The organism is Soonwooa purpurea, from assembly GCF_053891095.1.
The window spans coordinates 1-57,671 of the sequence record NZ_JBSSMA010000006.1; the positions used below are offsets into that span (position 1 = coordinate 1).

The 57,671-nt window shown below is 35.4% G+C and carries 56 protein-coding genes, 2 tRNA genes, 1 rRNA gene and 1 pseudogene (1 of these 60 running past the window's edge); 29 read left to right on the forward strand and 31 right to left on the reverse strand.

The window, feature by feature from the left end; genetic code table 11:
- The 3 genes from rrf to ACVFVN_RS06850 form a co-directional block, all read left to right on the forward strand.
- Positions 1–81 (forward strand): 5S ribosomal RNA (gene rrf / locus ACVFVN_RS06840); the annotation flags it as partial.
- Between the two features lie 406 nt (positions 82–487).
- Positions 488–958, forward strand: coding sequence for a BON domain-containing protein (locus ACVFVN_RS06845; RefSeq protein ID WP_456234733.1), 471 nt, complete (start codon positions 488–490; stop codon positions 956–958).
- A gap of 5 nt (positions 959–963) precedes the next feature.
- Positions 964–1,380: an SH3 domain-containing protein gene (locus ACVFVN_RS06850; RefSeq protein WP_165134283.1), complete on the forward strand. Its 417-nt coding sequence runs from the start codon at positions 964–966 to the stop codon at positions 1,378–1,380.
- Positions 1,381–1,424: 44 nt separating this feature from the next.
- On the opposite strand, the gene ACVFVN_RS06855 is transcribed toward ACVFVN_RS06850, so the two are convergent.
- The 3 genes and pseudogenes from ACVFVN_RS06855 to ACVFVN_RS06865 all read right to left on the reverse strand — a co-directional run bounded on the left by ACVFVN_RS06855 (position 1,425) and on the right by ACVFVN_RS06865 (position 3,231).
- Complete coding sequence (locus tag ACVFVN_RS06855; protein WP_456234734.1) at positions 1,425–1,628, reverse strand: hypothetical protein; 204 nt, start codon at positions 1,626–1,628, stop codon at positions 1,425–1,427.
- Entirely contained in the window at positions 1,619–2,404 is a 786-nt protein-coding gene (locus ACVFVN_RS06860; RefSeq protein ID WP_456234735.1) for a glycosyltransferase family protein, read from the reverse strand. The genes ACVFVN_RS06855 and ACVFVN_RS06860 overlap by 10 nt, the downstream gene beginning before the upstream one ends.
- Positions 2,401–3,231: pseudogene (locus ACVFVN_RS06865) on the reverse strand (UDP-2,3-diacylglucosamine diphosphatase). The gene ACVFVN_RS06860 and the pseudogene ACVFVN_RS06865 overlap by 4 nt, the downstream one beginning before the upstream one ends.
- 157 nt (positions 3,232–3,388) lie before the next feature.
- Between ACVFVN_RS06865 and ACVFVN_RS06870 the strand changes: the two are divergent.
- The 3 genes from ACVFVN_RS06870 (at position 3,389) to ACVFVN_RS06880 (ending at position 6,382) form a co-directional block, all read left to right on the forward strand.
- Entirely contained in the window at positions 3,389–4,927 is a 1,539-nt protein-coding gene (locus ACVFVN_RS06870; protein WP_456234736.1) for a dicarboxylate/amino acid:cation symporter, read from the forward strand.
- A 93-nt stretch (positions 4,928–5,020) separates the two neighbouring features.
- Positions 5,021–6,121 (forward strand): Mrp/NBP35 family ATP-binding protein, encoded by a 1,101-nt coding sequence (locus tag ACVFVN_RS06875; RefSeq protein WP_165134271.1) that lies wholly within the window; start codon positions 5,021–5,023, stop codon positions 6,119–6,121.
- Between the two features lie 3 nt (positions 6,122–6,124).
- On the forward strand, positions 6,125–6,382 hold the full coding sequence (locus tag ACVFVN_RS06880; protein WP_456234737.1) for a NifU family protein: 258 nt from the start codon (positions 6,125–6,127) through the stop codon (positions 6,380–6,382).
- A 62-nt stretch (positions 6,383–6,444) separates the two neighbouring features.
- Here ACVFVN_RS06880 and ACVFVN_RS06885 read toward each other — a convergent pair whose 3' ends face one another.
- From ACVFVN_RS06885 to aroC, 4 genes are all read right to left on the reverse strand, one after another.
- The gene (locus tag ACVFVN_RS06885; RefSeq protein WP_228455829.1) at positions 6,445–6,777 is read right to left on the reverse strand and encodes a YkvA family protein; all 333 of its coding nucleotides are present in this window, start codon (positions 6,775–6,777) and stop codon (positions 6,445–6,447) included.
- 90 nt (positions 6,778–6,867) lie between these two features.
- Positions 6,868–7,425 carry a TlpA disulfide reductase family protein gene (locus tag ACVFVN_RS06890; RefSeq protein ID WP_456234738.1) on the reverse strand — a complete coding sequence of 186 codons (558 nt, stop codon included), beginning with the start codon at positions 7,423–7,425 and terminating at the stop codon, positions 6,868–6,870.
- A gap of 209 nt (positions 7,426–7,634) precedes the next feature.
- On the reverse strand, positions 7,635–8,210 hold the full coding sequence (locus ACVFVN_RS06895; RefSeq protein ID WP_456234739.1) for a thioredoxin family protein: 576 nt from the start codon (positions 8,208–8,210) through the stop codon (positions 7,635–7,637).
- Positions 8,211–8,275: 65 nt separating this feature from the next.
- A complete protein-coding gene (gene aroC, locus ACVFVN_RS06900) occupies positions 8,276–9,337 on the reverse strand; it encodes a chorismate synthase (protein ID WP_456234740.1) in 1,062 nt (353 codons plus the stop codon).
- A 67-nt stretch (positions 9,338–9,404) separates the two neighbouring features.
- On the opposite strand from aroC, the gene ACVFVN_RS06905 reads away from it, so the two are divergent.
- Positions 9,405–10,124: an SDR family NAD(P)-dependent oxidoreductase gene (locus ACVFVN_RS06905; protein WP_456234741.1), complete on the forward strand. Its 720-nt coding sequence runs from the start codon at positions 9,405–9,407 to the stop codon at positions 10,122–10,124.
- A 36-nt stretch (positions 10,125–10,160) separates the two neighbouring features.
- Here the strand turns inward: ACVFVN_RS06905 and ACVFVN_RS06910 are convergent, their stop codons facing one another.
- Positions 10,161–11,849 (reverse strand): putative transporter, encoded by a 1,689-nt coding sequence (locus ACVFVN_RS06910; RefSeq protein WP_456234742.1) that lies wholly within the window; start codon positions 11,847–11,849, stop codon positions 10,161–10,163.
- Positions 11,850–12,053: 204 nt separating this feature from the next.
- A complete protein-coding gene (aspS, locus tag ACVFVN_RS06915; RefSeq protein WP_456234743.1) occupies positions 12,054–13,808 on the reverse strand; it encodes an aspartate--tRNA ligase in 1,755 nt (584 codons plus the stop codon).
- 348 nt (positions 13,809–14,156) lie between these two features.
- Between aspS and ACVFVN_RS06920 the strand changes: the two genes are divergently transcribed.
- A complete protein-coding gene (locus ACVFVN_RS06920; RefSeq protein WP_456234744.1) occupies positions 14,157–14,447 on the forward strand; it encodes a 30S ribosomal protein THX in 291 nt (96 codons plus the stop codon).
- A gap of 29 nt (positions 14,448–14,476) precedes the next feature.
- Here the strand turns inward: ACVFVN_RS06920 and ACVFVN_RS06925 are convergent, their stop codons facing one another.
- The 3 genes from ACVFVN_RS06925 to ACVFVN_RS06935 are packed head-to-tail and all read right to left on the reverse strand — an operon-like array spanning position 14,477 to position 16,175.
- Positions 14,477–15,130 (reverse strand): DUF937 domain-containing protein, encoded by a 654-nt coding sequence (locus tag ACVFVN_RS06925; protein WP_165134245.1) that lies wholly within the window; start codon positions 15,128–15,130, stop codon positions 14,477–14,479.
- A 51-nt stretch (positions 15,131–15,181) separates the two neighbouring features.
- Positions 15,182–15,652, reverse strand: coding sequence for a nucleoside deaminase (locus tag ACVFVN_RS06930; RefSeq protein WP_165134242.1), 471 nt, complete (start codon positions 15,650–15,652; stop codon positions 15,182–15,184).
- A 10-nt stretch (positions 15,653–15,662) separates the two neighbouring features.
- Entirely contained in the window at positions 15,663–16,175 is a 513-nt protein-coding gene (locus tag ACVFVN_RS06935; protein ID WP_456234745.1) for a DUF2480 family protein, read from the reverse strand.
- 106 nt (positions 16,176–16,281) lie between these two features.
- On the opposite strand from ACVFVN_RS06935, the gene lpxB reads away from it, so the two are divergent.
- The 5 genes from lpxB to ACVFVN_RS06960 all read left to right on the forward strand — a co-directional run bounded on the left by lpxB (position 16,282) and on the right by ACVFVN_RS06960 (position 22,836).
- Positions 16,282–17,388 (forward strand): lipid-A-disaccharide synthase, encoded by a 1,107-nt coding sequence (gene lpxB, locus ACVFVN_RS06940; protein WP_456234746.1) that lies wholly within the window; start codon positions 16,282–16,284, stop codon positions 17,386–17,388.
- A 61-nt stretch (positions 17,389–17,449) separates the two neighbouring features.
- Positions 17,450–19,237: a ComEC/Rec2 family competence protein gene (locus ACVFVN_RS06945; protein ID WP_456234747.1), complete on the forward strand. Its 1,788-nt coding sequence runs from the start codon at positions 17,450–17,452 to the stop codon at positions 19,235–19,237.
- Positions 19,238–19,352: 115 nt separating this feature from the next.
- A complete protein-coding gene (locus ACVFVN_RS06950) occupies positions 19,353–20,018 on the forward strand; it encodes a succinate dehydrogenase cytochrome b subunit (protein WP_456234748.1) in 666 nt (221 codons plus the stop codon).
- Between the two features lie 13 nt (positions 20,019–20,031).
- Positions 20,032–22,044 carry a fumarate reductase/succinate dehydrogenase flavoprotein subunit gene (locus tag ACVFVN_RS06955; RefSeq protein WP_165134227.1) on the forward strand — a complete coding sequence of 671 codons (2,013 nt, stop codon included), beginning with the start codon at positions 20,032–20,034 and terminating at the stop codon, positions 22,042–22,044.
- Positions 22,045–22,068: 24 nt separating this feature from the next.
- Positions 22,069–22,836: a succinate dehydrogenase/fumarate reductase iron-sulfur subunit gene (locus tag ACVFVN_RS06960; RefSeq protein ID WP_165134224.1), complete on the forward strand. Its 768-nt coding sequence runs from the start codon at positions 22,069–22,071 to the stop codon at positions 22,834–22,836.
- Between the two features lie 72 nt (positions 22,837–22,908).
- Here ACVFVN_RS06960 and ACVFVN_RS06965 read toward each other — a convergent pair whose 3' ends face one another.
- The 4 genes from ACVFVN_RS06965 to ACVFVN_RS06980 form a co-directional block, all read right to left on the reverse strand.
- Positions 22,909–23,130 (reverse strand): PspC family transcriptional regulator, encoded by a 222-nt coding sequence (locus ACVFVN_RS06965; RefSeq protein ID WP_165134221.1) that lies wholly within the window; start codon positions 23,128–23,130, stop codon positions 22,909–22,911.
- Entirely contained in the window at positions 23,123–24,394 is a 1,272-nt protein-coding gene (locus ACVFVN_RS06970) for a DUF2851 family protein (RefSeq protein ID WP_456234749.1), read from the reverse strand. Before ACVFVN_RS06970 ends, ACVFVN_RS06965 begins: the two co-directional genes overlap by 8 nt.
- 64 nt (positions 24,395–24,458) lie before the next feature.
- Positions 24,459–25,583, reverse strand: a complete 1,125-nt coding sequence (gene bshA / locus ACVFVN_RS06975) for an N-acetyl-alpha-D-glucosaminyl L-malate synthase BshA (protein WP_165134218.1) — start codon at positions 25,581–25,583, stop codon at positions 24,459–24,461.
- A gap of 100 nt (positions 25,584–25,683) precedes the next feature.
- Positions 25,684–27,366: a glycoside hydrolase family 3 protein gene (locus tag ACVFVN_RS06980; protein WP_456234750.1), complete on the reverse strand. Its 1,683-nt coding sequence runs from the start codon at positions 27,364–27,366 to the stop codon at positions 25,684–25,686.
- A 116-nt stretch (positions 27,367–27,482) separates the two neighbouring features.
- Here ACVFVN_RS06980 and ACVFVN_RS06985 point away from each other — a divergent pair, with 116 nt between their 5' ends.
- On the forward strand, positions 27,483–28,007 hold the full coding sequence (locus ACVFVN_RS06985; RefSeq protein ID WP_456234751.1) for a hypothetical protein: 525 nt from the start codon (positions 27,483–27,485) through the stop codon (positions 28,005–28,007).
- A gap of 57 nt (positions 28,008–28,064) precedes the next feature.
- On the opposite strand, the gene ribA is transcribed toward ACVFVN_RS06985, so the two are convergent.
- The 8 genes from ribA to ACVFVN_RS07025 form a co-directional block, all read right to left on the reverse strand.
- On the reverse strand, positions 28,065–28,661 hold the full coding sequence (gene ribA / locus ACVFVN_RS06990; protein ID WP_456234752.1) for a GTP cyclohydrolase II: 597 nt from the start codon (positions 28,659–28,661) through the stop codon (positions 28,065–28,067).
- A gap of 17 nt (positions 28,662–28,678) precedes the next feature.
- Positions 28,679–29,149 (reverse strand): hypothetical protein, encoded by a 471-nt coding sequence (locus tag ACVFVN_RS06995; protein ID WP_165134210.1) that lies wholly within the window; start codon positions 29,147–29,149, stop codon positions 28,679–28,681.
- Positions 29,146–29,760, reverse strand: coding sequence for a DUF4254 domain-containing protein (locus tag ACVFVN_RS07000; RefSeq protein ID WP_456234753.1), 615 nt, complete (start codon positions 29,758–29,760; stop codon positions 29,146–29,148). The genes ACVFVN_RS06995 and ACVFVN_RS07000 overlap by 4 nt, the downstream gene beginning before the upstream one ends.
- A 3-nt stretch (positions 29,761–29,763) precedes the next feature.
- Positions 29,764–29,964, reverse strand: coding sequence for a twin-arginine translocase TatA/TatE family subunit (tatA, locus tag ACVFVN_RS07005; RefSeq protein WP_165134206.1), 201 nt, complete (start codon positions 29,962–29,964; stop codon positions 29,764–29,766).
- Between the two features lie 38 nt (positions 29,965–30,002).
- A complete protein-coding gene (locus tag ACVFVN_RS07010; RefSeq protein ID WP_456234754.1) occupies positions 30,003–31,562 on the reverse strand; it encodes a murein hydrolase activator EnvC family protein in 1,560 nt (519 codons plus the stop codon).
- Positions 31,559–32,368, reverse strand: coding sequence for a DUF4292 domain-containing protein (locus ACVFVN_RS07015; protein ID WP_456234755.1), 810 nt, complete (start codon positions 32,366–32,368; stop codon positions 31,559–31,561). Before ACVFVN_RS07015 ends, ACVFVN_RS07010 begins: the two co-directional genes overlap by 4 nt.
- Positions 32,369–32,482: 114 nt before the next feature.
- Entirely contained in the window at positions 32,483–33,502 is a 1,020-nt protein-coding gene (locus ACVFVN_RS07020) for a sugar phosphate nucleotidyltransferase (protein WP_456234756.1), read from the reverse strand.
- Between the two features lie 148 nt (positions 33,503–33,650).
- Positions 33,651–35,075, reverse strand: coding sequence for an oligosaccharide flippase family protein (locus tag ACVFVN_RS07025; protein ID WP_456234757.1), 1,425 nt, complete (start codon positions 35,073–35,075; stop codon positions 33,651–33,653).
- A 159-nt stretch (positions 35,076–35,234) separates the two neighbouring features.
- Between ACVFVN_RS07025 and ACVFVN_RS07030 the strand changes: the two genes are divergently transcribed.
- From ACVFVN_RS07030 to ACVFVN_RS07065, 8 genes are all read left to right on the forward strand, one after another.
- Entirely contained in the window at positions 35,235–36,581 is a 1,347-nt protein-coding gene (locus ACVFVN_RS07030) for a dihydroorotase (RefSeq protein ID WP_456234758.1), read from the forward strand.
- Between the two features lie 414 nt (positions 36,582–36,995).
- Positions 36,996–37,415, forward strand: coding sequence for a hypothetical protein (locus ACVFVN_RS07035; protein ID WP_456234759.1), 420 nt, complete (start codon positions 36,996–36,998; stop codon positions 37,413–37,415).
- Between the two features lie 120 nt (positions 37,416–37,535).
- Entirely contained in the window at positions 37,536–40,139 is a 2,604-nt protein-coding gene (locus tag ACVFVN_RS07040) for a hypothetical protein (protein ID WP_456234760.1), read from the forward strand.
- 19 nt (positions 40,140–40,158) lie between these two features.
- Positions 40,159–40,716 carry a hypothetical protein gene (locus tag ACVFVN_RS07045; RefSeq protein ID WP_456234761.1) on the forward strand — a complete coding sequence of 186 codons (558 nt, stop codon included), beginning with the start codon at positions 40,159–40,161 and terminating at the stop codon, positions 40,714–40,716.
- Positions 40,717–40,851: 135 nt separating this feature from the next.
- Positions 40,852–41,472, forward strand: coding sequence for a lysoplasmalogenase (locus ACVFVN_RS07050; protein ID WP_456234762.1), 621 nt, complete (start codon positions 40,852–40,854; stop codon positions 41,470–41,472).
- Between the two features lie 70 nt (positions 41,473–41,542).
- Positions 41,543–42,424, forward strand: coding sequence for an SDR family oxidoreductase (locus ACVFVN_RS07055; protein WP_456234763.1), 882 nt, complete (start codon positions 41,543–41,545; stop codon positions 42,422–42,424).
- A gap of 117 nt (positions 42,425–42,541) precedes the next feature.
- A complete protein-coding gene (locus ACVFVN_RS07060) occupies positions 42,542–44,743 on the forward strand; it encodes a M1 family metallopeptidase (RefSeq protein ID WP_456234764.1) in 2,202 nt (733 codons plus the stop codon).
- A 96-nt stretch (positions 44,744–44,839) separates the two neighbouring features.
- Positions 44,840–45,553: an AAA family ATPase gene (locus tag ACVFVN_RS07065; protein ID WP_165134172.1), complete on the forward strand. Its 714-nt coding sequence runs from the start codon at positions 44,840–44,842 to the stop codon at positions 45,551–45,553.
- Between the two features lie 116 nt (positions 45,554–45,669).
- Here the strand turns inward: ACVFVN_RS07065 and ACVFVN_RS07070 are convergent, their stop codons facing one another.
- The gene (locus ACVFVN_RS07070; protein ID WP_456234765.1) at positions 45,670–47,040 is read right to left on the reverse strand and encodes a phosphatase PAP2 family protein; all 1,371 of its coding nucleotides are present in this window, start codon (positions 47,038–47,040) and stop codon (positions 45,670–45,672) included.
- 302 nt (positions 47,041–47,342) lie between these two features.
- Between ACVFVN_RS07070 and ACVFVN_RS07075 the strand changes: the two genes are divergently transcribed.
- Complete coding sequence (locus tag ACVFVN_RS07075; protein WP_456234766.1) at positions 47,343–48,047, forward strand: FKBP-type peptidyl-prolyl cis-trans isomerase; 705 nt, start codon at positions 47,343–47,345, stop codon at positions 48,045–48,047.
- 132 nt (positions 48,048–48,179) lie between these two features.
- On the opposite strand, the gene clpB is transcribed toward ACVFVN_RS07075, so the two are convergent.
- On the reverse strand, positions 48,180–50,771 hold the full coding sequence (gene clpB / locus ACVFVN_RS07080) for an ATP-dependent chaperone ClpB (protein WP_456234767.1): 2,592 nt from the start codon (positions 50,769–50,771) through the stop codon (positions 48,180–48,182).
- Between the two features lie 294 nt (positions 50,772–51,065).
- On the opposite strand from clpB, the gene ACVFVN_RS07085 reads away from it, so the two are divergent.
- The 6 genes from ACVFVN_RS07085 to ACVFVN_RS07110 all read left to right on the forward strand — a co-directional run bounded on the left by ACVFVN_RS07085 (position 51,066) and on the right by ACVFVN_RS07110 (position 55,477).
- A complete protein-coding gene (locus tag ACVFVN_RS07085; protein WP_165134159.1) occupies positions 51,066–51,866 on the forward strand; it encodes an enoyl-CoA hydratase/isomerase family protein in 801 nt (266 codons plus the stop codon).
- The gene (locus ACVFVN_RS07090) at positions 51,867–52,286 is read left to right on the forward strand and encodes a PaaI family thioesterase (RefSeq protein WP_456234768.1); all 420 of its coding nucleotides are present in this window, start codon (positions 51,867–51,869) and stop codon (positions 52,284–52,286) included.
- Between the two features lie 85 nt (positions 52,287–52,371).
- On the forward strand, positions 52,372–52,998 hold the full coding sequence (locus ACVFVN_RS07095; protein ID WP_456234769.1) for a hypothetical protein: 627 nt from the start codon (positions 52,372–52,374) through the stop codon (positions 52,996–52,998).
- Positions 52,999–53,022: 24 nt separating this feature from the next.
- Complete coding sequence (locus ACVFVN_RS07100; protein WP_456234770.1) at positions 53,023–53,313, forward strand: winged helix-turn-helix domain-containing protein; 291 nt, start codon at positions 53,023–53,025, stop codon at positions 53,311–53,313.
- Between the two features lie 330 nt (positions 53,314–53,643).
- On the forward strand, positions 53,644–55,002 hold the full coding sequence (locus ACVFVN_RS07105) for a DUF4153 domain-containing protein (RefSeq protein ID WP_456234771.1): 1,359 nt from the start codon (positions 53,644–53,646) through the stop codon (positions 55,000–55,002).
- Positions 54,983–55,477: a hypothetical protein gene (locus tag ACVFVN_RS07110; protein ID WP_456234772.1), complete on the forward strand. Its 495-nt coding sequence runs from the start codon at positions 54,983–54,985 to the stop codon at positions 55,475–55,477. The genes ACVFVN_RS07105 and ACVFVN_RS07110 overlap by 20 nt, the downstream gene beginning before the upstream one ends.
- A gap of 59 nt (positions 55,478–55,536) precedes the next feature.
- Here the strand turns inward: ACVFVN_RS07110 and aroQ are convergent, their stop codons facing one another.
- The 5 genes from aroQ to ACVFVN_RS07135 all read right to left on the reverse strand — a co-directional run.
- Positions 55,537–55,959, reverse strand: a complete 423-nt coding sequence (gene aroQ, locus ACVFVN_RS07115) for a type II 3-dehydroquinate dehydratase (RefSeq protein WP_456234773.1) — start codon at positions 55,957–55,959, stop codon at positions 55,537–55,539.
- Between the two features lie 81 nt (positions 55,960–56,040).
- A tRNA-Glu gene (locus ACVFVN_RS07120) sits at positions 56,041–56,112 on the reverse strand.
- 11 nt (positions 56,113–56,123) lie between these two features.
- On the reverse strand, positions 56,124–56,378 hold the full coding sequence (gene rpsT, locus ACVFVN_RS07125; RefSeq protein ID WP_165133973.1) for a 30S ribosomal protein S20: 255 nt from the start codon (positions 56,376–56,378) through the stop codon (positions 56,124–56,126).
- A gap of 84 nt (positions 56,379–56,462) precedes the next feature.
- A tRNA-Glu gene (locus ACVFVN_RS07130) sits at positions 56,463–56,534 on the reverse strand.
- A 60-nt stretch (positions 56,535–56,594) separates the two neighbouring features.
- Positions 56,595–57,671, reverse strand: partial view of an N-acetylmuramoyl-L-alanine amidase family protein gene (locus ACVFVN_RS07135; protein WP_456234841.1) — the 3' portion only. Its footprint extends 219 nt past the window's final position; 1,077 of the gene's 1,296 nt are visible here — the last part of the coding sequence; its start codon lies beyond the right edge, outside the window; it ends in the stop codon at positions 56,595–56,597.

A 57,671-nucleotide genomic window follows, 5' to 3' on the forward strand; every position in this document is an offset into this window, starting at 1 on the left:
CTGTTCCCATTCCGAACACAGAAGTTAAGCCCTCTAGCGCCGATGGTACTGCTAACGCGGGAGAGTAGGTCGCCGCCAGTTTTTATTTGAAAGCTCATCAACATTGTTGATGAGCTTTTTTTGTTTTAGAATATAATGTAAATGGAGAAAGGGAATAAAACAAAGTTGTTTTAAACACAAAATTTTGATGCTTTTAAAATTAAAATTTGGTTTTATTTTAATAGCATTTAATCCGTTGTGCATTATGAATTAAAAAAGTAAAAAGTTGTTTCTTGCTTATTTCTTTTATTTAAATTAAAATTTTGATATTTTATATTTAATCTAAAATTTTTGTTTTTATTGATTTCAAGAATGATAAATTTTGTTTTAGCTGATTTATTTTTAATAAAGAATTGTATTTATTGATTATTTAAGAAAATTTTAGGATTTAACTGGGTTTCAATTGTTTTCTTTTTTCTACATTTGATAAATAAAATAATTTATACAAATGAAAAAAACACTAAAGATGGCAGCTTTGGCTTTAATGGTTTCAATGACTGCAGTTTCTTGTAAAAAAAAGGTTTCTGATGCGGATTTGACAAGTAAGGCTACAACTATTGTAACAACTTATCCTGGAACTTCTGTTGAAGTAAAAGATGGGCAAGCTCACCTAAGTGGTGTATTTGCATCACAGGCAGATAAAGATGCCGCAATTGCTAGCTTAAAAACTGTTGAAGGAATTAAAGATGTTCATGATATGGCAACAGTTGCTCCGCCTGTAGAAGTTAATATGGTTGACGCTGTAGTTCTACAAAAAGTGGACGAGGCTATTAAAGATATCAAAGGTGTAAAAGCTGAAGATATTGGCGGTGTATTAACTTTGACTGGGACAGCTTCCGCTTCGGACGCTAGAAAAGTTAAAGAGTCGGTTGATGCTTTGAAAATTGGAAAATACGATAACAAAATAGTTGTAAAATAGTAGTTATGAGTTTACAGGATAAATATGCAGGTGTAATTTCTGCAGCACACTCTGCGGAGTTAGGAAATCTTAACGTTCAAGAGCAAGATGGTATTCTTTATATTACTGGCGATGCAGCAAGTAGTGCTTCGAAAGATAAAGTTTGGGATGCATTAGGAGCGATTGATCCTTCTTTTACAGCTTCTGATATTAATATCGATGTACAAGTAAAAGGTTTGGGTGCGGGCGCTAATCTTATAGTAGCTACTGAAGAGTCAAATCTTAATATCCGTCAAGAGCCTTCAACGGACGCATCCATTGTGGGAAAAGCTGCCAAAGGTTCTTCCGTGAGCCTTTTAGAACAATCTTCGAACGAATGGTGGAAAGTGAAAACTGCGGATGGCGTAGAAGGTTATGCTTATGCAAGATATTTGAAAGCTTAATTTTTAATTAAGAATATTATATAACCTCCTTTTTGGAGGTTTTTTTATTTATTAACTTTTTTAATAATATCATTTTTTATTATATTTTCGATATTATCTGGGTAATTAACTTTAACATTAAAAGGATCATTAACCCAATCTTGAATGTGATTTTTTTCAAGTTTATCAGAACTATTAATGCCGAGTTTGTTGAGAGAAGATGTATTGTTGGCCTGTTCATATTGGTTTTGTATAGGAATTACAAACATTTTTTTTGTAGGAAAAGAGCTTCTGCTGGCATTTCGAAACCTGCATTACAAAGAACACCTTCGCAGTTAGAGAAAATTTCTAGAAACTTATTTTGATTAATTGGATAAAATTCCACATTGCTTTTGCGGTAGGTTTCATTTGCTTTTTTTGAAAAAACTTTCCAATTAACATCTATTTGAGATAATATTTCGTAAATGTTTTCATCCGAATAGCTAGGTAAATATACCAAATAGAAGTCCTTTTGCATTGCATCTAGGTTTCTGATTTCTTTTCTAATGACAGGCGTTTTTATATTAGGATGAAAAGTTTCAAAATGAAAACCAATTTTGTCTTTGCAAGGTGCATAATAGTTCAGAATCTGTTCTCCCAACCAATTTTTAGAATCGGGTTTAGGTACGCCCTGAAAAGATAATGCAGCCTGATGGCTCAATGCAATAATTGGATGGTTTTTTAATTTTGCTGCCCAAGCTGTTATGGGTTCAAAATCATTGATAATGAGATCATAATTACTTAAATCAAAATTATTGATAAGTTGTAAAGCTCTACAATAATTATTTCTGAATAAGGTTTCCCAATACGACAAACCTCCATGGTTATCATAAAGTAATGACACGCCACCGAACCTAAAATCAATATCAATTTTGGGCTTTAACTGGCTTTGATGCCCGCTTATGAGAACATCGACTAAAGCATGCTTTTTAAGAATGGGAACAATCTCTTGGGCTCGAGCAATATGGCCATTTCCAGTGCCTTGTAGTGCATACAATAGTTTCATAACACGATATTTTTCATGAGGAAAAGATCTTTAATTTCTAGATCTAAAAGCTCTTCTTCTACTTCGTTATTAGTTTCCAATTGGTCTTTTATCTCGTCAAAATAGACGATTTTCCACACACCATTGTCGTATTCTAATGCACTCAGATTTTCTATCCAATCACCAGAGTTGAGATACATACAGCTTCCTTTTTTGGTCTCTATTTTTCGGATTTGTGGCTGATGGATGTATCAACAAATCACGTAATCGTATTGATTTTCGATGGCCAATTCTGAGGCTGTCAATTCAAAATCGCCAATATATTTAATGGCTTTTTTGACATTATTTTTAATTTTTTTTGAAAACTAATATTTCTCGCGCCCCCTTTTTATTAAAATCCAATTCACAGCATTATTAATTTGAATCAAAAGATCATAGCCTTTTCCGCCAAGTTTAGCAATCCATTTGGAGTGTTGTACCGACGCATCAAAAACGTCACCATGAAAAAAACATGCTTTTTTGCTATCGATTTCAAGATTGAGTTTGTTGCATAATTTCAAATTTCCTAATTCGAGATCTGTAAATTTTCTAAAACTTTCATCGTGATTTCCCGTGATGTAATTGACTTTTGTTCCTTTTGTAGCGAAGTTGATGAGTTTTTTCACCACTTTGAGATGCGATTTTGGGAAATAACTTTTTTTAAATTGCCAAACGTCGATAATGTCGCCATTAAGAATCAAAACTTTTGGTTTTATCACTTGCAGATATTTCATCAATTCTTTGGCTTTGCAACCGTAAGTGCCTAAATGGATGTCAGAGATTACGACCATTTCAGGATTTCTTGTCATAGGATTTGGTTTTTACAAAAAACGCATTTTAGTTTTACGTAGATGTAAAGTGATTATTATTTGTTTAGAACGAAATTGTTTCCTAAAGATTAACAAGAAAGTGATAATCCGTATTTATTCGTTTCAAAATTTTATATTTGCAAGATTAGAATAAATTATGAAAGGACAGAATAAGCTTTTTATTGCCATTATTATTGCTTTAATAATCGGTGTTGTGCTTGGCGGCGTTGTTAATAAATTTGAAAGAGGAACTAGTATTCGTATTAATACAGAAATTGTAGATGCTAAACATCCGCTTTTGGACGAAGTGAAATTCACAACAAGTGATGGTCAATCTTTGAGTCAGAAATTTGTAATTGCTGAAAATGATAAGAAAAAAGATTCTTTAACCAGTCTTTACAAAGGTCAAGATGTTCTTGTAATAGGACAAAGTGCAAAAACTGTTTTTGAACCGACACAACTTGCCCACCAAGATATTCAAATTGAAAAAGTTGAAAAGTCCAATGCTGGGCGTGTAACTTCTTTAGACAATATCACCTCGTTTTCGGATATGATAAAACTTTTAGGAACTATTTTTATCCGACTGGTACAGATGATTATTGCGCCTTTGGTATTCACAACTTTGGTGGTTGGTATTGCGAAAATGAGCGACATTGCGATGATTGGTCGTGTTGGTAGTAAGGCGATGATTTGGTTTATCAGTGCATCGCTTGTATCTTTAGTCATAGGTCTTGTTTTAGTGAACTGGATGGAGCCTGGCAAAGTTATGCAACTAGAAAAGCCTGCTGCCGAAGTCGCCGGAGATCTGATGAAAAGTGCGCATAGTGGACTTTCTCTAGAACAATTTGTTAATCATATGGTTCCCAAAAGTTTATTCGAAGCTTTTGCAACTAATGAAGTTTTGCAGATTGTTGTTTTCTCGGTCATGTTTGGGATAGCTTTGTCTGCGATGGGCGAAGATTATACAAAACCAATTGTAAAGGCTTTGGATATTTGTGCTCATGCCATTTTAAAAATGGTAGGATATATTATGTGGGTTGCACCTCTAGGGGTTCTCGGCGCTATTGCCGCTGTTGTTGCGACCAATGGCTTTGAGATATTTTTGGTATATGCAATATATCTACGGGATTTCTTCTTTGCCTTGGCTGTGCTTTGGCTAGTATTACTTTTAGTAGGCTATATTATTTTAGGAAAGCGATTATTTAGTTTAATTAGAAGAATTAAAGAACCATTACTTATAGCATTTTCAACGACAAGTTCGGAAGCTGTTTTTCCAAAATTGGTAGAAGAATTAGAACGCTTTGGTTGTAATAAGAGAATTGTATCTTTTGTATTGCCATTAGGCTATTCATTCAATTTAGATGGAAGTATGATGTATATGACATTTGCTTCTATTTTCATCGCCCAAATTTATGGTATAGAAATGAGCATCGGTCAACAAGTCATTATGCTTTTAGTATTAATGTTGACGAGTAAAGGAATTGCGGGAGTGCCAAGAGCGAGTTTAGTGATTATCGTTGCAACTTGTTCTATGTTTGGGATTCCACCAGAAGGTATTGCTTTAATTTTGCCGATTGACCATTTTTGTGATATGGGAAGAAGTATGACCAATGTTTTAGGAAATGCGTTGGCAACGTCAGCCGTTAGCAAATGGGAAGGGCAATTGGAAGGTGAAGGCGCTGTCATAGAAAGTTAATTTCTATAATACTTATAGTTAGCAAACATTATTTGAATACGGAAATTGGTTTAATTTCCGTATTTTTGTATTTATAAAAGATATCAAATTTTTATGTTGACGAAAGAAAGAGTTCAGGACTTTTTAAAAGAAATAGAAGTAGACGATTTAGTTACCAATCTACAGATTGTCGGTAACGACGTATATATCGATATGATAGCACATTCTCCTGCGATGCATGAGAAGAAAAAATTAGAAGTAGCCATGAAGCAAGCTTTTGCTTCAGAATTTGGCGAAGAAATTCAGTTGAAATTAAAAATTGCTTCTCCAGAGTTACCTGCTCAGCCCGAAATAAAAGGGAAACAAATTCCCGGAATCCAAAACATTATTGCAATTGCTTCTGGAAAAGGAGGCGTAGGAAAATCAACAGTATCTGCTAACTTGGCAGTGACTTTAGCAAAAATGGGATTCAAAGTAGGATTGTTGGACGCAGATATCTATGGACCATCTGTTCCTACTATGTTTGATACAGAAGGTCAAAAACCAATTTCTGTAGAAGTTAATGGAAAAAACCTGATGCAGCCTGTCGAAAATTACGGTGTTAAAATGTTGTCCATAGGTTATTTTTCTGGCGCTAATCAAGCCGTAGTTTGGAGAGGACCAATGGCAAGTAAGGCGCTTAACCAAATGCTTCGTGATGCTAACTGGGGAGAATTGGATTTCTTATTAATCGATCTTCCTCCAGGCACAGGTGATATCCATTTGTCCATTATCCAAGAAGTTCCTGTTACAGGTTCAGTTATTGTAAGTACGCCCCAACATGTTGCTTTGGCAGATGTTAGAAAAGGAATCGCTATGTTTAACATGGAAAGTATTAATATTCCAGTTCTTGGTTTAATAGAAAACATGGCGTATTTTACACCAGAAGAATTGCCAGATAACAAATATTATATCTTTGGAAAACAAGGTGCGCAATATATGGCAGAAGATTTAGGAATTCCTGTTTTAGGAGAGATTCCGTTGATCCAAAGCATCAGAGAAGCTGGTGATGTTGGACGTCCCGCAGCTTTGCAAGAAGATTCAAAAATTGCTGCTATCTATGTAGAAACGGCACAAAGAATGATCGAAAGTCTTGTAGAAAGAAATAAAAATTTACCACCGACAGAAGCTGTAAAAATCACAACCATGGCGGGATGTTCGCCAAAGAAAAAGTAAAATATGGAAAACACAAATCTTGCACATGAAGAATTGGTAACCAAGGTTATGGAAGCTCTAGAAAGTATTCGCCCTTTTTTGAATAAAGATGGTGGCGATATAGAGTTGATTGATGTTAAAGAAAGCAAAGCTTATGTGAAATTGTTAGGAACATGTTCTAGTTGTCACATCAGCCAATCTACGATGAAGTTGGGTGTAGAAAGTACCATTAAGCAATATGCTCCAGAAATTTTGGAAGTTATTAATATAGGCGAGGTCTAAGACATTATGTCTTTTTGTAAAAAATTACGCCGGGCAACAAAGTTGCCCGGCGTAATTATATCTTATTCTACAATCTCAGCATCGATAATTTTTTTCTCTGGAGAATCGGGGTTCTTCTGCTGAAACTCCCAAATCAGATATTTGTCCACCTCTTTCAAAAGCATGGGGATTGCAAAAGCTAAAATTGCTAAATCATCCAAAGCCCCAACAAAAGGCACAAAATCAGGAATAATATCAATAGGTGACAAAACGTAGATTAATGCCAAGGCAGGGAACAAAATGTCCGTTAATTTCATACTGTAGCTTCCAGAGCGCCATGCTTTTATCATACGATAGACTGCTGGGATTTTTTGCATAAAGCCTTTGTGTTTCAGGGCTTCTTGTGCAAGTTTCATTTTAGAATATTTCATCGGTGTGTGCTAATAAAATTTTTTCATCATTCAGTTTGCAAATAACATTCCAAGACTGTCTTAACAAATTATAAATTATTTAGTTACGCTATCAACGAAAGCTTGGCTATTGTCAGAATTCCAGTCCAGCGTACTGTCTTCCTTTTTCAAAATCTGCAAATTACGACCAACAATATATGTTGTTGGGAAAACATTAGGCAACATTTTGGGCGTCAAAGGACTTTCCGCAATATAGACAGGGGCTGTGTAATGGTTTTCGGTAACAAATCTTTTCACATCATCTTCCTTATCTTGCATCGCAATTAGTACAAATGCCATTTTAGATTTTTTTGATTGGTATAGAGCTTCGATACTCGGCCATTCTGTACGGCAAGGTGCGCACCAAGTTCCCCAAAAATTAAGAAAAACAATTTGACCTTTAAAGTCGCTCAATTTAGCGTTTGGCGTATTAATCCCTTTTAGGTCAATATCAAAATCCTCGTCAGAGAAACTGCTTTCAGCCACCACTTTGTCCACAGTTGCAGTCATCGCAAACTGAGAACTAACGAATTCGCGCAAAGGTTTTATCAAGGCAAAAGCCAAAACAACTAGCAACAGAATGGCATACACCAAATTCTTTTTCAAAAAAGCCATAATTTTTATTTATAAATTTATTTTGGGCGTGCCCCTTTGTTTTCCTTTGCTATAATACGCGACGTTTTTTTAAAAAAAACGTCGCGCATTTTCCAACGTCAAAACAAGCGGGTCGGTCTCCGTGCAGTCGCTGTTTTATCGGACGGCTTCCGCTTCGCTCCGCCGCCCGATAAAACGAGCTCCAACAATGCACTGCGCCCTCACGCAAGTTACTGATTTGGGATCAATTCCAAAAGCTCCTCAATGGTATCAAGACCTCTGTTTTTTGCATAATAAGTTTGGAGCTTGACATAGAAGTCTTCTTTCGGAAATCCTTCTGGATCTGCTTTGTGCATTTCTAAAAGTTCTTTTCCATGTTTAGGCCGCGGTCCCCAATGATTAATGTAATCAAAATCTTTATCCAAAATGATTACAACCGGAATAGATTTGCTTCCATTTGTTAAAAAATCATCAATTAAAGAGGGTTCTTGGTCGCGATAACTTATTTTAACGTTTTCTGTTCCAAAAAAATTAGAAACAACAGGCACCACTTGGCTTGCGTCGCCACACCATGCTTCAGAAATAATTAAAATTTTACCCTCGAATTTTTTTTGTGCCAAAACTTCAAGCTGTTGCTCATTAGGATGAAATTTTTCATTCATACGATTCATACGCTGAATCCCTAATTTGTAATACTCCTCGTAATCTTTGTCTTCGTCTGTTTGTGGATGTTCTAGACGTTCCGCTGCATTGCTTAGATACTCTTGATAACTTACGCCGTTATCCCAAAATTTTTTTATTTCCATTTCTTTTTTTACAAATCTCAGTTTATTTATTATCAATGACTGTAACAAATATTACATATCAGCAATTATAATCTTCTTATTTTATTAATTAAAAACATGTCCGCCAATACAAAGGCTGCCAAACTTTCTACAACAGGAACCGCACGAGGCAAAACGCATGGATCGTGGCGGCCTTTGCCCTCTACAATGACTATTTCGCCTTCTTTGTTAATACTTTCTTGCGGGCGCAGAATGGTAGCAATGGGTTTAAAACCTACACGGAAATAGATATCCATCCCGTTAGAAATTCCCCCTTGGATGCCTCCCGAAAGATTGGACTGGGTTGTGCCATCTGGATTGAACAAGTCATTGTGTTCTTTCCCAGTCATCTTTGCACCACAAAAACCACTTCCATATTCAAAAGCTTTACAAGCGTTGATGTTGAGCATGGCTTTTCCAAGCTCTGCATGTAATTTGTTAAATATAGGTTCGCCCCAACCGGCGGGAACGTTTTTGATAACACACGTTATGGTTCCTCCTATGGTGTTGCCGTCTTTTTTAATTTCTTTAATACGTTCAATCATTTTTTTTGCAGTTTCCTCATCGGGACAACGCACCATATTGTTTTCGGTTTTAGTAAAATCTAAATCCTGATATGGTTTTTCACAAAAAATATCCCCAACAGAGGATACGTAAGCATTAATTTCAACTTCTGGAATAAGTTGCTTGGCAAGACTTCCTGCGACAACCCAGTTGAGCGTTTCTCGGGCAGAGGATTTTCCGCCACCGCGGTGATCACGAAATCCAAATTTTTGATCGTAAGTATAATCCGCATGACTAGGACGGTAGGCGCCAGAGATGTGGTCATAATCTTTGGAACGTTGGTTTTCGTTTTCTACAATAAAACCAATAGGTGTTCCTGTTGATTTTCCCTCAAAAATTCCAGATAAGAAACGGACAGTATCGCTTTCTTTACGTTGTGTAACGATAGAAGATTGACCAGGTTTTCGACGATCCAAATCTTGTTGAACTGCTTCCAGATTAACATCTAATCCCGCCGGGAAGTTGGTTATCGTACCGCCGTATGCTTCACCATGACTTTCTCCAAATGAGGAAAGCGTCAAAAAATTTCCTAAGACATTGAACATAGTACAAATTTAAGATTTTTAAATGGCTTTTCATACTTTAATAAATAGGCTTTTTTATCTTTGGCATATGAAAAATGTTCTCATTCTTGGAGCCAATTCTGATGTGGCAAAACAAGCTTTAAAATTGTACGTGCAACAAGGCTATTTTGTAGTAGCGGCTTCCCGAGATTTATTGTCATTAGAAAGTTTTATTGAAGAAAATAGAATAGAGCAGTCAAATGTTAAATTGATTTATTTCGATGCAACAGATTTTTCTTCTCATCAAAAATTTTATCATGATCTTCCTGAAAAACCAAACATTGTTGTTTATGCCGCAGGTTTTTTGGTTCAGAATGAAAAGGCTTTTTATGATTTTGAATCTACCTTCCAAATGATGAAGGTGAATTATGCAGGAGCAGTTTCTATTCTCAATATTATTGCTTTTGATAAAGAGAATGAAAATTTGGAGAGAATTATCGGTTTGTCGTCGCTTTCTGGCGTGCGCGGTAGAAAGTCCAACTTTATCTATGGAAGTACAAAATCGGCTTTCACGCAATATCTGGCTGGACTTCGGCAAGAACTTTCTCAACGGAATATTAAGGTAAATGTTTTGGTGATTGGCTACATTAACACCAAAATTAATGAGGGATTAGACTTAAATAAAAACCTTATAATGCAGCCCCACTATGTTGCAAAATATATTGTAAATGCTGGACATTCTTTCGCAATTGTTCCCAATTGGAAATGGAAAATTATTTATCAGATTCTTAAAGTTCTTCCAGAGTCTTTAGTTTCTAAATTACCATAAAAAAAGCGAAGTGAAAACCTCGCTTAGAAAATATCTTTATCCAAATATAAGAATCAACAGACTGGCAACAAAAATTCTGAAAATCGTAACCAAAGGATAGACTTGGGCATAACTTTGTATGGGAACATCATTTTTTAAATAATTTTCGCTGAAAGATAAAGCCGCAGGATCGGTATAACTTCCGCTCATAATTCCAGCCAATTGCAAGAAGTTGATTTTCATGAAAAAATGTCCTACGATTAGCATAAAAATTAAAGGAATAAAGGTTATCGCAGAACCATATAATAACCAAAGCCAGCCATTATATTCAATAAAATTATCATAAAAATTTTCGCCAGCATGTATCCCAACGGCGGCAAAAAACAAACAAATGCCGAGGTCTTTCATAAAATAAGTCGCGCCATTATTAATATACGAATGAATAAAAGCGATGCCGCCATATCTCGAAATTAGTAATGCTACGATTAATGGTCCCGCTGCAAAACCTAGTTTAATAGGAATAGGAAGTCCAGGAAGCGCAATGGGTATAGATCCAACGATGACGCCTAAAAGTATCCCGGCAAACAATGATAAAAAATCGGGTTCTATTAGTTTTTTTTCTTGATTACCAATGATTTTTTCTGCTTCATCCAAAGCTTCTTTTGTGCCGATAATTCTTAGTTTGTCACCATAAAAGAGTTCCAACGACGGACGAGGAATCATTTCTTTGCCAGCGCGAAAAATCCGGGTGACCTTTAAATCATAAATATTGTATAGATCAAGTTCTGAAAGTTTTTTGCGCATTGCGGAACGGCGTGTTACAAAGATATTTCTTATTTGGATGTCTTCATCCGATTCAATGAATTGATCGGTGGATGGACGACCCAATTTTTTGATAAAATTATCGACATCCTTTTCTGTTCCTACAATCATCAGCACATCGCGCTCTTGGAGTAAAGTGTCTAATCTTGGCGAAAATACAGATTCGGTTCCGCTGTGTTTTAGTCTGGATATGATAATATTCGGATTAATTTCTTTAATCACTTTTTTGATAGGCATTCCAACAAAATCAAAATTCGTAACTCTCATTTTTTTATGAATAAGAGGTTGTTCTCGGTTAATTTTTGATTTTCTGAATTTAATCATTTCTTCTTGCGGATCGATTTTCAGAAATATTTTTGATAAAATTATAGTAAGAATAATTCCGAAAACGCCCAAAGGATAAGTTATAGCATAACCGATGGCTGGATCATCAAATTTTTTACTAGGAAATTGTGCACCAAGCTCTTCGATGGTGTTTTTTGCAGCACCTAATCCTGGTGTATTGGTTACGGAACCACTCATAATTCCGACAAGATTTTCCATGCTAAGACCTGTCGATTTATGAAGAATAATGGTGATAACTCCGCCGAGCAAAACTGTAGAAACGGCGAGAATGTTAAATTTCATGCCTTCACTTCGAAAAGATGAAAAGAAGGATGGTCCTACTTGAAGCCCAATCCCATAAACGAATAAGATAAGACCAAAATCTCTTATGAAATCCAGAATTTCTGGATTTATCCTATATCCTAAATGGCCTAATAATAAGCCCGTAAACATAACCGCAGAAACGCCGAAAGTAATTTTTCCTAATTTTAATCTTCCAAAAAAAACTCCAGCACCTATTGCTAGCATGATGCTAATCATGGATTGTACAATTGTTGGGTTTTCCGAAGGCAGCAATAATGCGTGTAACCAGTCTAGCATAATTAATTTCTTAATGTTTTTCTCAAAACTACAACAAAGAATGTGGATTCATGGTATTTTGTTGATAATATCTCTTTTTTTACGTGGTGAGATAAATCAGTTGTGTACGAAAACTGTTTGGACATATCCATAAAAAATAAGCAAACTCAAAATGGAGTTTGCCTATTTTTATAATTTTTGATTAACTTTCTTTGTAATGAAAAATTAATCTTTCAAATTCAGTTTTAATTCCAGTTCGTCTAATTGCTCATTGGCGATTGGTGAAGGCGCATCAATCATTACATCACGTCCAGAATTATTTTTTGGGAAGGCGATATAATCTCTAATCACTTCATTTCCATCTAAAATGGCTACCAATCTATCAAAACCGAAAGCCAAACCTCCGTGTGGCGGCGCTCCGTATTTGAAGGCGTTCATTAAGAATCCGAACTGCGCTTCCGCTTCTTCTTTTGTGAATCCTAGTAAATCAAACATTTTTGACTGTAAATCTTTATCGAAAATTCTGATAGAACCACCCCCAATTTCGTTACCATTTAAAACTAAATCGTAAGCGTTGGCTCTTGCTTTTCCAGGGTCGGTTTCCAATAAACTAAAATCTTCGGTTTTCGGAGACGTGAATGGGTGGTGCATTGCGTGGTATCTTCCTGTTTCTTCATCCCATTCTAAAAGTGGGAAGTCGATTACCCAAAGTGGGGCAAATTCGTTTCCTTTTCTTAAACCTAAACGATTTCCAAGTTCCATTCTTAAAGCAGAAAGTTGCGTTCTTACTTTATCGGCATTTCCGCTCATCACCAACATTAAATCACCCGCTTTAGCTCCGAATTTCTCTGCAATGGCTTTTAAATCCTTCTCGTTGTAGAATTTATTCACGGATGAAGTAACAACACCATCGTTTTGGAATTTCACCCAAACCATTCCTGTTGCACCAATTTGTGGTCTTTTTACCCAGTCAATTAACTCATCAATTTGTTTTCTGGTGTAGTCTGCACAGCCTTCAACATTAATTCCGACTACCAATTCAGCTTCGTCGAAAATTTTGAAATCTTTTCCTTTCACTAAATCATTCAGCTCCACGAACTCCATTCCGAAACGGATGTCTGGTTTGTCGTTTCCATATTTTTGCATCGCATCTGCGAAAGTCATTCTTGGGAAATCACCGAATTCTTTTCCTGTAATATCTTTCAAAAGGTTTTTCGTCATGCCTTCAAAAACATTCATAATGTCTTCTTGCTCTACGAAAGCCATTTCGCAATCTATTTGCGTGAATTCTGGTTGTCTGTCGGCTCTTAAATCCTCATCGCGGAAACATTTCACAATTTGGAAATATTTGTCCATTCCACCTACCATCAATAATTGTTTGAAGGTTTGTGGCGATTGGGGAAGTGCATAAAACTGTCCAGGATTCATTCTGCTTGGCACCACAAAATCTCTCGCTCCTTCTGGAGTAGATTTAATTAAAACTGGCGTTTCCACCTCGATAAAACCTTCTTCTGAAAGATAATTTCTTACTTTTTGCGCCATTTTATGACGGAAAATCAATTTATCTTTCACAGGATTTCTACGGATATCCAAGTATCTGTATTTCATTCTCAGCTCTTCACCGCCATCGGTTTCGTCTTCAATGGTAAATGGAGGAAGTTGAGATTCATTTAAAATCGTTAATTCCTTTACTAAAATTTCTATTTCCCCAGTTGGAATATTGGGGTTTTTGGATGCTCTTTCAATCACCTGACCTTTCACCTGAACTACAAATTCACGACCTAATTTCTTAGCGTTTTCCATTAATTCAACCGAAGAACGGTCTTGGTCGAACATCAACTGCGTAATTCCGTAACGATCTCGCAAATCGATCCAAATCATAAATCCTTTGTCACGAATGGTTTGTACCCATCCTGAAAGTGTTACTTCTTCATTTAGATTTTTCAGCGATAATTCGCCGTTGGTGTGTGTACGGAACATAATTTTGATTTAAAATTTGAGGTTTGAAATTTGAAATTTTCAAAGTGCAAAGATACTGATTTGGAATAAAAAATCTGTTACAATGATAGTTCTTAATATTAGTTTTTAAATTTTTTGTGTAGATAGGATTTGGGTTGTGCTCAAATTTTTGCCAATTTTTCGTTTGTTGCTGAATCTGCGTGAGCGATGATAGCGGATATCCTTTGGGCTTGGCGTGAGGTGGCGGAGCGATAGCGGAGCCATCCGAGCGTCGAGCCCAAAGATAGAAGCGGACGTAGCGACCCATTTGTTTCGCTTTGGAATTTGTTTTGGAGGAACAATGGGACACGCCAAAATAATATTGTGCTTTTGAATGTTAAATTAAATTTTCATAAATTCGTAATAACCAAATACTTAATATTTTTTGATATGGGAAAAGGAGATCAGAAGTCTCGCAGAGGCAAGATAACAAATGGTTCTTATGGAAAAAGAAGGCCTAAAAAATCCAATGTTGCAAAAGTTGTAACAATTGTAAATGCTGATAAAGAAACCAAGGTAAAAGCGACAAAACCTAAGGCAGAAAAGAAAGTGGAGAAAGAAGAAACTAAAGTTGCTGAGGCAAAACCCAAAACCACAAGAAAGAAAAAAACCGAAGAATAATCTTCGGTTTTTTATATTTTAAAAAAAGCTTATTTTCCAAAAATACTTCCTAGCAAACCTCCAAGGCCGCCTTGCTGAGATTTTTGTTGATTGCCTCCGCCGAGAACGCTTCCAAGAATGTCGTTAAGAGGGTTTCCAGAACCTTGACTTTGTCCGCCGCCTAATACACTTCCCAAAATATCATTCAAAGGATTGGATTGTTGCGTTTGGGCTTGTTGAGAAGCACCACCAAGAATACCTCCTAATAAATCGCCTAATCCACCTGCGTTTACATTGTTAGCTTGCTTTTCTTTTCCAATGTATCCCATGATAATTGGTGCTAACATGGCTAGAACAGGACCAATTTTGTCCATAGAAATCCCTGTATTCTGAGAAAGCTGATTTTCGACGTTGGCTTTATTTCCTCCAAAAATGTGATCAAGTATTGAATTGCCTTCGGATTGTCTGTTGATGGCCTGAGACGGGTCGTTAAGAATGCTTCCGTCATGGTCTTTGTCTAGTGCGTTGTTGAGCGCCTCTGCTTCTTTGGCGTCTTGAGATTTGTTTTTAAGATAAGAAATAACCAAAGGTGTGGCTACTGCAAGTAATGCAATAATTTGATTTTTACTGATTCCGAATTTGTTTTCGGCCTGTTCTGCAACTTGGTTGCTAGTGTTTCCTGTTAATAGGTCTAGTAAGCTCATAGTGTTTTTAAATTTATTTTTGATTAAACGAATATAGTTTTTTTCTGGTAATTAATATTCTGTTTTATCTGCCTTTTTTGTCCATTTTTGAAAGGTGCTTTGCGCTTCATCACGAAGAAGTTGCACCATCGGGATTTTTCGATCCTCAATAGCTAAAGGTATTTCATCATAAATTAAAGAATCGTCAAAACCGATATCTTTGGCGTCGTTTCTGGTGTTGGCATAATATATTTTGTCGATTCTAGCCCAATAGATGGCGCTTAGACACATAGGACAAGGTTCGCACGACGTGTAGATTTCGCAACCAGAAAGATTAAAATCATCAAGATGTTTCGCCGCATTTCTAATGGCAACAACCTCCGCATGTGCTGTAGGATCGTTATTAAGAGTTACTTTGTTGCTGCCTTCAGCAATTATTTTTCCGTTTTTTACAATGACAGCACCGAAAGGGCCGCCGCCTAAGTCAAGATTTTCGCAAGAGCACTCGATGGCTCTTTGCATAAAGTTTTCGTGATTCGACATGGGATTTTGTTTAGTTTTTAAAAATAGGAACGTTGCTACAAGCTTCCCCAAACATCAAAGATTTGACAATGGGTTTCAGTTGTTCTACAAGTTCGATATAAGCGTTATTGGGCATTTCTATATCCGAGCAGCCTTTTACAAGAATGCGTTTGTCCTTTAATTCAGAATAATCATAGGTTTTAATCGCATTGTGCATCAAAAGAATATTGAGATCTTCTAAGCTCCCAAAGACGATTTTTTTGGTAACATCGGTTAATTTTGCTGTGATTAAAAAATAGGCCCATAACGGAATAATCGCATCTTCCGAACAATAGATATAGACATAAGCATCGCGATAATCTTCAGGATTAAGATTGGCAACCATCTCACGATATTCCTTTTCGCGGAGAATAAGACCTTGGTAAAGGAAGTCTTTTAAATCTATTCCCAGTTTCTTCCCTCTCGGCATAAGACTCGACAAATCAAAATTTACCAAACTCGTGTTCTCTGCAACTTTATTTCTAATTTCGAATTCTTCCGACATTTCAATTAATATTTATCTTTACACAAAATTAAGTCAAATATTTGATTTGGTGGCGGATTTTAAAATCTCAAATCTCAAATCTCAAATCTCAAATCTCAAATTTATTTTGAAATATTATATTATAGCAGGCGAAGCTTCTGGAGATCTCCACGCAAGCAACTTAATGAAAGCGATAAAAGAAAAAGATCCCAATGCTGATTTTCGGTTTTGGGGTGGCGATCTGATGCAGGCGCAAGGCGGAACTATGGTCAAGCATTATCGTGATTTGGCTTTTATGGGATTTGTTGAGGTTGTTCAGAATTTAGGAACGATTCTTAAAAATATCAAGTTGTGTAAAAAAGATATTGCAACTTACAAACCTGATGTTTTGGTGCTTGTAGATTATCCTGGGTTTAATCTTCGTATTGCAAAATTTGCAAAATCTTTGGGTATTCGGGTGGTTTATTATATTTCGCCGCAACTTTGGGCTTGGAAGGAAGGTCGTGTAGAAACGATTAAAAAATATGTAGATGACATGCTCGTAATTCTTCCTTTCGAAAAAGATTTTTATAAAAAGCATCAAGTTGATGCACATTTCGTTGGCCATCCTTTGTTAGATGCTATTTCGGATTTGCCAAACATCGACGCTGAATTGTTTAAAAAAGAAAACAATCTTAATAATCAACCCATCATCGCTTTGTTGCCAGGAAGTCGCGAGCAGGAAGTCAAAAAAATGTTGGAACTGATGTTGTCGGTTCGCTCGTATTTTAAAGAATATCAATTCGTTATAGCTGGTGCGCCAAGTTTGGTAAAAGATTTTTATGAGCAATATGTGGATGAAAATGTGCATTTCGTTTCTAATAAAACTTACGATTTGTTGAGATGTTCTCGGGCAGCTTTGGTGACTTCTGGGACGGCGACTTTGGAAACGGCATTGCTGAATACACCCGAAGTTGTGTGCTACAAAAGCAGTAAGATTTCCTATGAAATTGCTAAACGTCTTGTTAAACACATCAAATATATTTCTCTGGTTAATCTAATTATGGATCGCGAAATTGTTACAGAATTGATTCAGGATGAGTTGAACACCCAAAATTTAGTGAAAGAACTCAATAGGATTTTGTCCGGTACTGACCGAGAAAAAATGTTGAATGATTTTTCCCAATTACGTGAAAAGCTTGGTGGGAAAGGCGCGAGTCAACACGCTGCTGATGTGGTAGTTAACATAATATAATATTGTCTTTTGTAATTCCAAAATTTATTACTTTTAATGCAAAACATTAAAATGGTGCCTTATGTCTCGCCAGCCTTTATTTGTGATGTTGTCGACATTTTGTCTTGGAATTATTCTTCGAGATTATGTTGATTTGTATTTTGGGTTTATCTTATTCCTTTTTTTATATTGTAATCTAATTGTTGGATTTTCTTTTAAGGTTAAATCCTATTTCTTTGTCAAAAAGCGACAATGGTTGTTGGGTTTTGCCTTTTTTTGTTTAGGCTTTCTATTTCACGATTTTAATATTAAAGATTTTGAAAAAATCAATTTTGATACAAAGAAACATATTGTTTTTAAAATTGATAAAAAGCTTAATTCCAACGAAAAATATAAAAAATATCAAATCGATGTCTTGTCTGTTTCTAATAATAAAGACACACAATTCAAAGCTGTTTTACAAATTCCTAGACAAAAAGCAGACTTGGATTTTCGGCATATTTACAAGTCGGAAGTTTATTTTTCTAGTTTAAAATCACCAAAATTCGCATTTCAGTTTGACTATCCAAAATATCTGGAACGGCAAAAAGTTTCGGCTTTGGCATTTGCAAATTCAGAGATTTTGCGAACGCTAAAACCTCAAATTTCTTTTAAGGATCAAATCAAACAACTTCGATTAGAGACTTTGCAGAGAATTGGTCAATCTAATCTTCAAACAAAAAATCAGGAATTTCTGAAAGGAATTATTCTTGCCGATCGCACAGGCATGGACGATGTAACGGTTTCGGATTTTAATAGATCTGGCCTGGTGCATCTTTTAGCGATTTCTGGATCTCACATGTTGATTATATTTTGGTTGGTTTTATTGGTTTTAAACAAAACTTTCCCTGTGAAATACAGAAAAATTGGAGTTGTCACTGCTCTAGTTGCGATTTGGACTTTTGCGATATTTATCGATTACGGAAGCTCGGTTGTGCGTTCCTGTATTATGATTAGCGTTTATTATATTACGGGTTTGCTCAATCGAAAACCGCATTTGTTGCAAAGTTTAGCGGTTTCGGCATTTCTTATTTTATGTTGGGATACACAACAATTGTTTGACGTTGGTTTCCAATTGAGTTATGTTGCAGTGCTTGGGATTTTTTGGCTGTATCAACCTATTTTGAAATCTTTTCCAAAGAAGAATTATAAAATTTACAAATTTATCGTGGCGATTTTTAGCTTGTCAATGTCGGCACAGTTGGCAACTTTGCCACTTGTTTTGTATTATTTTCATCAATATTCTTTGGTGTCGATTTTTGCGAATCTTTGCGTGATTCCGTTTTCTGAAATTATTATTGTTTTCTCCTTACTAATGGTGCTTTTATTTGCTTTTAATCTTGAATATTCTTGGCTAAATATCTTGTATGATACTTTTGTCGATATTTTATTAAAGTTTATTCATTGGTTTGCCACTTTAGATTTTTTAATGTTTGAAAACATTGGTTTTTCCTTATTAGAAGTTGTTTTGGCATTAATTGTAGTCTATTTTTTACGATTTGTTTTGATTAAAAGAGATTTGAGACATCTTTTGAATTTTGGTTTTACAATACTTTTATTTTGGCTGATTAATTTAGGTGTTAATTTTTATCATTTTAAAAAGGATGAAGTTTTAAAAATCGAGTTGTTTAAAAATAATATTGTTCTCATAAAGGAAAAATCGAATGTATTGGTTTTGTTAAAAGAAGGTTCTGATATAGATTCTGTTAAGAAGTTTTTAGTTAATCCTTACTTGTCATTTCGACGTATTAAAGAATGTAAAATTATAATGATTTCTGAAGCGGTTTCGGGAATTAATTATCAAGGGAAATATTATAAAATTGATCCATAAAATCTTTTATTTATTTAGAAAGATTACAAACTACTAAATTCTGACATATCTCACGAGGACTGCAATTAACATTTTTTTAACTTTGTGCGTATTCAAAAAAAAATAAAATTAGATTATGGCAGGATTTTCATCTTCAATAGGAAGAAAATATGCAATGGCACTATCGGCGTTTTTTTTGCTGGTTTTCTTGGTGATGCATCTTTTCACTAATATGCTATCGGTATTTAGTGAGACAGGGTTTAATCAGGCATCTTATTTTATGGGTTATAATCCATTTATCCAATATCTGATGCAACCTGTATTGATTTTTGCAGTGTTTTTCCATTTTATTATGGGATTCATTTTAGAAGCAAAAAATAACAAGGCGAGACCAGTAAAGTACGATGTTAGCGGTGCTGCAGCAAATTCTTCATGGATGTCTAGAAATATGATTATTTCTGGATTGGTAATTTTAGCATTTTTAGGACTTCACATGTATGACTTTTGGGTTCATGAAATGAATTTCAAATACATCGAAGGGAACGTAGATGCTATGGGTACAGACAGGTTTTGGGTAGAACTACATGCTAAATTTGCTGATCCTATTAAGGTGGCAATATATGTTGTAGCTTTTGTTTTGTTAGGATTACATTTAGCACATGGTTTCCAATCTGCATTCCAATCTGTTGGAGCTAGACATCCAAAGTATACGCCTTTTATTAAGGCTTTCGGAACTTGGTATTCAATTCTTATTCCGCTAGGATTTATTTTTATCGCGGTTTATCATTTCATAACTCAATAATATCATAAATAAAATGAGTAATTTAGATTCTAAAATTCCAGCTGGTCCACTGAAGGACAAATGGAGTCATCATAAAGATCACATGAACCTTGTTGCGCCTAACAACCGTGATAAAATTGATATTATTGTTGTGGGTACAGGTTTGGCAGGAGGTTCTGCTGCAGCTACATTGGCTGAGCAAGGTTATAACGTAAAAGCATTTTGTTATCAAGATTCTCCAAGAAGAGCGCACTCTATTGCGGCTCAGGGAGGTATTAACGCTGCTAAAAATTATCAAGGAGATGGGGATTCAACTTATAGATTGTTTTACGATACTATTAAAGGGGGAGATTACCGTGCAAGAGAGGCTAACGTTTATCGTTTAGCGGAAGTTTCAGCAAATATTATTGACCAATGTGTTGCTCAAGGGGTTCCTTTTGGGCGCGATTACGGCGGTCAGTTAGATAACCGTTCTTTCGGTGGGGTTCAGGTAAAAAGAACTTTCTACGCAAAAGGGCAAACTGGTCAACAGTTATTATTAGGGGCGTATTCTGCAATGAGCCGCCAAATTGGTAAAGGTAGAATTAAAATGTACAACCGTCACGAAATGCTAGATTTGGTAATCGTAGATGGAAAAGCAAGAGGAATTATCGCAAGAAACCTTGTAACAGGAGAAATTGAAAGACATTCTGCTCACGCAGTGGTTATTGCTTCTGGAGGTTACGGAAATGTTTATTTCTTATCGACTAACGCGATGGGATCTAACGTTTCTGCGGCTTGGAAAATCCACAAAAAAGGAGCGTATTTCGCAAACCCTTGCTATGTACAGATTCACCCAACTTGTATTCCAGTTCACGGAACGCAGCAGTCTAAACTAACTTTGATGTCTGAATCTCTTAGAAACTCTGGAAGAATCTGGGTTCCTAAAAATATTGAAGATTCGGTAGCAATTAGAGAAGGTAAGAAAAAAGCAAAAGATATCCCTGAAGCCGATAGAGATTACTATTTGGAAAGAAGATATCCAGCTTTCGGTAACTTGGTGCCTAGAGACGTTGCTTCTAGAGCAGGTAAAGAAAGATGTGATGCTGGTTTCGGTATCGAAAATAACGATACTAAAGAAGGTGTGTTCTTAGATTTCTCTACAGAAATTATGAAAAAAGGTAGAGAAGCTGCTATTGAAAAGCATATTCACAATCCTACAGAACAACAAATTTACGATCTTGGTAAAGCTTGGATTGAGGAGAAATATGGTAACCTTTTCGTAATGTACGAGAAAATTACTGCTGACAATCCTTATGAAACGCCAATGAAGATTTACCCTGCTGTTCACTACACAATGGGTGGTGTTTGGGTAGATTATAACTTACAATCTACAATCCCTGGATGTTTCGTAATTGGAGAAGCTAACTTCTCAGATCACGGAGCTAACAGACTGGGTGCTTCTGCTTTGATGCAAGGCTTAGCGGATGGATATTTCGTTCTTCCTTATACTATTGCAGATTATCTTTCTGCTGATATTAGAACAGGACAGATTCCAACAGATTCTGAAGCTTTCAACCAAGTTGAGAAAGAAGTTAAAGATAGAATTGACTATTTATTGAATAATAAAGGAACACACTCTGTAGATTATTTCCATAAAAAATTGGGTCACATTATGTGGAACAAAGTGGGTATGGGAAGAACACCAGAAGGTCTTAGTGAAGCAATTAAAGAAATTGAAGAAGTAAGAAACGATTTCTGGAAGAATGTAAAAGTTCCTGGTTCTAATGATGAAATGAATCCAGAATTGGAGAAAGCACTTCGTGTAGCAGATTTCCTAGAATTAGGTCAATTAATGGCCATTGATGCATTGAACAGAAACGAATCTTGTGGAGGTCACTTCCGCGAAGATCACTCTACGCCAGATGGTGAAGCAGAACGTGATGATGTTAACTACAAGTATGTTGCAGCTTGGGAATATAAAGGAAACGATATAAACCAAGAAGTAATGCACAAAGAAGAGCTTGTGTACGATAACATCGAAGTTAAAACAAGAAGTTACAAATAATCTCCAACCAATAAATATATAATTATGAGTGCAAAAAAAGGCTTAAATCTTACGCTGAAAATTTGGAGACAAAAAAATAATAAATCCAAAGGTCAATTTGAGACCTATAAAATATCTGACGTTTCTACAGATTCTTCATTCTTAGAAATGTTAGACATTCTGAACGAAAACTTAATTAACGAAGGTAAAGAACCTATCGCTTTCGATCACGACTGTCGTGAAGGGATTTGCGGAATGTGTTCTTTATACATCAACGGTCGTGCGCACGGTCCCGATACAGGTATCACAACTTGTCAGTTACACATGCGTCATTTCAAAGATGGAGAAACTATCGTTATCGAACCTTGGAGAAGTGCAGCTTTCCCGGTAATCAAAGATTTAGTTGTGGACAGAAGTGCTTTCGATAGAGTAATGGCTGCAGGTGGATTTATTTCTGTAAATACATCGGGGAGAACAACAGACGCTAACAATATCCTTGTTCCAAAAGAAGATTCAGACAGAGCAATGGATGCAGCAGCTTGTATCGGTTGTGGTGCTTGTGTAGCAACGTGTAAAAACGGATCTGCAATGTTATTTGTAGGTGCAAAAGTTTCTCAATATGCATTATTACCACAAGGTAGAGTAGAAGCTAAAAGAAGAGTTCTGAACATGGTAGCAGCTATGGACGAAGAAGGATTTGGGAACTGTTCCAACACTGGTGCTTGTGAAGTAGAATGTCCTAAAGGTATTTCTCTAGAAACGATCGCTAGAATGAACAGAGAATATATGTCTGCTTTTGCGGATAAAGGATAAGACAAAATCTTATATACATAAAAAGCTTTCAGAATTTCTGAAAGCTTTTTTTATTTTAAAAATTATTTTTTTTTAAAGATCAAAGACATTCGGTCTTTTAACAACGATACAATCTTTTATCCAAAGTGTAAAAGCTAGACCCAAATAGAATAGAAAAAATATTCCTGCCGTTGCAAAAGTTGAGTATATAAAAAACACCCGAAGTTTCGAAACGGGTATCCCCAACTTACTTCCCATTCTCGTCAAAACTCCAAACCACTCTCTCTCAAAACGGTGACGTATATTGTTAATCATGTTTTAAAATATTATATCCAATGCCGCAATTTAGGCATTTTTTTTCGTTGCAAAAAGTTTTGTAATGTTGCAGCAAAGATTGGGTTTCCAAAGCCGATTTCGAGATAATGCCGAAACTTTCCCAAGTGTCGATAACCGAATTTTTCTCAGTCTTTAAGTCTTGGTAAAACTTAATAATTTCATCGTTGATATTTTCGTTGCATTCTAATTCCAAGCAGTATTTTGTAGGAAGAATAGTATTAATAAGGAGGCGTTCAACAAATTCGTCACTTAGTTTTTTCAATGAATTTTCTGACGATATTTTCCCAAAGTTGAAATGGGTATCCCAATACTCGGAGGCTTTTATATCCAAAAAAATAGTCTTTAATTCCGTAATGTTTTTTGCCATTTTAATTTTTGAAAAAAGATGAGGTTCTCGGGAAAGAAGTTGCGCCAATTGGGATAATCTTATATTAGGGAAATTCGGTGGACGCAGTTTTGAAAATTTTGGATTTAAAGTAATATTTGATAAATTAAATTTAGATTTTAAAAACTGAAACTCACGAGCCCAAATTTTCATCATATCATCTTTAGGACTTTCCAACCAGCCACAAAGACCGAAAAATAAAGCTTCTAAAGCCGTGGGGTTTTGCCGTATTTTTTTTATAACCGAATAATCGATACTTTCAGCCAATTGTTTGAAGATGTCCGCATTTATTTTTAATCCGAAGGCGTAAGCAAGATTGATGAACAACACGGCTTCGTAATCGTTTTTGGTTTCAGAAAGTTGATTTTTTATCGATTCAGATTTTTGGCTAAGCTTTTCTAAAAGCTTTTCTTCATGAAAAAACAGTGGAACTTTCTCCTGAGTAATCAGCTCCTCACAAGGAATGAATTTAAAATGTTCCAAATCCATTTGATTGAAAGTGCTTAATTTTTTATTATCGATATATTGTTTTATTTCTAAAGTTGGGATATTTTTTTCTACTAGCAAATCGATGTCGCAGTCGTCTTTGTAAACAACATGCAGAATAATATTTTGATAATCTTCCTGCTGAGAATGTTTGTGAAAATACCAATCAGACGACTTTACATGTAGTTCAATATGTCCAGCGAAAATTGTGTCTTGGTATTTAATTTGTGCAAATAGAAAATCTGGACCTTGGTTGTGATTCCACTGTCCGTAATTTAAAATTTCGATAGGAAAGCCTTTTGTAGAAACAAAGTCATAATTTTCGAATAACTTTTTACTCCACAAATATTGTAGAAAATCTTCTTTAATCATCACGGTGTTTTTTAGTTTGATAAATAAAATTAGAATTTAATTATCAATAAAACACAGAAATAATTTATTTTTTCAAAACCTCGTTATAGAGTTCTATATATTGTGGAATTATTTTGTCGATGTCAAAAAGTTCCGCGTTTTCTTTGGCATTGCGTTTCATTTCTGCCAATAGTTTTTCGTCAGAAAGAAGTTGTTTGGTGTATGTTGTCATCGCGTCAACATCGCCGATATTGGCAACAAATCCTGTTTTTCCATGGATGTTAACTTCCGGGATTCCGCCGGCATTACTGCTGATAACAGGCGTTCCGGCAGCCATAGCTTCCAAAGCCGCAAGACCAAAACTTTCTTGCTCGGAAGGAAGTAAAAAAACGTCTGACAGTTTCAAAATTCTGTAAAGCTCGTCCACTTTTCCGAGGAGCCGAACCTTATTAATCAATTCTGGATTTTTTGTCAAGAACGAATTTATTTTTTCCATATCGGGTCCTTCGCCGATAATGATGAGCTTGCTGTCAATTTCTTTTTGAACATTCTTAAAAACAGCCAAAACATCTTGAATTCTTTTAACCGAACGTAGGTTGGAAACATGTATCAAAATCTTTTCGCGAGGCTCTGCAAATTGGTCGCGACAACAAATGTTTTTATCTAAAAAAAGACGATTGTCGATAAAGTTGGTGATAACCTTGATTTCTTTTTTAATATTGAAATTTTTGAGGGTATCTTGTTTTAAACTTTCCGAAACCGAGGTAATGGCATCGGATTGATTAATAGAAAATTCAACTGCTTTGTTATAACTAGGATGTTGCCCAACCAAAGTGATGTCGGTGCCGTGGAGTGTGGTAATCAACGGAATATCTTTTCCGTCCTCCTTCAGCATTTGTTTGGCATAAAACGCAGAATATGCAAACGGAATGGCATAATGTGCATGCAAAATATCCAGATTGTAAAGACTTACAACTTGGTAAATCGTCGATGATAATGCAATGTCATAAGGTGGAAATTTGAAAAGCGGATAATTCTCAACCTGAACTTTATGAAAGAAAATATTGGCGCGCGTCATGTCCAATCTTGCAGGAAGATTTGAACTTATGAAATGAACCTCATGACCCTGATTTGCGAGAATCATTCCCAGTTCTGTGGCCACAATGCCGCTTCCGCCGTAAGTTGGATAACATAAAATTCCTATTTTCATTGTATTATTTTGAGGTGACAATTTATTGAATTTATTAACATAATATAATTGGTTTACACAATTTCTATTATTTGAAAATTCTAAATTTCATTTAAAATTATTATTTGTCTAATGTTTTTCCGGCGCCAAATTGCCAAGTATCATTTACCAATACTGGAAGCTTTCCAGAGATTTTTGTTTTTCCTGTTAAGCCATTCACCGTTGCTTTTTGAGAGTCATCATTGTTTTCATAGGAAACCAAAAGTGTAGAAATATTATCGGTGTCCAGGTCACGAAGTGCATAAGGACTTCCAAAAATATTCAAAATAACTTGGTGTTTTTTCGATGCCTCAGCAATTATTTTTTTTGATGTTTCCGAAATTTTGTAAGGCTTGTAAGCGGTACTGTTATCTTTATGAATGCCGATAATCAATTTGCTATTTTTTGGAAGTTTCGAAAGTTCTTTTGACGATATTATTTCAATATTTAAGTTGTTTTTCAATAGATTTTGAAAAGTTTGATAGGGCGCTTCTTCAAGACCTAAATAATATATTTTTTCTTGAGCGTTTAGGGGAAGTAGCGCTTTGTCATCTTTTAATAATGTCAACGCATTTTCATAAAGTTTTTGTACCAATTGTTGATGCGATGCATTGTTGATATCTTCAAGAATGTTATTTGGGTTTTTGTTGTCGTATTTGCTTAAGCCTAAATAATATTTGGTAAACAAAATTTTCTTTACACTTTCTTCCAAACGTTCATTAGATAAATCACCTTTTTTGATGCTTTCAGCAATCAATCGTTTTCCTTCTTTTACGCCTTGTGAGAAAAGCATAATGTCATTGCCTGCTTTAAAGGCTAAAGCGTCCAATTGTCCAGGTTGGTAACGATTGGCTACCGCGCCCATATTCAGCGCATCTGTGATAATCAAACCTTTGTAACCCAATTGGTTTTTTAACAAATCGGTAATAATACTTTTTGATATTGAAGCGGGAATATTTTGTTCTTTTTCTAATGTTGGGACATAAAGATGGGCAACCATCACGCCACCAATTCCTTCTTTTATTAAAGCTCTGTAAGGTGCTAGCTCAATGTCGTTGAGTCGTTTTATATCGTGGTCTACCAATGGTAAATCATAATGAGAATCTGCGCTTGTGTCGCCATGTCCTGGGAAATGTTTGATGGCGGCCAAGATATTATTGTCTTGTAAACCGTGAGAATAAGCATTTGCTTTAGAAATGACATTTTGAACATCGGATCCAAAAGAACGATTCCCGATAATAGGATTATTAGGATTGGTATTAACATCGACAACTGGCGCAAAATCCCAATTGATGCCCATTCTTTTGCAGTCTGTGGCAATTTTTGCTGCCATCTCATAAACGAGTTTTTCGTCTTGGATAGCGCCCAATGTTATCGCCCAAGGAAATTTGTAAGCTTTAGCAATTCTTTGGAAAATTCCCCATTCTGCGTCCATACCAATCATCATCGGAACTTTAGAGCGCGTCTGGAATTCGTTGACAAGGTTGACCTCCATAGCGGCATCATCTTGCATCAAAATTAAACCACCGATTTGCTCTTTCGAAACTAAATTCCGAATTTCATTAATATGATCAATACCTTTGTTGGTGTACAATGCAACAATGAAAAGTTGTCCTAACTTTTGATCTTCCGAGAGTTCGTTATAAGTTTTATCAACCCATTCTTTAGCAATTTTTGTTTGTTCTTCGCTAATGTTTTTCGGTGTGTATTGTGCTTTATAGAAAATTAAGCTAAAAATTGTAATTACCAGAATTAACCTTTTCATGTTTTACTTATCTAAAATATTAAGTGACTATAAAGATATATCTTCATTTTTTATTAAAAAAGAAATGTGGTATATATTTTGAACGCAAAAAGATTAACAAATAAAATTTTAAAACTATGAAAAAATATTTGACTATATCAGCAATGGCAATCTTGGGTCTGGGCGCTGTTGTTAGTTGTACAACAGATCGGGAGATTGTCCATGAGGTTCCTGCTCCAGTAGATTATCCACAAGTTTATGATTTAAAAGGAGTTAATTTTACACCTGCTAATAATTTTACGTACGTACAAGGTTTTAATGCGCCATTGCTGGATCAAGATTTTGTATTGATTTACAGAAAAAAAGGAAACTTAAACAATGGTAAACCAATATGGGAGCCGATTCCTAAAACTATTTATTTAGATAACGGCGAAGAGATTGACTATGACTATGACTATTCGGTGGTAGATTTTTCCATTTCATTGCAAGGGACTTATGATGTGACGACAACACCAGAGTTTTCTCAAAACCAAACTTTCAGAGTAATTCTTGTACCTGCAGAATTTGGTAAAGGCGCTAATTCTAACTTGTCAAAAATGAGTTATGATGAAGTTATCCTGCGTTATAAAATCGACGATTCTAAACCAGTATCTTTAAAATAGAGAAAATTAAAATACTTATAAAATAAAAAAAAGCGAGAAAATGTTCTCGCTTTTTTGTTATAAATCTTGGTCGTTTAGAAGATGACCGAAAAAATCTTTTTTTGTTTTAAGGTAAGACGAACTTATTTCGGTCGCTTTTATCTGTAAAGGAATTCTGGAGTTAAGTTTGATATTGCTATTTTCAACATATTTTAATTTTTCAGGATTATTGGTCATCAAATTGACTGCCTTAACGTCTAAAATATTTAAAATATCAATAGCTACATCGAATTTTCTTCCATCTGCAGGAAGTCCTAATTTTAAATTAGCCTCAACTGTATCCAAGCCTTTTTCCTGTAAAGAATAAGCTTTCAATTTGTTAATAATGCCAATATTTCTACCTTCTTGGCGAAGATAGACAACCACGCCACCATTGTTGTTAATATAAGAAAGGGCCGCATCTAACTGTGGACCACACTCACACTTTTTGGAATGAAAAACTTCTCCAGTAATACACTCCGAATGGAATCTTACGTTGACATCTTTTGAAAAATCCGTATGATCTGCAATAATCGCCATGTGAGGCATCCAGTCGTCTTCGCGGTCAGAAAAAGCGATAATTCTGAAATTGCCCAACTCTGTTGGCACATGGGCTTCAGCTTGTATTTTGAGCATTAAATTTTGAAAATTAATTATTTGGTACTAATAATGTTTTTGGATTCATTTTTTTCCACCGCTTCCAAAAGGCTCACATTGGTTTTAAGATTTACCAAATAGCGATTAAGGACCTGGTCGTCATCACTTTTCAGATATTTTCTAAGTCTTTGGATATTTTTGTAACTGTCTTCGAATTGTTTAAAAGATTTCTTTTTTTCTTTCTCATTAGAAGACTGTATCGCATACAGATAATTGGTTAAGTTTTGCTTCAGTTCAGCGACTTGATTGTTAACAGCAACGTTTTTGAACTTAGGAAAAGTTGACACCAAATTGGAAATAGTAGAACTATAAGAAATTCTTTCTGGAGAGAAATTTCTTTCCGTTGCCAATGCAAAATCATTGGATAAAGTATTTTCAGAATAAAAACTTGTCTCCGTAGTGCAAGATGCAAAAGAAGAAAGGATTAACAGAAAAATAAAAAGTCTAACTCCAGCCCAGCGAATCATTTTTTTTGCGTTTTTTGATAAAGGATTGGGTTAAGAGATTCGTCATTATACATTTTCATCTGTTTATACGTTTTCATCTTAACATTACCGTTTTCAATATCAATTAGCAATTGGTCAATCGCTGTCATGAGATCTTTCTGCTGTTCTAAAAGTACATTTAGCTTTACAGAACATTTGGCGACATGTTCTTCGGAAGCGTCTTTACGAAAAACTTCTTGGTTCATGTGATATATTTTTAAAGCTAAAATTGAAAGTCTGTCAATTGCCCAAGCTATTGTTTCAGAATTAATCCTAGCATTATCTTTTGGAGTAATATTTTTGAATTTATCTAAAAACCAATCGTCAATATTTTCTACCAAATCAGTTCTTTTTTGATTGGATGAGTCTATTCTACGTTTGAGTTGAAGAGCTTCTGCCGGATTGATATTTTCATCACGGATAATATCCTCCAAATGCCATTGTACGGTGTCAATCCAATTCTTTCTATACAAAAAATGTTCCAAGCTGTTAGTTTGGAACGGATTATTTTCTAAAGTGTCGACATGATCTAGTTGATGATAGTCTTCAATCGACTGATTAAAGATATCCCAAGCCTGTTCTGTAAAACCCATCTATTAATTGTTGGTAGAAGAGTTATTGTTGTTTTCACCCTTTTTATCTTCTTCTTTCACAGCATCTTTAAATTCTTTGATGCCTGATCCCAAACCTTTCATCAACTCAGGGATTTTCTTACCTCCAAATAATAATAAGAGTACTAAAGCAACGATTAAAATATGTTGCCAAGAAATTGCTAATATGCTTAATGACTGATACATTATTTACATTTTTTAATTCGACAAAGTTACATTATTTTTTAATACGAAACCCAACCCATTGGATCAACAGGACTTGTCCCATTCCAAATTTGAAAATCTAATGTGTAAGAACCGTCTAGACTTGTAGTAATCTCGCCAATCTGAGTTCCTGCAGAAACCGTTTGGTTGGATTTTACATAGACGTTAGAAAGATTAGAGTAAACTGTAAAATAGTTACCATGTTTTACCATCACTGTTTTGGTTCCGCCATCTACGATAATTGTTGATACAACGCCAGGGAAAACACAACGTGCTTTTGAACCTGGGCTAACAGCGATTTTGATACCATTGTTTTCTTCCCAAATATTTTTGAAAACTGGGTGTTGTTGACGTCCGAATCTGTGGGTGATATTTCCACGTTCTACAGGGAAACCGATTCGCCCTTTGCTTTCAGCAAAATTACTACCGGCGGTTACACTTCCAACTCCAAAAGCTTTCATGGTTTTGGTTTCTGCTTCTTTTTTCTCTTCTTCCTTTTTCTTGTTTAATGCTGCTTCAGCGGCTTTGGCAGCGGCTAAACGCTCTTCAGCGGCTTTTGCTCGTGCTTTTGCATCGTTCGATTCTCTTTCTGCAAGGATTCTTCTGGCTTCTGCTTTTGCATCTGTTTCTGCTTTTGCAGCTTCATCAGCACGTTTTTTTTCATCAGCTGCTTTTTTTGCAGCGAGTTCTCTGGCTTTTCTTGTTTCTTCTTCTAATGCTTTTCGCTCTTTTTCAAGGGCTTCGGCTTTAGCTTTATTTTCGGCATCGATTCTTGCTTTTTCTTTTGCTGCAGCAATTAGAGCTTGTCTTTTTCTTTCTTCTTCGGCTTTTTTCTCAGCTTCGGCTTTGGCTTTAGCAGCGCGAATTTCTTCATTAATAATTGCACGGATTTGCCCTTCCAAAGAACGTTGTTGCGCTTGTTTTTGTTTTAATTCGGTCGTTAATTGCGTTTCGTTTTTCTTAAACTCAACCAAAAGATCTTCTTTTTGTTTACGCTCCACTTCGATGGTTGCTAATTCTTTTTTCTGGTTGATAAGAAGCTTGTCTTTTTCGTTTACAGATTGTTGTTTTTTAGCAATGTTTTTTTGGATTTCAGTGGCTTTGTTGGTGATTTCTGCCGCTTTACGATCTTGATACTCAGAATATTGTTTTAAATACTGGATACGACGAAGTGCTTCGCCAATGTTTTTGGATGACAAAATGAAAGTAACTTTATTTTGTACCCCTTTATTTTTATAGGCTTTAACAAGAATTTCGGCATAATCTTTACGAAGTTTGCTAAGTTCTCGTTTGTTTTTATTGATTTCGAGTTGCGATCTATAGATGTCGTCTTCTATAAAACGTTTTTCTTTTTGGGTATTGTTATAAGATTTTTCTCGTAAAGAAATTTTTTGATTAACGGCATTGAGGTATGCGAGTGACAGCTTGGACTCGTTTTTGGTTTTAGCAAGATCTGCATTGATATTTGCAATTTGCTTTTTGATATCAGCGTTTTGCTTTTGTAGCTGTTCTTTTGTATTTTGGCCGAAAATGCTTCCGAAAAATAAGATGCTTAATAGAAAACTAATCTTCTTTATCATTTAATCGCGGTCTTTTTATAATTATTAGGCACCGAATATGGCGTTGCCATTTTGGAAAAATCAAATTTCGTGTTTTCGATTAAGATTTGGTCGGTTTTCTTTCCTTTTATAATTATTTTAACATTTTTTGGGAAAGCGAATTCTTCAGCTTTTCCCCAGTTATTATAATAAACTTCTAATAGATCCTTATTCGTTAGATTATTTAGACTCACTTTAATAAGATTCAAATCTTCGGAATAATCATTTTGGATAGCATATTCATTAAGGATACCGTCAACCTCGATTTTGATATTTTTTTTTGAATTAAGGCTAAAACCTTGTGCATTTTGAGTTAGTTCAAAATCTTGTTCGTTGATTGGTGTGAAGATTTTACCAATTAATAAATTTTGCAGAGATGTATAATCGATAAAGTTGACTTTTAATAAATCATTTAAATACGAAAAATCCGAATCGATATAGGTTTTATTATAGCTTTCGTAGGCTTTGACTCCATCGGGCGTTGCTATACCGCGTGCAACATTTATGAAAAGTGCAGCCATATTCATCCAGACTTTTTGTCCGTTCTCGATATAAATAGTTGCTGAAATTGGTGGAATAAAACTGCCGTTTTCAACATTAATTTTGCTGTTAATTTTTACTTGCTCAAAAGCGGGTTTTTCAGCAATTTTATTAAAAAATTCTTTGTTGGATTTAATAGGTTCTGTAGTGCTTATGGGCGCAGTGGCTGTCGTCTCTGTTGCCGTTTTTTGTGTATGGCAAGCGGATAAGACCGAAGCTGCAAGTATGATAATTCCTAACTTTTTCATTTTGAATTTTTAATAGGCTTTGCAAAATTAACGCCAGATGGCGATAAATATTTTGAGATTCAGTCTCTTGTTTTTCAGAAACTAAATCTCAAAATAATAAAAATGTTGATTTTGTTAATCTTTTGAAAAGAAATCCAAAACGGAATAGTCCCCCAAAGAAATCTCTCTGGCAACACCAAAATATTGTGCCGAGTTACCAATCATCGAGTTGGAAAGATTGCCGTGGTCGATAATGGTTTTTTCTTGTATTAAAGAATTGTCTATATTGGAATTAATAACTTTGGTTCCATTTCCAACAGATACATTGGGGCCTATTTTAGAATTGCTGATCTCAACATTCTCACCAATGAAACAAGGTTGGATAACCAATGAGTTTTCGATTTTGGCACTGCTTGGATATTGCGCCATACATTCTTTTTCGTATTCAAGAATTTTGCTATTGGTTTCTACAGTAGCGTTTTTGTTACCACAATCCATCCAATCGTCAACTTTCCCAAGCGTGAATTTCGCGCCTTTTTGACGGAGATTTTCCAAAGCAGTTGTTAATTGGTATTCGCTACCAAATTTTATATCATTATCCATGATGAAGTTGATTTCTTCCATCAACTTTTCAGCATTGCTAAAATAATAAATACCAATGATTGCAAGGTCAGAAACAAATTCTTTTGGTTTTTCTACAAAATCTGTGATGAAGCCATATTCGTCCAATTTTACAACGCCAAATGCGGATGGGTCTTCAACTTTTTTCACCCAAATAACGCCGTCCGAGTTTTTATCTAAAACAAAATCTGCACGGAATAAAGTGTCTGCAAAAGCTACGACAACATCGCCTTTCATAGAAGCTTCCGCACATTTTATGGCATGGGCCGTTCCTAAAGGTTCATCTTGTACATATACGCTGCCTTTGGCGCCAAGGCTCTCAGCAATTTTTATTAATGATTCCTTTACTTCGTCGCCGAAATCGCCGATAATGAAAGCGATTTCATCAATAGATTCTCCAGCAACTTTAGCGATGTCTTCTACTAATCTTTGTACAATTGGCTTGCCAGCAATTGGAATTAATGGTTTTGGAACAGTAAGTGTATGTGGGCGAAGTCTAGATCCGCGTCCAGCCATAGGAACTATAATTTTCATTATATAAGGTGTGTTTTGTTTTTTTTGGTTATGAGGTGTAATAAATGTTCTTACACTATAGATAATTTTCCAAATGTAAAAATATAAGATTTGTAAAGCAAATCATTGGCTTTAATATTTAGTAAAGTGTTGATTGTGATTATTAAAATTATCTTTTTATTAGTTGTAGAATCATTTTTTTTTCAGAAACCAAAATGCTTGCGATAAATATAATTAATAATAAATTGCTCAGCCATACATTATAATCAAAGTATTTAACAATGATGAAACTGAAAATGCCCAACATAACTAAAAATAATGTCATTTTTTTTATGCGATAAGGGATTGGATAATATTTTTGACCGAGTAAGTAGGAGGTAATCATCATCACAAGATATGCCCCGAAAGTTGCCCAGGCAGAACCAATCATGCTTTGGTAATGGACTAATGCTAAATAATTAAATCCAATATTAATCCCAGCGCCCGTCCAAGAGATTATCGTTCCCATGCTAGTCCTGTCAGTTACTTTGTACCAAGTTGAAAAATTATAATATATCCCAAAACAAAGATTAGCTATTACAATAATCGGGATAATGTCAATAGCAATCCAATAGGAGGTATTTGGGATAAATAATGCCTTCAACCAAGAAATGTTGGCGATGATGCCTAAGGCGACAATAGAAGCGAAGAACGCAAAATATTCCGCAACTTTAGCATAAGTTTTTGTAGCATCGCCTTTGTCCATTTGTTTGAAAAAGAATGGTTCAATCCCCATTCTGTAAGCGGTTACAAAAAGCGTCATCAAAACTGCTAATTTGTAGCACCCGCCATAAGCGCCAGCCTCCATGTCCGAAATGTGATTTCTTTGGATAGTTTTGTCAAAGTTTTCGTTCACCATAAAAGCCAGTCCAGCTAACATCAATGGAAAAGAATATGTAATCATTCTTTTAAATAAAGAAGCTACGAACTGAAATCTTACTTTCAAAATAATTGGAAATAAGAGTAAAACGCCTAAAAAACTTCCAGCTAAATTACTAAAGAAAGGGAAGTCAACATTGTTATTCAACCCAATGCTTTTAGAAAAACTTTCAGGAATCCAAAAAAATAAAGCCGCGGTGAAAACCGCTTGAAATACAGATTGCACAACCCGCACTACCGAATATTTTATCGGCATATTGTTAAACCTTAACCAAGCAAAAGGAATCACTAGAAGTGTGTCAAAAAATGCAATTAAGGCAAACCATCTAATGTATTCTGGATTGTTGCTGTAACCCCAGTAATCGGCAATAGGTTGGTTGAAAATATAACAAAGAATTAAAAACATACTCGATGTTGCAAACAAAAACCAAAAGGAGGTGTTGAATGTTTTTTTCTCTTCACCTTTCTCCGCAGAAAATCTAAAATAAGCCGTTTCAAAACCAAAAGACAACACAATATTCACAAACGAAATAATAGCGTAAAGCTGTGTGAACATTGCAAATCCTTCGTTCGGGATTTTGTAAATAAGAAGCGGATTCAGGATGAACAAAATAATTCTCGGTGCAATTGCGCCAATACCATATATGAGGGTTTGTGTTAAAAGTTTCTTATACAAAATTGTTTTTTTGCAAATGTAAATATTTAGTTTTTCATAGTGGCAAATCGGTTTTAGTCTTTTTAAAACTCTAAATTTGCAATGAAATAAATGTGAAAATCAGAATTTGGAATCAGTTTTTCTAATTTCTCAGTCTAATCTTTAATTTTTAGTAAAAAAGTGAAAATTCTAATTAAAAATGCTCAAATCGTCAATGAAGGTCAAATTTTCGAAAGCGATTTGTTGATAGAAAATGATATTATTTCGAAAATTGCTGAAAATATTTCCGAGGAAAATATTGACCACGTAATTGATGCTTCAGGAAAATTCTTACTTCCAGGTGTTATCGATGATCAGGTGCATTTTCGTGAGCCAGGTTTAACCCATAAAGGCGATATTGAATCTGAATCTAAAGCAGCAATTGCAGGTGGAGTTACCAGTTTTATCGATCAACCAAACACGGTTCCGAATGCGGTAACTCAGGAATTATTGGAAGAGAAATATCAATTAGGTGCAGAAAAATCTTACGCGAATTATTCTTTCTCAATGGGTGGAACCAATGATAATTTAGAGGAAGTTTTAAAGACCAATCCGAAAAATGTGGCGGCAATTAAACTGTTTTTAGGTTCTTCCACTGGAAATATGTTGGTGGACAATCCCGAAACTTTGGAGAATATTTTTAGCAAAACCAAAATGCTGATTTGTGTTCATTGCGAAGATGAAGATACCATAAAAGCCAATACCGAAAAATATAAAGCTGAATATGGTGAAGATATTCCTGTGAAATTTCATCATTTAATTAGAAGTGAAGAAGCTTGTTATAAATCGTCTTCAAAAGCAGTTGAGTTAGCGGAGAAAACAGGTGCTAGATTGCATATTTTCCATTTGTCAACAGCGAAGGAAACGGCTTTGTTCAGAAATGATATTCCTTTAAAAGACAAAAAAATTACGGCTGAAGTTTGCGTTCATCATTTAACATTTACCAATGATGATTACGAAACCAAAGGAAGTTTAATTAAATGGAATCCCGCTGTGAAAACGCAAAGAGACAAGGATGGACTTTGGGAAGCGCTTTTGGATGACAGGATAGATGTTGTGGCTACAGATCACGCTCCGCATACTTGGGAAGAAAAACAATATGTTTATACAAAATGTCCTTCTGGGGCGCCTTTGGTGCAGCATTCTTTAGCGGTGATGTTGGAAAATTACCATAATGGAAAAATTTCTTTGGAGAGAGTGGTAGAAAAAATGTGTCACAATCCTGCTATTTTATTTCAAGTAGAAAAAAGAGGTTTTGTGAAAGAAGGTTATAAAGCCGACTTGGTGTTGGTAGATTTGGATAATCCTTGGACAATAGCAAAGGAAAATATTATCAGCAAATGTGGTTGGAGTCCGTTGGAAGGAACAGAATTGAAATCTAAAATTACTCAAACATTTGTTAATGGGCATTTAGCTTACGATAATGGTAATTTCTCTCTTATTAAACATGGAGAAAGATTGTTGTTTGATAGAAATGTAAATATTTAGCATGACTCAGTTAAATTGATAAATCATAAAGAACCGCATCAGAAAGATGTGGTTCTTTTGTTTAAAGCTAGATTTTGATGGAAAATATAATGTTTTTTTTGGTTTTCATTAATTTTATGAAAAAGAATAATATGGTGACTTTAATATGTTAAATTAGGATTTGATAATGTATTATTAATAATTATTCACTTTAAATATAAGTTTATTTGTGGTTTTTTAGTAATTTTGCAGATTAGCATCAGCTAGGATATTATTGTTGTCATGCCAAAATTATCGATTGCAAATCCTTTATTTTTTCCGAAGAATTTTGTCCTTCGCATTTTTTGGCTCTTTATTCTTTTTAATTTTTCTTTTCTTTTTTCTAAAGATATTACGCTAAAAGACTCTGCTTTTATTTACGTGAAGGGCGATGCTATGATTGTGATAGCTGATATGGATTCGCCTGAAGGAAAGCACATCACTATAGTTTCTAAAGATTTTGAGGAAAGAAGTAAGAAAGAATCGAAAATAGAAAAACCAGCAGGAAAAACCATTAAAGAGCTTGCCAAATCTAAAGTTCCTAAGATAAAAAACCAGCAACCGAAAACGGTTGAATATGTTTTTAAAAATAAGCTTCCGATGTCTAACGATCAAATGACGGTCGGAAGCAAGGTTAAATCTTTAAGCTTCTCGCCACGTACGGAAGATTTAGTGGGTACAAAGATTATATTTACGTTTTCTCCAAAAAAAATCTTTGTGGAGAAGAAAATACAAAATAGTAAATATCCGTTTCATATTTTACAAAAATTATCCTATTTCTTTGCGGTAAGACCTCCTCCTTATTTCTTTTCATAATAGTCTTAATTTGTTTTAGACACAGATAAATTAAGTTACGCAAAAACAAGATGCGAGGTTTTGTTATGCGCTTTTATGATGAAAATGTAATCAAGTTTTAATTAATCAAAAAATTTAAATATGAATAAGAGAATTATTCTGTCTCTAGGTTGTATGCTGACCTTGCTTTGTGCAAAAATTTCCAATGCGCAGGTTATTTTCAGTGAAGATTTTGGGACTACAACCGCGACGCCGAGTGCTGAAAATGCCTGGGGAAGATTCCCTTCGCCGTACACGCCAATGGGTATAATGAATTATGTGTTTGCTGATCCGGCTACTGTGGATGATCCTAAAACTACTGCAGCAAATAACCCAACGAATACAGGTGATCCCTATCATTACGATGAAAGGGTAATGGCCATCACCATTGAAAATAACAGATACGCCGTATTAGCACCTAAAAATCTTAGTAAAGCAGTTGACGGAACAGGATTGACGGCATGGAGTTGGGAGAACATAGCAAGTATTAATGATCATTCAGGAACTGCAACCGGCAATGCGATGTTTGTCAATGCAGGGGTATATCTAACTTCCTTTTACTTCAGAAAAGTGAATGTGGATTTTGAACCGAATACCTATTATGAGCTTTCCTATTATGTCAATGTTTGGAATAGTCCTGTGTCAATCATGCCAAGAATATATGATGCTAATAAAAAAATTATAGCATCGGGTAATGCCTTTACCTCTGGAAATAGAACCTGGACTAAAGTGACCGTTAATTTTAAAACACCTGCAACTCTTAATGCAGTGGATAAAAAATTCTATGTTAGTCTTGAAAATAGTTTAAGTGCAGCAGCTCAGAATGATTTTTTAGTTGATGATATCGTTTTTAGTAAAGTAACAACCCCTACAGGTCCAGTTGTTGATATAGAAGAGCAAGATCAAGCACCAACGACACAGGATGATGTTTTAGTAAATAATAGCATCAATATTTTAGCAAATGATAAAAATTCGGCAGGAGGTACCATTACTAATCCTTCCGATTTTACCATCAACCTTGGTGGTTTCCCTGGTCAAACGGAATTAAGAGTTCCTGGTGAAGGGACTTGGTCTTATAATCAATGGAGTGGGGTAATTACCTTTATTGCAGGAGCAGGGTTTACTGGTGTGCCCACGCCAATTCCTTATACCATTACAGAAAATAGCAATGGAAACACTTCTAATACTTCATATATTAGTTCAATTGCGCTGTCAGCAGTAACTATCGATGCGGTCAACGATTCTTACACTATTCCGGCAGGAGGAACAAGCACGGGAAGCATTTTGGATAACGACAAAGTGAATGGCAATAACGCCACATTGAATGAAGTGATTATTTCTCAAACCAGTACCACTCATCCGGGAGTTACTATTCATCCGGGTACTGGCGGTGTGATGGTGGCTGAAGGTACGCCTGCAGGAACGTATATCATTGTATACGAAATTGTCTCTAAAACAAATCCAAATGTAAAAGATACCGCAACCATTACGATAGTGGTACCTGGTGAGCCAAAGGATGAGGTGGTAAGTACCTGTGATCCGTATGTGCCAGAAGCTAATCCTCCGGCATCGGTCGTAACGTACAATTTTGATAGTGTTCTACAAGTGAAAAGTACGGTTAATAGTATTAATTACGGAGAAGGAGTTGGAAAACAGCTTACCTCTTTTAGTACCAGTGCAGGCTCCAGAACTATTCAACGAATAGCAACACCAACATCTAAATTTTATGTGCGTCGAAACACGACTTCACAGCCTTCAAGAGATAACTTATACATCGAGAATACAGGGACAAGTAATAATTTGGCAATTTCTTATCCTGATGATGTAGAAGCTTTATTTTCTGCGGGCTATATCAATGCAGGGATAGACAATGCTTTTGCTAATAGTGGTAGTAGTCAATCATCCAATGCGGAGCGTTATGACATTGTTTTTGAGAATGGTTATAAAGTCATTGATCCACAAAATGAACTGATCTTAGTCACCGAAAGAGGGCAAAATAATGATGTGCTTATTGCGGCGATAAAACGTATTGACAACACCAATATGCCAACAGAATTAGGAAATGTGATAACTGTTTCAACAACCAAAATGTTTACATTGATGCCAAATATGTCATATAAAATTATCAGAAGAGATAGTCCTTCTGATGACTATGTCTCTGCAGATAATCAAACTCAAAAAATTGGGCTTTCGGTAATCAGCTACAAAGATTTAGGTATTGCTGCTGGTGAAACCGTGTATGGGTATGTGCTTTTGCCATCTGATTATGCTGGGAACGGAGCTTCAGCACTTAATTACCTCGGTTTTCCTACTAATACAGATGGTAATAACCAGGGTGGTCACGATTTAGGTGTGATTTATGGGGTGTTTACGGCGTGTAATGCTTATGCATGTTACAATACAGCTAACCAAACCGCCCCCGGTATTCCAGTGAAGCACGGGATTACGCTAATGAAAAGAGCTGGTCCAGAAAATGATAACTGGCCAATGGTGAGAACTTCTGGCTTCACTGTTGTCGAGTCCAATAACAAAGGATTTGTACCAACACGTATGACCAAACTTGAGATCGAAGGTGATGGGGGAAGTACGCCAAGTAAAATAACGCATCCACAAGAAGGGATGATGATTTATGATACCACAGATAAGTGTCTTAAAATTTATGACGGAATGCAATGGAGCTGTTTTTCAACACCTTCTTGTCCTTAATTTTTAAATTAAATTAACAATGAAAAATTTATTTATAGCATTATTTGCAATTTGTTCGTCATCTGCTTTTGCGCAAGTCATTATTGGTGATGATGCCGGAACCGCTACAGACAAAACATCTGTATTGTTAGAGTTTGCAAAAAACAGCGATACGCAACAAAATAATAAAGGATTGATTCTTCCTTATGTACAAAATCTACCAACAGGAACCAATGTTTCCGAAGGTACAATTCTTCTTCATGCTGAAGATAATGGCACAAAATCCAGAATGAAGTTCTATAACGGAACAGCATGGGTGGATCTTAGTGGTAAAGATGCTAATATCACATCTCTACTAAATATCCAAAACGGAAAATCCGAAAATGCAGATGCAAAAGTAATTGTAGGAAATAACCAAACCACTGCAAAAGGGGCTTTTGTTCTTGAATCCAATACCCAAGCCATGATTCTTCCCATTGTAGAAGATGTGAATAACATCCCCAGTCCATCACCCGGAATGATTGTCTATGTGAAAAAAGCCGGCGCAAAACGATTAGCTGTTTTCAACGGAACGTTCTGGTCTTTTTGGCAACCGTAATTTTTATTTTAAATAATTGAAAAGCATCATCTTACAGGTGGTGCTTTTTTTTTGAAAGTTTTGAATGTGAAGAATTTTATTCATTTGAAAACAGAGTGTTTATAATTTGTATTTTTACTTGAAACGAAACGGATTATGAAGCGTACGCTTTTACTCATACTGGTTTTGGTATTTTTCTTAGCTGATCTATATTTTGTTGGATCACATCAGGAGAATTTCAGGTTTTTCACCAAAATAATGCTGCTGCCTTTACTTACTTTATATTATGTATTGGAAGTTAAATCCCAAAAAATGAAGCCGAATACATGGTTTTTAGCAGGATTAGTCTTTAGTTTTTTTGGCGATTTATTTCTGCTGTTCAAATGGGGATTTCTTTTGGGATTAGGGAGTTTTCTATTGGCTCATGTATTTTATGTGATTTGTTTTATCAAGCTTAAAATCAAAAATGCTTGGGGATTTTTACCATTTATAATCGCTTATTTATTAGGTTTGTTTTGCTACTTGTTTCCGCATTTAGACGAAATGAAAATTCCCGTTATCTTGTACGGAATCGTCATCTCCGCAATGTTTTTTACCATTCTTAGAACAGGAAAATCACTGCTGATAGTTGGTGCGTTGCTGTTTGTCATTTCCGATTCAATTCTTTCTATTTCCTTATTTGTGAATTCGAATGTCGTTCTCCAACTTTTGGTGATGCTTACTTATTTTGCCGCTCAGTTTCTCTTGGTTCTTGGAATGTTAAAATCTACAAAATAGATATTCATTACATTCTATTTTATAGGACTTTCCAAAAAATTCTAAGTATTTTTACTGAAAACATTTTCTTATGAATTTATACACACAACCTATGCTTCGCGAAGGAGCGTTACAAGATAAAGTAGCCATTGTTACAGGTGGTGGAAGCGGTTTGGGCAAAGCGATGACCAAATATTTCCTTCAGTTAGGAGCAAAAGTAGTTATCACTTCCAGAAATTTAGAAAAATTACAGGCCACTGCTAAAGAATTAGAAGAAGAAACGGGCGGTAAAGTTTTATGTGTTTCTTGTGATGTTCGAAATTGGGACGAAGTGGAAGCCATGAAAGAAGCTACGCTAAAAGAATTTGGTAAAATTGATATTCTATTAAATAATGCTGCAGGAAACTTTATTTCACCAACTGAAAGATTAACGCATTCCGCTTTTGATTCTATTTTGGATATCGTTTTAAAAGGAACCAAAAATTGTACGCTTTCTATCGGGAAACATTGGATAGATACCAAATCTCCCGGAACGGTTCTTAATATTGTTACGACGTATTCTTGGACAGGCTCAGCGTATGTGGTGCCTTCTGCCTGTGCAAAAGCAGGTGTTTTGGCTATGACGAGAAGTTTAGCAGTGGAATGGGCAAAATATGGAATTCGTTTTAATGCCATTGCTCCAGGACCTTTCCCAACAAAAGGAGCTTGGGATAGACTTCTTCCTGGCGATTTGCAAGAAAAATTCGATATGCGTAAAAAAGTTCCATTAAGAAGAGTCGGAGAACATCAGGAATTAGCCAATCTAGCGGCTTATTTGGTTTCAGATTATTCGGCTTATATGAATGGGGAAGTGGTAACTATCGACGGTGGCGAATGGTTGCAGGGCGCAGGTGAATTTAATATGCTCGATCAAATTCCTACGGAAATGTGGGATATGTTAGAACAAATGATTAAAGCTAAAAAAAGTAACTAGATTATATTTATAATAATTTAGAGTAAAAACCTTTTCAGAAACGAAGAGGTTTTTATTTTATCTTTTATTCCTGTAACTTTCAGAGAATTTTACAGACCAATTTTTTAAAATAATCATATGAAGATAAGATTTGTTTCCAAACTTGTATTAACTGCAGGTTTTTTAATTTGTTCTAATACAAATGCGCAAACCAAAAGTATTTACGACTACAAAGAAGCTTTTAAAGAACCATTTTATACATCCACCGGAACAGATTTCCGCTCGGCAAGTGGACAGCCTGGGCCGAAATATTGGCAGAATTCGGCAGATTATGTCATCAATGTCGCACTCAATCCCGAGAAAAAAGAAATTACAGCTTCACAAGAAGTAACATATGTTAACAACAGTCCTGATGAGATGAAATTCGTTTGGATGCAGCTAGACCAAAATTTATTTAAAAAAGATTCGCGAGGAAGTGCCATGATCCCGATGAGTAACTCCCGCTATGGCGACAAAGGTCAAAGTTTTGATGGCGGTTATACGATAAAATCTGTGAAAGTTGATGGGCAAGTCGTGAAGTACAATATCACCGACACAAGAATGCAAATAGATTTGCCAAAACATCTTAAAGGACATGGTGGTAAATTAAAAATCGCAATCGATTATTCATTTGTTTCACCAGATTATGGCTCGGACAGAATGGGCGTTTTGGAGACTAAAAACGGTAAAATCTTTACCATGGCACAATGGTTTCCGAGAATGGCGGTTTATGATGATATTTTGGGCTGGAACAATTGGCCATATTTGGGCGCAGGAGAATTTTATTTAGAATACGGAAATGTGGAAGCGAATATCACCGTGCCTTCTAATTTTTACGTTGTCGGTTCTGGCGAACTTCTGAATCAAAAAGAAGTCTATTCAGTGGAACAAAATAAACTTTGGGATCAAGCTAGAAATAGCGACAAAACAGTGGTGATACGTTCCGAAGCAGATGTTAATTCTGCTTCTAAAACAGCTTCAGGAACCAAAACTTGGAAGTTTAAAATTAATCAAACCAGAGATTTTGCTTGGGCAGCTTCGGCATCGTTTATTATTGATGCAGCAAAAATTAATTTGCCTTCCGGGAAAAAATCTTTAGCCATATCCGCTTATCCTGTGGAAAGCGATGGGCGCGAAGCATGGAGTCGTTCTACCGAATATACAAAAGCATCAATCGAGCATTATTCTAAACAATGGTATGAATATACATATCCAGCAGCAACCAATGTTGCGGGTAACGAGGGCGGAATGGAATATCCAGGCATTGTATTTTGTCATTTCACTTCGAAAGGAAGTGAGCTTTGGGGCGTTACCGATCATGAGTTTGGACACAATTGGTTTCCAATGATTGTGGGATCTAATGAGAGAAAACACGCTTGGATGGACGAAGGTTTTAATACCTTTATTAATGATATTTCGACAAAAGAATTTAATAAAGGCGAATACCATCGCGAACGCCCTCTCAGAGCGATGGCGTCTTATCTCTTCAGTGATAAATTGGAGCCTGTAGAAACACCGCCAGATAACATGAAAGAAGCAAGTATTGGCGCTTTAGCATATTACAAACCTGGCGCGGCAATGACGGTTCTTAGAGAACGTGTCCTCGGGACAGAAAGGTTTGACAAAGCTTTTAGAGAATATATTGATCGTTGGGCTTTCAAACATCCAGTGCCAGATGATTTCTATAGGACAATGGAAAATGTATCAGGAGAAGATCTTGGTTGGTTTTGGAGAAGTTGGATTCAGAATAATTGGAGATTGGATCAGGCGATTACCAATGTCAAATATGTTAATGGTGATGCTAAAAACGGCGCAATTATTTCAATTGCCAATTTAGAAAAAATGCCGATGCCAGTCTTTATGGAGGTGAAATATAAAGATGGAACAAAAGAAGCTATTAATTTGCCGGTTGATATCTGGAGAAGAAATGTGGAATGGACTTTTACAGCGCCTACAACAAAAGAAATTGCTTCCATAACGATCGACCCTGACGGGACTTTGCCAGATATTAATATTAGCAATAATGTTTTTAGAATGAGCCAAATGGCTAGTGAAAAAATTAATATTAATGATTTTACTGGCGATTTTACAAACCCTCAGATTCCTGTGAAATTTGTGTTGAGTTCTCAAAATAATATGTTGACGGCGAAGATGGGAGAACAACAATCTTTTCCATTGACTTATGATGGCGACAATGTATTTGTCTTTGATGAAGCAGACATTAAAATTAAATTCGCGAAAGACAAAAAAAGTTTTGATCTCACACAGGCAGGCCAAGCTTTTACTTTTACTAAAAATTAACAAGATTAAACCCCCAATATTTAAAGACAGTTTCGGCTGTCTTTTTTTGTATAGCCTTTGTGGGAATTGATTAATTTTGTGAAACTAAAAACGCGTATGAACATTTTAGATCTTTTAATTGTTGACCGAGAACCTATTGATTGGGACGATGTTATTTTGAACGATGACAACAAAAAAGAAATCGAACAATTAATGAAAGAGTTTCGATACATCGATGTTCTTAAACAATACAATCTGCCTGTCAATAACAAAATTTTGCTTTATGGGCATTCTGGTTGTGGGAAGACGATGACTGCGAAAGCAATTGCCACAAAACTTAATAAGCCGCTTTTTATTTTAGATCTCAGTACTTTTGTATCGGCAAGAATTGGCGAAACCGCGAAAAATATTAAAATGGTTTTTGACAAAGCTGAGCGAGAACGCGCTGTTTTATTTTTGGATGAGTTCGATTATGTCGGGAAAATGCGTGGTAACGATGATAACGATGTTGGCGAAATGCGTCGCCTCGTTAATGCGCTTATCCAGATGATCGATCAATTCCCAGAAAAGGCGATTCTTGTGGCAGCGACCAATCATGTTGAGGTTTTGGATATCGCTTTGTTCAGAAGGTTTCAAGTGAGAATCGAGTATGACATGCCGACTGATGAGGTTTTGGATCAATATTACGATTTGCTTATCGCGCGTTTTCCACAAAGCTTGCAACAGATTTCTAGAAAATACAACATCTCTTTTGCAGAAGCCAAAGATTATACTTTTACGTCGATAAAATCAAAGCTTATCGCAGATTTGGAAGATGAGATTTTGCAATAAAAAAGTTAATGTTAATAAGATTTTTGTTGAGATTAACCTAAAAATAGCGTTATATGCTTTTTTAATAAAGAAGCACAATCCATATTCAGATCGAGTTTCTTTATTTTATTTCATTTTTAAAAATATGCAGTAAGTTTTAAACCCAAACTTACATACGAAATATTTTCTCTTGACGAAGAATTGTTCAGTTCATTCGCTAATTCAATTTCATCAAGAACAGGTTCTTCAAATTCATAAGTGATTTTGGAGGAAGTTCTATAAAAATCGGCATAGCCAGTTAAACCAATTTGAGAATTAAATTTATAGGTCAAATCTATGCCAGTCCCAAATCTAAATGCATTAGAGGGAATATAACTTGCTAAATGGAGGTTTTGTTTTTCAGGCGTTTCGTCCATATCGTTGAACTCTGCATAGATTTTTCCAGTTGCCGCTTTAGAATAACCAGCGTTGGCTTTTAGTTTTAACTGAACATCCTTGTTGATATCGTAAGCGAAATAAGGTCCAACCGAAAAATTTAGTAGACCAATTGACTCTGTAGTCAAGCTTAGGTTTTGTATGTCAGGATCGTCAGTCGGAAGGCTTACAGCGCGTACTGGAAATGTGTTGAAGGACATTTCGCCACCCACACCCCAATGTTTATTAAAAAAATAAGCGCCTTCTAGTCCGGCTTCAAAACCAATTGTTTTGGATTGACTAAGACCTGATTGTTTTAAAAATTTTGTGGTAGAAATGGACGCTCCCGATTTAAGAGCCAAAAATGAAGGATTGTCATTGCCTTCAATACGATTTAGGATACCGATATTGTCGCCTTCGTTTTTATAAATTTTATTAATGAAAAAATAGGCTAGCTCCGAGGATAAAATTCCGATTCCTGCACCAGTGAGAATGTCTGGAAGCCAATGGCGATTGTTGAGGCTTCTGCCCAATCCTGTTGAGGCTGCCGCGCTGTAACCAGCAATGCTGTATGCGGGATTCACCAGTCCATACTCTTTATGTAGAAAAGTCGCATTAGTGAATGCCATAGCCGTGTGTCCAGATGGGAAAGAGTTGTTTTTGGAACCATCGGGACGCTCTACTTTCGCGGTGTATTTTATAGCATTCACCAAAACACCCATAATGGCTAAACTTGTCGCGTATGAGATTGTAGCTCTACCGATGTTGTTGCGTCCTTTTACGCCCGCAAGTTTTAATCCATATACTGTTGCGGCAGGAGCGTATTGTAAATAATCATCATAAGGCACTTTAAAATTGGGAAGATAGCGGTTCCTATATTCGCGGATGTTTTCTCGCTGATCCCAAGTTGCAGCTGAGGCTACAAATAAAATTGTTGGGGCTATAGAACGTTTTACCCAAGGGTTTTCGAAAAAATTCTTAGAAGAATTATCAAATTTTTTTGTTGAAAAATTAGAATTGTTGATGCTGTCTTTAACTTGCGCGTTCGATAGCAAACAATGACAAAAGCTAATAAAGAATACTGCTTTTTTCATGAGGTTTTCAGGGTTTTAGTTTAGTATAATTTGAAAATAATGTATTATTATTAATTCAAATGATTTAGTTGGTGCGAATTTATAAAAAAATAAAAGAAAAAGTGTGCTGATAAATGAAAACTCCTAAGCTTTGGCCGAATATGAATGAAAATTAAAGTAATGTATTGTAGGTTTGAAAATAAAACTATTCTTTAGAATCTAGAAAATTTAATTTTAAAATTTGTAGTAAGACCGTTTCTGTAATAAATGATAAATTTGCGGTCATTATTTAATCAGTTATCATAAAAATATAAAATTATCATATGAAAAGACAGACTATCGCATTATTTTGCATAGCATTATTGAGTGTTTCTTGTAATAAAGAAAGTAATAAGCAAGACGGCACTAAATATACAGATGACCAAAAAGCGTCTTATTATATAGGTTTGAGTATTGCGCAAAACATGAAGCAGGAGGGTTTTAAAGTAGATGCAGACCTTTTAGCCAAAGCAATTAAAGAAGAAATGGATGGTAAAGAGAAGACTTTGCCAGCTGAAGAAATGGATGCTTTTATGATGAGCTTTATGCAGAAGCAAAACGAGAAAAAACAGTCTGCAGCATTGGCGAATGCAGATGGAAATAAGAAAAAAGGAATTGATTTTCTTACAAAGAATAAAACAAATCCTAACGTGAAAACTACAGCTTCTGGTTTGCAATATGAAGTTTTGCAGGAAGGCGATGGTAAAACAAAACCTAAAGCATCAGATGTTGTACAAGTAAAATATACTGGAAAACTTTTAGATGGAACGGTTTTCGATTCTACGGATAAAAACGGAGGTGCACCTGCGGATATTAATTTAGGAGCCGTAATTAAAGGTTGGACAGAAGGTATTCAATTGATGAGTAAAGGGGCTAAATACAGATTTTATATTCCTGCAGAATTGGCATATGGCGATCAAGGCGCTGGAGATGCAATTCCTGGCGGTTCTACCATTATTTTTGATGTAGAATTGATGGGAATTAAATAAGCCTACTTATAACTTTAAAATTAAAAAAGCAACAAGAATTTCTCTCGTTGCTTTTTTTTAGTATAATATGAAAAAGGTGTAGTATTTTGTCTTTTTTAAATTTTCAAATTATCTCATTCTCAAATTCAAAAATTACTCTGTTGGTCTAAAAACCAAACCTGTTTCTTGGAAATAATCCATCGTAATTCTATCGCCATCGTTGATGTTTCCTGCCAGAATTTCTTTAGATAATTTGTTCAAAACATCTTGCTGAATTACTCTTTTCAATGGTCTTGCTCCAAAAACTGGATCGTAACCTTTGTTCATTAAATAATCCAAAGCGTCTTGAGTTGCCGTCATCATAATATTTCTTTGAGCGAGAAGCTCATTCAAACCTCGCAACTGATATTGTACAATTTTTCCAATATTCTTTTTGGTTAAAGGTTGGAAAAGCACAATTTCATCAATTCTGTTCAAAAATTCTGGTCTCAAACTTTGTTTCAAAAGATCAAAAACTTCTTCTCTGGTTTTATCTACAATTTCGTCATGATTTTCTTCAGTTAAATTCTCAAAATTCTCCTGGATCAAATGCGAACCCAAATTCGAAGTCATAATGATAATTGAGTTTTTGAAATTCACCACACGACCTTTATTATCAGTCAATCTACCATCATCCAAAACCTGCAACAACGTGTTGAAAACATCCGGATGAGCCTTTTCAATTTCGTCCAAAAGCACCACAGAATAAGGTCTTCTTCTCACCGCTTCGGTTAATTGTCCGCCTTCATCATAACCCACATATCCCGGAGGCGCGCCCACCAAACGAGAAACGGAATGTCTTTCCTGATATTCGCTCATATCAATTCTCGTCATATTATTTTCGTCATCGAAAAGAAGTTCTGCTAAAGCCTTTGCCAACTCGGTTTTACCAACTCCTGTTGTTCCTAAAAATAAGAAGGAACCAATCGGTTTTTTATCGTCGCTCAAACCTGCTCTGTTTCTTCTAATCGCATCGGAAACAGCTTCTATAGCTTCTTCTTGACCAACAACACGTTTGTGAAGTTCGTCTTCCAAATGCAATAATTTTTCTCTTTCAGATTGAATGAGTTTGGTTACAGGAATTCCTGTCCATTTTCCGATGACTTCGGCGATGTTTTCAGAAGTTACTTCTTCTTTAATCAATTCATTTTTATGATTTTGCATTTCCAATTCTAAGGTTTGCAAAGCATCTTCCTTCTCCTTGATTTTTCCGTACTGAATTTCCGCCACTTTCGCGTAATCACCAGCTCTGGAAGCACGTTCAGCTTCTAATTTTAAAGCTTCAATATCTTTTTTAATCTGAGTTAAATCTTCAGATTTTTGCTTTTCCTTCAACCATTTTGCATTGATTTCATTTCTTTGCTCATTGATTTTGGCTAAATCTTCTTTTAAATGATCAATTTTGGTTGGGTTGCCCTCTCTTGAAATCGCTGCCAATTCAATTTCCATCTGCATGATTTTTCTGTCCAAAACATCCAGTTCTTCAGGTTTCGAATTAATTTCCATTCTCAATTTCGCAGAAGCTTCATCAATTAAATCAATCGCTTTATCAGGTAAAAATCGGTCTGAAATATAACGTTGAGACATTTCTACCGAGGCAATAATTGCTTCATCTTTAATTCTCACTTTGTGGTGAGCTTCGTATTTGTCTTTAATCCCACGAAGGATGGAAATCGCCGATTCTGTATCGGGCTCTTCCACCATCACCTTTTGGAAACGTCTTTCTAGGGCTTTGTCTTTTTCAAAATATTTTTGATATTCGTTTAAAGTGGTTGCTCCAATTGCTCTTAATTCTCCTCTTGCCAAAGCAGGTTTCAAAATATTGGCTGCATCCATCGCACCTTCACCACCTCCGGCTCCTACCAACGTGTGAATTTCATCGATGAAAAGGATGATTTGTCCGTCAGATTTCGTGACTTCATTCACAACGGATTTCAAACGTTCTTCAAACTCGCCTTTGTATTTTGCACCGGCAATCAAAGCACCCATATCCAAGGAATAAAGCGTTTTATCCATCAAATTTTCAGGAACGTCGCCAGAAATAATTCTATGCGCAATTCCTTCTGCGATGGCGGTTTTACCAACTCCGGGTTCACCAATCAAAATCGGGTTGTTTTTAGTTCTTCTCGAAAGAATTTGCAAAACCCTTCTAATTTCTTCATCACGACCGATTACGGGATCTAACTTCCCTTCAGCAGCGAGTTCATTGAAGTTTTTAGCATATTTATTTAAAGATTGATACGTTTCCTCAGAACTTGCCGAAGTCGCTTTTGAACCTTTTCGAAGTTCATTAATTCCGCCTTCCAATAATTTCTTGGTAACGCCCATGTCTTTCAAAAGTTGAGAAACTGGCGAAGAAACCTCCAGAAGTGATAACCAAAGATGCTCGATGGTTACATATTCGTCACCCATTTTTTTAGCGATATTGGGTGCGTCTAATAAAATTTTATTCGCCGATTGAGAAAGGTAAATGTTTCCGCCTTCCACTTTTGGAAGTTTTTCTAACAATTCGCGGTTTCTTTCTCTAACTAAATTGGCATCTGCTTCCGATTTTTTCAATAAAAACGGCGATATATTTTCATCCACTTGAAAGATGCCTTCAAGTAAGTGTTGAGGTTCAATCTGTTGGTTGCCAAATTCCATAGCGACTTGTTGTGCAGCTTGGATAGCTTCTTGTGATTTTACGGTATATTGGTTTAAATTCATATTGTGTAATTGTATTTAAATTTTAGTTTTTTTTAATTCAAGTATCAGGTTTTAAGTTGAAACCATTATTTCTCAAAACCTAAAGCTTGAATATCTAATCATTTAATTCTGAATTTTAGTTCTCAAAAACTATACATTTGTGAAATTTATTAAAAATTAAGCCAAAATTTCCGAATTATTGAAATTTAACCAAGATTTAACGTGACAAAATTTCTTGTTTGCATCTTATTCCTAGCATTCATCTTCATTTTAAAATTCGCTTGAGAAATCCTATCTTTGGGAAAACCCATAAGTATGTACACACAATTTGAAGTAGAATCGCATTTTGACGGACGATTAAAAGTAATATTTCTAAATCAACCAGAAGTTTTTAACAGTCTAAATAAAACAATGCTCAAAGAGCTAAGACATGTTATTGAAGCCTTTGGTAGAGAAGAAGTGGTGCGTTGCATCGCAATATCTGGTAGGGGAAAGGCTTTCTGTGCCGGACAAAACCTTAAAGACGCTGTTGATCTTAAAGATCATGTTGATGACGACCGCGAAATCCAAAGAATTGTTATTGATTATTATAATCCTTTGGTTGAGGCGATTACACATTCTAAAAAACCAATTGTTGCGTTAATTAATGGACCAGCTGTTGGTGCAGGAGCGATGTTGGCGATGATTACGGATTTTGCATTGGCAACAGAAAGTGCTTATCTATCTTTAGGTTTTGCTAATATCGGCTTGATTCCGGATACCGCAGGAACTTATTATCTGCCGAAGTTGGTGGGTCGACAAGTAGCGAGTTATCTAGCATTTACTGGAAAAAAAGTGCCTGCTTTAGAAGCTAAAAAACTTGGTATGATTGCGGATGTTTTCCCAGATGCTGATTTTGCTGAAAAATCATTTGAAATATTAAGCCATCTTAGTTTCGCTGCGACAAAAGCAATCGGATTGACGAAAAAAGCTTTCGTTGAGTCCGAGCATCACACCTTGAAAGAGCAGTTGGATTTGGAGTCTATCTATCAACAGTCCGCAGCGCAATCTCATGATTTCCGCGAAGGTATTACCGCTTTCTTAGAAAAACGCAAACCAGAATACATCGGGAAATAAATGGAGAACTCTTATTTAGTAGAAGCTCAAAAACTTTTAAACCAAGATGCGTTTTCACAGTGGATGGGCGTTGAGCTGTTGGATGCAAAAGAAAATTATTGTTTGATAACAATGCCTATAAAGAACGAAATGATTAATGGATTAAAAACTGTGCATGGCGGCGTTACGTTTGCCTTAGCGGATTCGGCTTTGGCATTTTCTTCGAACACAAAAGGTGATGCAGCGGTGGCGCTCAATTGTTACATCAATTTTATGAAAGCAGTTCGGTTAGGTGATGTGTTATCAGCAGAAAGTATTTTATTAAATGAAACCAGAAAAACAGCGGTTTATGAGATTTCTGTGAAAAATCAAGATGATGAGTTGATGGCGAGTTTTCGTGGAACAGTTTATAAAATCGGAAAGAAAGTTGCTGATTTGTAGTTGATTATAAAACTTTAATAAAGAAGTCCAAAATAAATTTTGGACTTTCGTTTTTATTTATAACTTTGTATTTCAAAGTACTTTTATGGAATCGAAACATATTAAAAATGATCTGCAGCATATTCGTCAAATGATGGAACGAAGTTCTAGATTTATTTCGCTGAGTGGTTTGTCTGGGATTTTTGCAGGGATAACTGCATTAGTGGGTGCTTTTGTGGTATATCGGGTTTTTGAAAGTGAAGGTGTTCTTTATTTTGATAATTCGGATAAAGTTTACAGTATTGATTTCATTAAAAAGTTGATAGGTATTGGTTTAATCATACTTTTTGTTGCTGTTTTTTCAGGCTACTTTTTTACAGCTCGAAAAAGTAAACAAAATGATCTTAAAATTTGGGATGCTACCACCAAACGTTTGTTAATCAATTTTGGGATTCCTTTGGTTGCAGGAGGTATTTTTTGTATGGGTCTGGTCTATCAACATTACTATGTCATGATTGCGCCAGCAACACTTGTTTTCTACGGTTTGGCTTTGATTAATGCGGAGAAATATACTCTAACAGATGTTAAATATTTAGGAATTTGTGAAGTTGTTTTAGGATTGATTTCGTTGTTTTTTCTTGGTTATGGTTTGTTATTTTGGGCTATAGGATTTGGAGTTTTGCATATCGTGTATGGATTGATTATGTATAAAAAATACGACAGCAATAAGTAATTATTTTGGTTTAGTAAAAGAGATATGCTCAATATTAATTTGCTTAATAAGGAATTCGAAAGTAGGGTTAGGCTCGGCATTATGTCGGTGTTGATGGTTAATGATTGGGTGGATTTTAATGAAATGAAAACACTTCTTAAGGTTACAGATGGGAATCTGGCGAGTCATAGTTCGGCTTTGGAGAAAAATGCTTACATCGAAGTCAAAAAAGAATTTGTTGGTAAACGTCCAAAAACATCCTATCGTGTAACTCAAGTTGGTAGAGAAGCTTTTCAAAAGCATATCGATGCATTGGAGTTGATGTTGGGGAAATAGTTATATTTTTTTATTTTTAAACTTTGAAACACAAAGTACTTTGATTTATGTTTAAAATTTATTTCATATTAAGTTGGATTGGTGGCTTGTTATCATTTGCCTACTGTTTTTTAACAAGTGACGATGACGCTTTTTTCGCTTCCTTAATGCTTCATGCTTTTAATGGCGTAATCAACTTTATTTTTATGATGGTGTTTTTTATTTACTCATTGATTTTTTTGGAATCAAAATTTTACTTTCAAAAGCAAATCTTGTTGTTGATGTTCAACTTTCCAATGTTCATGTTTTTTGTTTTGACAATACTAATTATTTTACAATAACTATTTTATTATGAAAACTTCACAATTAATTTTCATTTTTTCTTTAACGTTTCTTCTTTTATTTTATGGTGAAACGCCAGGGATCAATCTTGCTGTTTTAGCTTTGTTATACACGTGTTCAACTTATTTTTTGGCGCCGAAGTTACATCGGACAAAAGCTTTTAAATTCATGACTTTCGTTTCTATAGTCTCGGGTTTAGCCTTTGCTTGGTATGGTGATTTTTCTTCGTTTTTAGCCATTGTGATTTCGGTGTTATTACTGCGATTGTTTGCATTATCTACAGAATTAAAACCAATTCTAGTGCTTCCTGTGGCCGCATGGCAAGGCATAAGTTTCCCGTATCGGTTTTTTTTATTCAATGATTGGCTTCCTAAGGCGAATGCCCAAAAATCGGTACAAAAGATTTTTGCGGTTGTTGTGATTCCGGCTATTTTATTCTTGACTTTTTTCGCAATATATACTTATGGAAGCGATATTTTCGCTGGTTTTTTGGGTGGCATTTCTTGGGATTTCAATATCTATGAATTGGTAGGGCTTTCTTTTTTAGGTTTTTTTATCGCTTTTAATTTTTGGAATGTTAAAATTGAATCTTTTATTTTTAGTTCAAATCATCATTTTCGCGACGATTTTGTAAACGAGGACAAAGTTGCAAAAGCAAGTTTTAACTTTTTGGATATCAATCTCGAGCGTCAAAGTGGCTTTGTTTCTTTGCTTGTGCTTAATTTAATGCTAGCTTTCTTTTTAATAAGTTTTAATTATGAACAATTTTTTCGGGGAGAATCTTCACCCGCAGAGCTTTCTGGCGCAACACATGAGCGTGTTAATTCGGTGATTTTGAGTATTGTAATGGCGATTTTGGTGATTATGTTTTATTTTAAATCTAATTTTAATTTTGATGAAAAGGCCACATGGCTTCGGCGTCTTGCCTACATTTGGATTGTTCTTAATATGCTATTAGTATTGTCTGCGGCGACCAAGAATTTGGAATATATATCCGAGTTGGGTTTGACCTACAAAAGGCTGGGTGTGTTGGCATTTTTAGGTTTGGCTTTGTTGGGATTGTCGTTTACTTTTTATAAAATCAAGAATAGAAAAACCAACCTTTTCTTAGTTAACAAAATGCTTTGGGCGGTTTATGGTCTGGTTTTGGCATGCAGTATTGTCAATTGGGGCGCTTTGGCAACGTATTACAATTTGAAAAATAACAAAGTGGACTGGACTTATTTGAAAAGTTTGAATTTCAACGACCATATTCTCTCGAAAGAAAATCCGAAGTATAAAAGTCCAGATCTTATTTATTATAAAACCGAAACAAAGCAATCCAGCTTCCTTTCAAAAATATTATATTATGAAATCTATGCTCAATAAAAAATGGAATTTACTTTTAGTCGGATTTGGAATATTAAGTTTAGTAGCTTGTAAAAAAGAAACAGATAAAATTATCACAGATACAAAACGGGATACCATAACAACTGTTGAAAAACCTATAGATACACTGTCGGTGATACTTGCTACTAGAACAGAAGCCAATCAACTTATTCTGGATGTGGATGGTACTAGCTTGCCAATTCGTTTGGTTGAAGAAATTAAAAACCCAGAACAGCAGATTATCGTGCGTCTTCTTAATTATGATAAGTCTAATCTTAAGGCTTTTATTAAATCTGATAAAGAGATGAATATTAGGATTAACCAGATCCGAATGCCAGATAATACTTTTGATGGGCCATTCTCGCAAACAATAGATTATAAAACACCACAAAAAGGAGAATATTGGTTGGTGCTTTCAAAAAATAATATGGCTTCGGGAAATCCTTTGGGCAAGTTTTTCTTGAAAGTTGAATAAGTTTTTGATTTAATTTTAAATAAAAACGGGTTGGGTAATTATTACCGAACCCGTTTTTTTTATTCTTGAATTTGCTTTAAAATAAATTGAATCGCCAAATGATATCCAGACATTCCGAAGCCGCTAAGTACAGCGTCGCATTGCTCTGCCGTAACCGATTTTTTTCTAAACTCTTCACGTTTGTAAATATTACTGATGTGGACTTCAATTTTAGGTTTAGAAATGTTTTTTAAACAATCAGCAATGGCGTAAGAATAATGCGTGTATGCGCCAGAGTTGATAACGAGTGCGTCGTAATTATCTTGTTGCAAACGGTTGATGATTTCACCTTCGATGTTGGATTGGTAAAAGTCGATATTGCCGTTAGCGTGTTTAGATTTTAATTCGGATAGGCAAGCATCCATTGTTTGTGATCCATAGATCTCTGGTTCGCGTGTTCCAAGAAGATTAAGATTGGGACCGTTTATGATGAGAATATTCATTATAGAAATTATTGAGATATAAAGATAAGAAGCTTTGTACGAAACACAAAAAAACCTTCATAAAAATATGAAGGTTTTAAGTAGCCCGTAGGGGAATCGAACCCCTCTTACCAGAATGAAAATCTGAGGTCCTAACCGATAGACGAACGGGCCATTTTATTGTCTTACGCTAATTTGTTAACGTGTTTTGTCAATTTGCTTTTTAAGTTAGCAGCTTTGTTTTTGTGGATAATGTTTTTCTTAACCAATTTATCTAACAAAGAAATTACTGTTGGTAATTGTTCAGTAGCTACAGACTTTTCAGTTTCATTACGTAATACTTTCATAGCTGTTCTAGCAGTCTTGTGATAGTATCTGTTTCTTAATTTTCTTTTTTCGTTCTGTCTGATTCTCTTCAGAGCTGATTTATGATTTGCCATAATTTCCTAAAACTTGGGTGCAAAGATATGAATTTTTTTTAAACTTCAAAATCTTTTGCAGATTTTTTTAAAATTAATTTTTCGTAGCCTATAGGGGAATCGAACCCCTGTTGCAAGAATGAAAATCTTGAGTCCTAACCACTAGACGAATAGGCCATTCGTTTTTTGTGGTTGCAAAAGTAGATACTTTTTTTAATCCTTGCAAATCTTTTTTAATTATTTTAATACTTTTTGAATGATGCTATTCTTAATGCCTTTATTCTCAATGTCTTTTTGTGCAGTGACGGCGTCTTCCAAGGTTTTGAATTTTCCATAAGTGTAGTAGAAAATTCCTTTTTCTTTGGTTCTTTCGACATCTTTCAAGGTTTTTAAAATAGGAGAATCGCTTTTTAATTTGTCGTTAGATACAGCAACTTCCAGCGTGTAGTATCCGAATCCTAATGTTTGATTTGGTAAGAAACTGATCGCCATTGCATTTCTAAAGCCAGCATCTTTAGCCGTTTTAAGATTGTTATCTCTCACCGACGGCAGGTTGGTCACGGCATAATAATATTTGTAAACATTATTTTCTTTAATTGGTAAAATGTAATTAAGGCCTTTAAGAGCAGGGTCATTATCGTTATAACGGCTCGGTGTGCTCATTAACAAAATTCTAAAATCATTTTTCATAGGCACTTCTGCAGGCTTTACAGGATCTGGTTCTCGCACTGCAAAACCACCACTCAGCGCCTTTCTATAATCTAGCAATGCGTTGTAAATGCTTTCCGCAACTTCTTGTTGGCCTTTTTCTGATGATAGGTATTTGGCGTCTTCGTAGTTGTTTACAAAGCCTGTTTCTATAAGTACAGAGGGCATGGCATTTTTACGAAGGACGTGTAAGTCGGCTTGTTTTACACCGCGCGAATAGCGTTTGTCTTTTTTTACAAAGTTTTCTTCTACCAAACCACCAAACCATTGGCTGGCTTCAAGATATTTGCTTTGCTGAATTTTTAAAGCAATTAAAGATTCTGGAGATCTCGGATCGTAGTTGGCGAAGTTTTGCTTATCATTTTCGTCTAGGAAGATTACTTCGTTTTCCGCTTTAGCCACTTCCAGATTGGCTTTGTTTTGGTTAGGCCCTTGTACAAAGGTCTCGGTGCCTTGCGTGGTGATGCTGCTTCCTGGCGAGGAGTTGACGTGTACAGAGATGAAAAAGTCTGCTTTGTTTCTATTGGCAAGATCGGTTCTGGATGTTAACGAAGGATATTCATCAATCTTTCGAGTGTAGATTACTTTGAAATCTCTATTTTTTTC

Coding starts and splice junctions, on each gene's coding strand:
- ACVFVN_RS07110 (WP_456234772.1), top strand. CDS start 54,983: ATGAAATCTATGCTCAATAAAAAATGGAATTTACTTTTAGTCGGATTT.
- ACVFVN_RS06985 (WP_456234751.1), top strand. CDS start 27,483: ATGAAAAAATATTTGACTATATCAGCAATGGCAATCTTGGGTCTGGGC.
- ACVFVN_RS06950 (WP_456234748.1), top strand. CDS start 19,353: ATGGCAGGATTTTCATCTTCAATAGGAAGAAAATATGCAATGGCACTA.
- ACVFVN_RS07060 (WP_456234764.1), top strand. CDS start 42,542: ATGAAGATAAGATTTGTTTCCAAACTTGTATTAACTGCAGGTTTTTTA.
- ACVFVN_RS06945 (WP_456234747.1), top strand. CDS start 17,450: ATGTCTCGCCAGCCTTTATTTGTGATGTTGTCGACATTTTGTCTTGGA.
- clpB (WP_456234767.1), bottom strand. CDS start 50,771: ATGAATTTAAACCAATATACCGTAAAATCACAAGAAGCTATCCAAGCT.
- ACVFVN_RS07050 (WP_456234762.1), top strand. CDS start 40,852: ATGAAGCGTACGCTTTTACTCATACTGGTTTTGGTATTTTTCTTAGCT.
- ACVFVN_RS06875 (WP_165134271.1), top strand. CDS start 5,021: ATGTTGACGAAAGAAAGAGTTCAGGACTTTTTAAAAGAAATAGAAGTA.
- ACVFVN_RS07055 (WP_456234763.1), top strand. CDS start 41,543: ATGAATTTATACACACAACCTATGCTTCGCGAAGGAGCGTTACAAGAT.
- ACVFVN_RS07040 (WP_456234760.1), top strand. CDS start 37,536: ATGAATAAGAGAATTATTCTGTCTCTAGGTTGTATGCTGACCTTGCTT.
- ACVFVN_RS07045 (WP_456234761.1), top strand. CDS start 40,159: ATGAAAAATTTATTTATAGCATTATTTGCAATTTGTTCGTCATCTGCT.
- rpsT (WP_165133973.1), bottom strand. CDS start 56,378: ATGGCAAATCATAAATCAGCTCTGAAGAGAATCAGACAGAACGAAAAA.
- ACVFVN_RS07105 (WP_456234771.1), top strand. CDS start 53,644: ATGAAAACTTCACAATTAATTTTCATTTTTTCTTTAACGTTTCTTCTT.
- ACVFVN_RS06895 (WP_456234739.1), bottom strand. CDS start 8,210: ATGGAAATAAAAAAATTTTGGGATAACGGCGTAAGTTATCAAGAGTAT.
- ACVFVN_RS07095 (WP_456234769.1), top strand. CDS start 52,372: ATGGAATCGAAACATATTAAAAATGATCTGCAGCATATTCGTCAAATG.
- ACVFVN_RS06930 (WP_165134242.1), bottom strand. CDS start 15,652: ATGTCGAATCACGAAAACTTTATGCAAAGAGCCATCGAGTGCTCTTGC.
- aspS (WP_456234743.1), bottom strand. CDS start 13,808: ATGTTCCGTACACACACCAACGGCGAATTATCGCTGAAAAATCTAAAT.
- ACVFVN_RS06955 (WP_165134227.1), top strand. CDS start 20,032: ATGAGTAATTTAGATTCTAAAATTCCAGCTGGTCCACTGAAGGACAAA.
- ACVFVN_RS06905 (WP_456234741.1), top strand. CDS start 9,405: ATGAAAAATGTTCTCATTCTTGGAGCCAATTCTGATGTGGCAAAACAA.
- ribA (WP_456234752.1), bottom strand. CDS start 28,661: ATGCTCAAAATACAAGCTGAAGCCCATGTGCCAACAGAGTTGGGCAAT.
- ACVFVN_RS07020 (WP_456234756.1), bottom strand. CDS start 33,502: ATGAAAATTATAGTTCCTATGGCTGGACGCGGATCTAGACTTCGCCCA.
- bshA (WP_165134218.1), bottom strand. CDS start 25,583: ATGAAAATAGGAATTTTATGTTATCCAACTTACGGCGGAAGCGGCATT.
- ACVFVN_RS07000 (WP_456234753.1), bottom strand. CDS start 29,760: ATGGGTTTTACAGAACAGGCTTGGGATATCTTTAATCAGTCGATTGAA.
- ACVFVN_RS07065 (WP_165134172.1), top strand. CDS start 44,840: ATGAACATTTTAGATCTTTTAATTGTTGACCGAGAACCTATTGATTGG.
- ACVFVN_RS06965 (WP_165134221.1), bottom strand. CDS start 23,130: ATGATTAACAATATACGTCACCGTTTTGAGAGAGAGTGGTTTGGAGTT.
- ACVFVN_RS07070 (WP_456234765.1), bottom strand. CDS start 47,040: ATGAAAAAAGCAGTATTCTTTATTAGCTTTTGTCATTGTTTGCTATCG.
- ACVFVN_RS06860 (WP_456234735.1), bottom strand. CDS start 2,404: ATGAAACTATTGTATGCACTACAAGGCACTGGAAATGGCCATATTGCT.
- ACVFVN_RS06995 (WP_165134210.1), bottom strand. CDS start 29,149: ATGATTCGCTGGGCTGGAGTTAGACTTTTTATTTTTCTGTTAATCCTT.
- ACVFVN_RS07010 (WP_456234754.1), bottom strand. CDS start 31,562: ATGATAAAGAAGATTAGTTTTCTATTAAGCATCTTATTTTTCGGAAGC.
- tatA (WP_165134206.1), bottom strand. CDS start 29,964: ATGTATCAGTCATTAAGCATATTAGCAATTTCTTGGCAACATATTTTA.
- aroC (WP_456234740.1), bottom strand. CDS start 9,337: ATGTTCAATGTCTTAGGAAATTTTTTGACGCTTTCCTCATTTGGAGAA.
- ACVFVN_RS06890 (WP_456234738.1), bottom strand. CDS start 7,425: ATGGCTTTTTTGAAAAAGAATTTGGTGTATGCCATTCTGTTGCTAGTT.
- ACVFVN_RS06980 (WP_456234750.1), bottom strand. CDS start 27,366: ATGAAAAGGTTAATTCTGGTAATTACAATTTTTAGCTTAATTTTCTAT.
- ACVFVN_RS07075 (WP_456234766.1), top strand. CDS start 47,343: ATGAAAAGACAGACTATCGCATTATTTTGCATAGCATTATTGAGTGTT.
- ACVFVN_RS06855 (WP_456234734.1), bottom strand. CDS start 1,628: ATGTTTGTAATTCCTATACAAAACCAATATGAACAGGCCAACAATACA.
- ACVFVN_RS07015 (WP_456234755.1), bottom strand. CDS start 32,368: ATGAAAAAGTTAGGAATTATCATACTTGCAGCTTCGGTCTTATCCGCT.
- ACVFVN_RS06845 (WP_456234733.1), top strand. CDS start 488: ATGAAAAAAACACTAAAGATGGCAGCTTTGGCTTTAATGGTTTCAATG.
- ACVFVN_RS06850 (WP_165134283.1), top strand. CDS start 964: ATGAGTTTACAGGATAAATATGCAGGTGTAATTTCTGCAGCACACTCT.
- ACVFVN_RS06925 (WP_165134245.1), bottom strand. CDS start 15,130: ATGAGCTTACTAGACCTATTAACAGGAAACACTAGCAACCAAGTTGCA.
- ACVFVN_RS07085 (WP_165134159.1), top strand. CDS start 51,066: ATGTACACACAATTTGAAGTAGAATCGCATTTTGACGGACGATTAAAA.
- ACVFVN_RS07035 (WP_456234759.1), top strand. CDS start 36,996: ATGATTGTGATAGCTGATATGGATTCGCCTGAAGGAAAGCACATCACT.
- ACVFVN_RS06870 (WP_456234736.1), top strand. CDS start 3,389: ATGAAAGGACAGAATAAGCTTTTTATTGCCATTATTATTGCTTTAATA.
- ACVFVN_RS06970 (WP_456234749.1), bottom strand. CDS start 24,394: ATGATTAAAGAAGATTTTCTACAATATTTGTGGAGTAAAAAGTTATTC.
- ACVFVN_RS06885 (WP_228455829.1), bottom strand. CDS start 6,777: ATGAAACTTGCACAAGAAGCCCTGAAACACAAAGGCTTTATGCAAAAA.
- ACVFVN_RS06935 (WP_456234745.1), bottom strand. CDS start 16,175: ATGTCGGAAGAATTCGAAATTAGAAATAAAGTTGCAGAGAACACGAGT.
- ACVFVN_RS06880 (WP_456234737.1), top strand. CDS start 6,125: ATGGAAAACACAAATCTTGCACATGAAGAATTGGTAACCAAGGTTATG.
- ACVFVN_RS07100 (WP_456234770.1), top strand. CDS start 53,023: ATGCTCAATATTAATTTGCTTAATAAGGAATTCGAAAGTAGGGTTAGG.
- aroQ (WP_456234773.1), bottom strand. CDS start 55,959: ATGAATATTCTCATCATAAACGGTCCCAATCTTAATCTTCTTGGAACA.
- ACVFVN_RS06960 (WP_165134224.1), top strand. CDS start 22,069: ATGAGTGCAAAAAAAGGCTTAAATCTTACGCTGAAAATTTGGAGACAA.
- ACVFVN_RS07090 (WP_456234768.1), top strand. CDS start 51,867: ATGGAGAACTCTTATTTAGTAGAAGCTCAAAAACTTTTAAACCAAGAT.
- ACVFVN_RS06910 (WP_456234742.1), bottom strand. CDS start 11,849: ATGCTAGACTGGTTACACGCATTATTGCTGCCTTCGGAAAACCCAACA.